Raw genomic sequence first — 42,496 nt, 5'->3', positions numbered from 1 at the left:
TTACGAGTAAAGAAAAGTGACATCTCACACGTTCTAAAACAGCCAATACCGTACAGCCGCGCCAGCAGCTAGAAGCAATAAAACCCCGCCCCCAAACGCCAACAGCAACCAGAAGCCGCCCAATACCCCCCCAATAACCCCCCCTATCCCCCTGTCACGAAATCTTCAAATAAAACCTTGCCGATTCCCCCGCGCCCAACGGTCTAGATCCCAGGAGCATCGACGGCGCTTGCCATCGATGGACATGATCGCAGTGCCTGTTCGCCAAGCAATTCCGGGCGAGCGGGCCACGCCGAATGAGCTAGACGGGAATGGAAGCCAGAATGAACATGCGCGTTCACTACAAGAAGATGCCCTCGCGACAGACAACGCGATTCAGCAGAACGGTACTCACGATCCGACCCCTGGCCCACGCCATCGCGTTGCTCGTGGCAGCCGGTGGCAGCATGCACAGCGCGCATGCGCAACAAGCCTTCAGCCGCGCCTGGATGGCGCAAAAGAACCTGATGCAGGACACGGCGGCTGCAACCGGCCGCCTGCCCAATGGCCAGCCCGCCGCATCGCTGACCAACCCGCAGGCGCAACAGCAACGCGCTAACGAACAACTGCAACGCTCCATCGACAACCTCAACGTGGCGGCGCGCGGCATTGCTGCCATGCAGGCCGCGCAGGCCGCCGCGCGGCAGGCCGCGATGAACGATGCGTCGGTGCCCGATGGCCTGGCCGAAGGCGGCCTGAAGGTGGATACCAACAGCCTCACTGCGGGCTGGATCAATGCGAGGCCGCTGGACAAGGAAACCGGGCAGAAGGTCGTCGACGGCAGGACGCAGGTCACCGTCCGGCAGACCGCGGACAAGGCCATCCTGAACTGGGAGACCTTCAACGTCGGGCGTAACACCACGGTGCAGTTCGACCAGCAGCCGAGCTGGTCGGTGCTCAACCGCGTCAACGATCCGCAGGCGCGGCCCAGCCAGATCCAGGGGCAGATCAAGGCAGACGGCACGGTGATGATCGTCAACCGCAACGGCATCCTGTTCTCGGGCAGCAGCCAGGTCGACACGCGCAACCTGGTGGCGGCAGCAGCGGGCATGACGGATTCGCAATTCCGCAAGGGTCTTTACAGCGATGCGCTGGGTGTCGGCTATGTGCCGACCTTCGCCAACGACCTGGTCAGCACCCCGAGCACGTCATCGAACGGCAATGCCACGGGCGACGTGATCGTCCAGGCCGGCGCGCGCATCGCAACGCGCAAGCCGCAGTCGGTGACCGAAGGTGGCGGCTATGTACTCCTGGCCGGGCGCGAAGCGCACAACCACGGTTCCATCTCCACGCCTGGCGGGCAGGTCACGCTGGCCGCCGGCGACAGCTTTATCATCCGCAAGGGCGTTGGCACCGACGCCAACCAGGATTCGAGCACGCGCGGCAACGAGGTCAGCGTGCAGCGCAACGCCGGCAGCCTGGCAGGCCGCGTGAGCAATAGCGGCTTTCTCCAGGCGGCGACCGGCGACATCACGCTGGTTGGCCGCAGCGTGGAGCAGTCCGGCGTGGCGCTTGCCAGCACCTCGGTCAACACGCGCGGCACGCTGCACCTCACAGCCGTAGGCGACGCCGAGAGCCGGGTGATCCTGGCGCCCGGCAGCGTCAGCGCGATCCTGCTCGACGACAGCAACGCAACCGCCCTGGATGCGCAGCGCGATGCGCTGATCAAGGATTCCGCGCGGCCGAGCGATGGCGCCTACAACCGGCGCGACCAGTCTTTGGTGAAGATCGATTCCAGCGGCGACGTCGACTTCCAGTCCGACTCCATGACGCTCGCCACCGGCGGCCAGGTAATGGTGGGCGCCGTGCGCCGCACGCGCGTGGCGGACCGCGCCGCGATCGACGTGGCCGGCGCCGTGGGCGTCAGCGTGGCGATGGAATCCAACAACGTCATGATCAACGTGCAGGGCAACGAGCAACGCGACGCGCCGCTAAACCGCGACAGCAAGCTGCTCAACAACGCCAACATCTGGATCGACCGCCGCACCCTGGTGCGCGTCGCCGCGGGCACCAACGGCTATGCCACCGAGCGCATGTACACGGGCGGCGGCCTGCTGGAAGTCAGCGGCTACCTGAGCACCGGCGGCCACAGCATCGGCGAATGGGCGGCGCAGGGCGGCACCGTGGCCTTCAGCGGCGGCGAGCTGGTCACGCAGGCCGGGTCCGGCATCAACGTCTCCGGCGGTTCGCTGAACGTGCAGAGCGGCATCATCAAGCAGACCTGGCTCAGGGGAGCTGACGCTCGCTTGTATAACCTGGCTACCGCGCCTGCGGACAACGTCTACACCGGGCTGTATCGCGGCTTCGAGAACACGCACGCGCGCTGGGGCAAGAACACCACGGAATACTTCCTCAGCCCGCTGATCGCGCCGGGCGAGCGGCTGGAGAACGGCTACACGGTCGGGCGCGATGCCGGGCGCGTGGTTGTTGGCACGCAGTCCGCGGTGCTCGAAGGCCATATCGACACCACGGTATTCCAGGGCGATCGCCAGCGAGACGCGCGGGATGGCAGCCTGGACGGCTACAAGCAATCGCAGATCGCCGCGCCACGTGCCGGCCAGTTGATCGTCGGGCAGCTCACGCCGATCTACGACAGCAAGACCGGCATGCTGCGCGACAGCCCGCAGGCACTGGTGAAACAGGTGGATATCGACGTCGTGCAAGGCATCGCGGATGGCCTGGCCATGACGGACGCGCTGCCCGACGAGCGCAAGGGCAAGTTGCGCCTGGATGCCGGGTGGATCAACGGGCTAGGCCTGGGCGCCTTGAAGGTCTACGCCAGGGACGGCATCGACGTTGGCGCCCCCGTGCAAGTGGCCGCGGGCGGCGACCTCGCGCTGCATGCCACGCAGTTGGATGTGCGGGCGGACCTCGCGGCGCGCGGCGGCCGCATCGCGCTGGGCAACATGATCAATCAGTACACCAGCAGCGCCGGTGGCGCCTGGCTGGATGTGCCGGTGGCGGCGTTACCGGCCAAGGGCTATACGCCCGGCGTTTCGGTGGGGCAAGGTGTCACATTGGATGGGCGCGGGCTGTGGTCCAACCTCGAACTGGACTTCACCCGGATCGGCGGGCTGCCCTACGTCAACGGTGGTGCGATCGCCATCAGCAGCACTGGCGACGTCACCCTTGGCACGGGCAGCGTGCTGGATGTGTCGTCGGGCGCGGCGCTGCTCGCCGGCAACAAGGTGCAAGGCGGGCGGGGCGGCAATATCACGCTGTTGTCCAACCAGAACGACGTCGCTGGCAAAGGTTCCGGCGCGTTGCGGATGAACGGCGAACTACGCGGCTATGGTGTCAAGGGCGGGGGTACGCTCACCATCGATACCGGCGTGGGCATTGCCATCGGCGGCGGCTTGCTGGCCGACAGCGGCCTGTTGCCGGCGGGCCAGTCGGTATCGGTCAACCTGACGCTGGCGCAGTCGGTCACGCTGCCGGCCGGCACGGTGCTGCCCAACGATTTCACCTACGCGGCGGACACCGTGGCGCCGGGCCAGGCGATGCAAGGCAACCCGCTGTTCAGCGCGACGCGCAAGGTCATGCTGCAAGCGCCGTGGCTGGTGCCGCGCGGCACGACCTGGAACTTCGCGGTCATCGACGACAAGGGCCGCTTTTATTCCAACGGCAACATCGCCCCCGCCGGTACCGTGCTGGTAGGCTCATCGGGCGACCTGGCACCGGGCTACGTGGTGCCTGCGGACGTCTTTCCCAACGGCATCCCCGTGCCCGAGTTCAATAGCACCCTGCAGGCCGGCACGCCGTTGCCCAAGGACGTGGTGCTCGCCGAGGGCGCCAGGCTGCTGGCCGGCACGAAGCTGCCGGGCGCGGTGGCGGTCAAGCCGCTGCTGGTGATCGGCAACGAGGTGTTCCAGAGCGGCTTCTCGCGCTACGCCGTGGCCGCCCAGCAAGGCGTGCAGGTCGCCCGGGATGCCAACGTGGCGGTAGCGATGCCGGTGCTGCGCTTTGACGCCTCTGCGGGCCACGCGGTGGCAAGTGGCGCCGATCCGGCGCAAGTCCTGGAGCGCTGGCTGCCGCCCCTGTGGCAGGAAGACCCGCTCAAGGCCACGCTGACCCAGCGCGGCGGCGCCGACTTGGCATTGTCGGCCGGTTCTGTCTACACCCAGGCGCCGCTGGTCATCGGGCAGGGCGCCACCGTGACCGTCGATCCGGGCCGTGCGCTGACCCTGCAGGGCAATGGCCAGATCACCGTCGAGGGCACGCTGAACGCCTGGGGCGGCAATATCGCATTGCTGCCGGGCAAGCTTGGCACCGGCAACCAGGCGGACCGGCCCAACGGCATCGCCGATGCCATGTCGATCTGGATCGGCAACGGCGCCGTGCTCGATGCCGCCGGGCGCGCGGTCACCGCTGTCGACGCGCGCGGGAACGTATATGGCAAGGTGGGCCAGGGTGGCACGATCGAGATCGGTGCGCGCCATAACCTGGACGCTACCCAGATCGACGCCGCGGACGCCTTCGTCGTGGTTCGGCCGGGCGCGCGCATCGATGCCTCTGGCGCTTCCGCGCGGCTGGACCTGCCCGTGCTGGGCGCCACGCAGGTGGCGAGCGACGGTGGCGTCATCGCGCTGAGTTCCTTCCGCGGCCTGTTCCTGGACGGCAGCCTGCGCGCGGCCGCCGGCGGCCAGGGCGCCGCCGGCGGCACGCTGGCGCTGAACCTGGAGACACCGGCCTACGGCCCGGTGGACAACTATACCCAGAAGAGCCCCAGCGTCGAGGACGCGGTGCGGGCCGCGCGCGAGCTGGTGGTGGCGCAAACGCAGGGCGCCACCGCGCTGGCGGCCGGACTGCGGCCCGGCGAGCGCGATGCCGCCCTGGCCTACGGCGCCGGGCGCATTGGCGTGGACCGCATCGGGGCGGGTGGGTTCGACAACGTTGCACTATTGGCCAACGGCTTGATCAGTTTCGATGGCAACGTCAACCTGGCCGTAGGGCAGAGCTTGCGCCTGACGACCGGCGCGATCGCGCTGGCGGAGCATGCCGCTGCCGGCACCCAGGTCAGCCTGGCCGCGCCCTATGTTCGCCTGGCCGGCACGACCCGTGTTCCGCCCGACTTCTACTACATGCCCAACCCCACTGTGAACACCGTGGGCGTGCCGCTGGTGTCGCAAGGCACCCGGCTGCAAGTCGAGGCGGATCTGCTGGACCTGGTGGCAGCCACGCAGCTCGGCGTGCGCGGCGTCATTAAACGCAACGCTGACACATCGCTGACGGTGGAGCGAGGTGCCTTCGACGAAACGACCCTGCGCAGCCGCGGCGACATGCGCATGTACCGCGCCGCCTCGCTGAGCGTACCCGGCAACCTCACGCTGGCGGCCGCGCAGATCTACCCGGGCATGGGCGATAGTGGTTCGGTGACGGTCGGACAGCGCAGTTTTCTCGACAACTACGGCAACGTCCAGCGCGAATTCGACCCGGCGCGCCACCTCAACATCGAGCGCGTGGGCGATGAACTGCCCGCCATGCCCTATTCCGTCTTCGGCCGCCTGACCTTGCGCGCCCCGACCATCAACCAGGGTGGCGTGGTGCGGGCGCCGCTGGGCAACCTCGAGCTGGGATCGGTGGGCTATGGCGCTGTGACGGAGCACCTGAACCTGCTGCCGGGCAGCGTGAGCTCGATCAGCGCCAACGGCCTGGTCATGCCCTATGGCGGCTCGCTCGACGGGCTCAGCTACCTGCACGACGGCAAGGACGTGGCGTTCAACGGCGTGGGTAATGGCCCGGCCATCACCCTGGCCGGCAAGACGATCGACGTGCGGCAGGACGCGGTGCTGGACCTCAGCGGTGGCGGCACGCTCACCGGCGCGGCCTTCCTCGCCGGGCGCGGTGGCTCGGTGGACGCGCGCATGAATCCGCTGGTGCAGGTCGGCGCCCGCGGCGGCTTCACCTTGCCGGGCCTGTCGACCAACCCGGTCTATGCGATCGTGCCGGGCGTGCAGCCCGGCTATGCGCCGGTGGTGGCCGAGAAAGGGGCCAGCGATCCGGCCATTGGCCGCCAAATCACCATCGGCGCCGGCGTGCCGGGCCTGCCCGCTGGCACCTACACGCTGTTGCCTTCCACCTTCGCCTTGTTGCCCGGCGCGTTCCGCGTCGAGCTCAACGGGCTTGGCCATGGCACGTTGGCGGCCGGTGGCGCCATGGCCATGCGCAATGGCTCGTACGCGGCCTCGGCGCAGCTGGGCGTGGCCAACACCGGCATCCGCAGTGCCGTGCCTACCCAGGTCTTCCTGACGCCTGCCGACGTATTGCGCAGCTATTCGCAATACAACGAGATGAGCTACGCGGATTTCGCGCTGGCCCAGGCCGCACGCGAGGGCGTGCCACGCGTCCAGCTGGAGCGGGACGCCAAGACACTGCGCTTGTCCTTCGCGCCGAGTGCGCCGCGCGCCCCTGGCGATGAACCTGTCCTGCACTTTGCGGGGCGCACCTTGTATGCGCCCGCCGCAGGCGGCTTTGGCGGCAGTGCGCTGATGATGGGCGAAACCAGCTACGAAATCCTGGCCGCCGGCGCGGCGCCGACGCCGGGTTTTAGCGGCACCTCGCTGTACGCGGCGGATATCAATGCCATCGGCGCCTCGCGCATCGGCATCGGCGGGTTGCCGTCAGTGCGCTATGTCGACTACACCGGCAGCAGGCAACGCGCCAACATCGCCACGTTCGATAGCGGGGCGTGGAGCATCTTCCTGCGCGAAGGCGCGGTGCTGAAGGCCGCCGAGGTGTACCTGGTGACCAGTACCAAGTCCGGCGGCATCTTCGTGGAGCAGGGCGGCGGCATCAATACGCTGGGGCAGGGCAAGGCGGCCTGGGATTCCACCAACGGCTATGTCTACGACCCGGGCTCCAGCAGCGTGCTGGCGGTCTCCAACGGCTGGCTGGACATGCTGGCTCCCGGCTACAGCGCGGATCCCCTCCGGGGCGCGGGCCGCATCGACATCGGGGCCTGCAGCCCGGGGGCTGTCTGCCACGGCACCACGCCGCTGTATTCCGAAGGCACCATCGCTGCCTCGACCGACCAGAGCTTCAACCTGCGCGACGCGGCACGCTATGGCACCCGCAACCTGGTGTTGTCGGTCGGCGCAATCAACGCGGGCAACCAGGCGACGCTGGCGGACCTGGCCGCGCGCAATGCGCTGCCGCCAGGCCTGACGCTGAACCAGGAGGTGCTGGACCGGCTCCTGAAGGGCGACACCAGCACCGGCGCGCCGGCGCTGGAGAACCTGGCGCTGACCGCGCGCGACGCGCTGCGTTTCTATGATTCGGTGGAGCTGTCCACCATCGACCCGGCCACCGGCAAGTCCTCGCTCGCGCGCCTGGTGCTGGGCACGCCGGCCATCCAGGGCTATGGCAGTGCCGATGCGCTGGCCCGCATCCACACCGACATCCTGGTGTGGAACGGCGCGACCAATGCGCCGGGGCTGGTGGCAACCGGCGGCGCCGGCACGGGCAGCGGCCGCCTGCAGATCGACGCGAAGCAGATCGAGTTCGGCTATGGCCCCAACAGCCGCCCCGACACCATCCACGCCATGGACCGGATGGTGCTGGGCTTCGCTCAGGTCGACCTCAACGCCAGCGAGCGCATCACCGCCAACCAGAAGGGGTCGCTCGCGGTCTACCAGTCGCAAGGCGCCTGGGACGACGCCACCAAGGGCTATGCCTACAGCGGCGGCAACCTGAATCTCAACACGCCGCTGCTGACCGGCCAGGCGGGCTCGGTCAACAAGATCACCGCCGGCGGCGACATCCGCTTGACCGCGCCTGCCGGTGCCGCTGCGCCGGCCCTGTCCGGCAAGGCCCTGGCCGAAGCCCTGGGCGCGGAGATTTCGCTCAACGGCAACAGTGTGGCGCTGGATAGCACGGTAGTGCTGCCCAGTGGCAAGCTCACCGTGTCCGCCGAGCGCGACGTGGTGTTGCGCGACGGCGCGCGGCTCGACCTGGCCGGGCGCAAGCTCGATTTCTATGACGTCAGCAAGTACAGCTGGGGCGGCGACGTGGTGCTGGAAAGCCGCGCCGGCGACGTGCGCCAGGCGGCGGGCGCGCTGATCGACGTTTCCGCCAAGGAGAACCGCGCGGGCAAGCTCACCGTGCTCGCGCTGGGCGCGGGCGCGGGCACCATCGACCTGCGCGGCAGCGTGCTGGGCGGCAGCAGCGGCCACTACGATGCCGGCGGCACCCTGGTGCCGTTTGCGGCCGGCGGGGCGGATATCCGCGCGCAGCATATCGCCGATTTCACGGGACTGAACCAGCGCCTCAACGACGGCAAGCTCTCCGGCATCCGCAGCTTCCAGCTCAAGCAGGGCGACCTGGCCATCGGCGACGAGCTCAAGGCGCGCGAGGTCAGCGTGTCGGTGGACGGCGGCAAGCTGACCGTGACCGGCACCATCGACGCCAGCGGCGAGCAGGTCGGCAGCATCCGCCTGGCCGCGCGCAACGGCGTCACCATCGGCGGCGGCGCACTGCTCGACGCGCACGGCACGGTGCTGCGCGTGGACAGCTACGGCCAGGTCATCGAAGCGCCCAACCGCGCCACCATCGAGATCAACGCCGGCACGGGCCGGCTCACGCTGGAGCGCGGCGCGCGCATGGACCTGCGCGCCGGCACCGGCGCAGGCGCACAGTCGCTCGGCACGGTCGAGCTCAACGCCCCGCGCCTGGGCGGCGCCACCGGCAACGATATCGATATCGACGCCAGCGGCGCGCTGCGCATCGACGGTGCGCGCTCCATCGCGGTCAACGGCTTCTGGTCTTACAAGGACGCGGCCTGGGGCACCGATCCGATGGCCGACGGCCGTCCCTACCAGGTCATCAACCAGGCCTACCTGGACGCCAAGCACGCAGATAGCCTGGTGTTCATGAGCAATGCGCTGGCCAACGGCGACCTGATGAACCGCAAGCTCGCCGGCCTGCGCGGCTACGCGGATGCTTTCCACCTGCGCCCGGGCGTGGAGATCGTCAGCGCCACGCCGGATGGCGACCTGCACATCGACGGCGACATCGACCTGTCGCGCTACCGCTATGCCAGCGTCAACCCGCGCACGCAGCAGACCGGCGTCTATGGCTCCGGCGAAGCCGGCGCGCTGGTGCTGCGCGCGGGCGGCAACCTGAATGTCTATGGCAGCCTGACCGATGGCTTCGACGCCTCGGCGCTGCCGGTCACCCCCGACGATCAGGGCTGGGTGCTGGTCAAGGGCAGGGTGCCCTGGGGCGGCGATGTCGTCATCCCGCAGGGCCAGCTGGTCACGCTGGCGGAAGACACCTTCTTCCTGTCCGGCCGCACGCTCAACTACGACCTGCCGATCAAGGCGGTGAGCCTGCGTCCCGGCACGGTGCTGCCCGCGCGCGCCACGCTGGCGGCGGACCTGGTGCTGCCAGCCGGTACGATACTGGGCGGCGCGGTGCGCGATGCGCAAGGCAATGTCGTGCAAGCGGCGGGTACGGTGCTGTCGCAGCCGCTGACGCTGGCCAGCGGCATGCAGCTCGATGCCGGCAACCGGCTTGCCGGCGGAGCCAGCGTGGCAGCCATGACCTGGCCTGCCGGCGTGCCGCTGCCGCAGACCGGCACGAGCGTGGAGACCGCGCCAGGGGTCTACCTGGCGAACGCACTTGCCTTGCGCAAGGGCGCGGTGATCCCGAGCGAAACGGTGGTCAAGCTGCCGGACGACGCGGTCATGGTGTCGCTGCGCCCAGGGGACGCCAGCGGCAACCAGGGCCGCAACTGGGCGCTGGCGCCGATGCTGCCCGAGGGTTCGCAATCGTGGTCGGTGCGGCTGGTGAGTGGCGCCGACACGCAGGCCGCGGACACGCGCGCCTTGCAGACGCACGGCAAGCAGGCGTCCATGCTGCTGGCCGACACCCACTACGGCCTGGTCTCGACGAACGTCTTGTTGCCGGGCACCGGCTTGCCGGGCGAATACGTGTGGGCGGGGGATTCGCTGGAAGTTATCGGCATCGAGCCCGGCACGCCGATCGACCTGGACCAATGGGGCGGCGAGCAAGAGGTCAAGAACCTCAACGACCTGGGGTATGGCTTGCTGGTCGTCAAGGTCAAGGACGGCACGCCCCCGGTGTACAGGACGCAGCTGCAGCCAGCCCGGCAGCAGCTCTTCAGCGTGCTGCGCACCGGCACCGGTGACCTGGACCTGATCTCGGGCGGTGACTTCACCATGACCTCGCCGTTCGGCGTCTACACCGCCGGTACGCAGTCCGCCGGCGTGGGCGCGGCGTACAACCTGCCACGCGCCACTGCCTTCGACGGCACGCTGCTGGGCCCGGATGGCACGACGTTTGCGCCGTATATCGATGGCGGCAGCCAGAGCCTGTACCGCGCCTGGTACCCGGAGCACGGCGGCAATGTGCTGGTACGCGCCCAGGGCGACGTGAAGGGTGACCTGATCGGCGTCAGAGGCAACCAGTCCCGGACCGACGCGATCGGCGCCCTACGCGCCCACGTCGGCTCCACCGCCGTTGGCAACTGGCTGTGGCGCCAGGGCACCGGCAGCGCCGTGACAGGCAGCGAAGGCGTGCCCACCGCCTGGTGGGTCAACTTCGGCAGCTATGTGGCCGGCCCGACGGAAGGCTACGACTTGTTCGCGAGCGCGCCGTTCCTGGTCGGGTTCACCGGCATCGGCACGCTGGGCGGCGGCAACCTGGTGCTGGAGGCCGGCGGCGACGCCGGCATGCTGTCGTCGCGCATGACCGCATCCGGCAGCTTTGTGTCCCGCAGCCAGGGCTTGAACCTGGCGGTGGCCAGCACGGGCCGCGTTTCGGCCGATGGCAAGCAGCTCACCCTGACCGGCGGCGGCGACCTCGACATCCGCATCGGCGGAGGGCTCAACCCCGTGGCGGAAGTGCGCGCCTTCTCCTCGCAGACAGGTGACGTCACGCCGGCCACCCGCTACTCGGGGGTATATAGCGATATCAACAGCACCTTCGTCAACCTGCGCGGGGCGTTGCGCATGGAGGCCGGTTCGGTGGGCGGCATCGAGCTGCGTTTCGACCGCGCGGATCCCGCCGAATCGCGTGCCTACGACGTGTACAAGGCCACGTCCTCCATCGCCGGCGGCGGGCCGGTGCTGGTACCCGGCGATGCCGGCGTGCGCATCGACGCGCGCGGCGACCTGGTGCTCGGCGGCGTGGGCGACCCGGGGCGTGTGGCGCTGGTCAACAACGGCACGCCGTTCCGGGCCAACGGCGCCAGCTACACCGGCGACGGCTGGACCTGGTTCTCGCTGTGGACGCCGGGCACCGCCATCGACCTGTTCAGCGCGGGCGGTAATCTGACGCCGTCCACCGCGGCGGCGGACAATGGCTATTCCGGCAACCATACGGCGACCGACGGGCGTTTCATGATGCCGTCGGTGCTGCGCGCGGTGGCGGCCAGCGGCAGTCTCTACTACGGCAATTCCAGCACCGGCGCCATCGATGGAACGAACCGGCCGGTCCAGTCCAGCACCACGCTGATGCTGGCCCCGTCGCCGGTGGGGCCGCAATACGCCCGCATGGGCGCGGGCCAGCTGGAGCTGCTGGCCGCCGACTCGATCTACGCCGGGGGCTACGGGATCACGCAGTCGGGCGCCGATCCCACTGCCCTGCCAAATCCGTTCAACGCCGCTTTCAGCGGCAGCACGGTGAAGATCATCTACGGCACGCTGAAGCTGAGCAATATCAGCCCGGACGGGCTGGCAGCCAGCGTGTTCCTGGCGAACAACGGCGGCGCAGTTACATACCAGGCCTACCCGTTGTTCAGTTTCACGCCACCCACGGCCTCGGGCTACGCGGTCCCCGGCAGCCAGCCGGCGCGCTTCTATGCGGTCGATGGCGATATCGTCGGCCTGCGCACGGGGTCGATCATTTCCCGTGCCAATGGCGTCGGTTCGGCCCTCACGTTCGGTAACTGGTATGAAGGCAGCGGACCGGTGGCGATCCGCGCGGGGCGCGACCTTGTCAACGCGGGCACAGCGCTGGGCGAGGCCGAAGACGTGCCCGCCGATGGCCACGGCTGGTACCTTCCTCCTCGCCGCGGCGACGGCACCTTTGCCGAGAAGCCCGTCCCGGTCCTGAATGCCAGCGCGCGTGGCAACCTGATCGTGCATAACAACGCGGACGATGTGTCCGTGGTCTCCGCGGGCCGCGATATCCGCATGAGCAACTTCTACGTGGCCGGTCCCGGCCTGCTGGAAGTCACCGCCGGGCGCGACCTGTACATGGCCGACCGGGCCGAGCTCAAGAGCATCGGGCCGGTGGCCAACGTGACCCCGGGCGACCGCGGCAGCGGCGCCAGCATTGCGGTGGCGGCGGGTGTGGGCCGCAACGGGCTGGACTTCAACGCCTTCGCCAGGCGCTACCTGGATCCCGCCAACCAGGCAGACGCGGGCCGCGCGCTTGCCGACCAGCCGGGCAAGGTGGTGGCCATCTACAGCGGCGAGCTGAAGCTGGCTGACTGGCTGCGCGCCCAGTTCGGCTACGCGGGCGACGAGGCCGGCGCGCCGGCCTACCTGCAAAGCAAGCAGGCGGAGCTTGACAGCACGCGCCAGCAAGCCTTGGCGGCCGGCGCGGCCGCCCCCAACCGCGACCTGCGGCGCGAGTACGGGCTGGCCGGCCAGCTGCACCTGGTCAATTGGCTGAGTGGCCGCTTTGGCGGGCATAACGGCCTGGGCCTGCACTTCGACGCGGCCAGCATGGACGCGCGGCAGTTCTTCGCCGCGTTGCCGGCCGAGCAGCAGCGGGCCTACCTGCGCAACGTGTACTACGCCGAGCTCAAGGCCGCCGGGCGCGAGTACAACCAGGCGGGTGGCCCGCGCGAAGGCAGCTACCTGCGCGGCCGCGAGGCCATCGCCACGCTGTTCCCCACGCATGACGCGCAGGGCAACGCGCTTGCCTACGAGGGCGACCTGACCATGTTCAGCAGCGCCAACTACTACGCCCCGGTCTCCGGGGCGCAAGCCACCAAGCGGCCGCTCAAGGGCGTCACCTACCTGCGGCGCGACGAGTACAAGGCGGCCGGCAACCCATACAACGTGGGTGTGTACGACCTGCTGGACGCCGGCATCCATACGGACTTCGGCGGCGACATCGACATCATGACGCCAGGCGGGCGCACGCTGGTCGGCGTGGATGGCGGTTTCGTCCCGGGCGAGGGCTCGGGCGTGCTGACGCAGGGCGCCGGCGAGGTCCAGATCTACGCCAGGGACAGCATCCTGCTGGGGCAGAGCCGCATTTTCACCACCTTTGGCGGCAACATCCTGGCGTGGTCGGCGCAGGGCGACATCAACGCCGGGCGCGGCTCCAAGTCCACCGTGGTCTACACGCCGCAGCGGCGTGTGTACGACGGCATCGGCCTGGTCACGCTGTCGCCCACCACGCCGAACACCGGCGCGGGCATCGCCACGCTCAACCCGGTTCCCGAGGTACCGCCGGGCGACATCGACCTGATCGCGCCGCTGGGCACCATCGACGCGGGCGAAGCCGGCATCCGCGTGTCTGGCAACATCAACATTGGCGCGCTGCACGTGGTCAACGCCGAGAACATCCAGGTGCAGGGCAAGGCCACCGGCATCCCCGTGCTGGCCGCGGTGAACGTTGGCGCGCTGACCAACGCCAGCGCGGCGGCTTCGCAGGCGGTGGGCGCGGCGCAGGACGCGCTGCAGCGCGAGCGCACGGCGGCGCGCCAGGGCTTGCCGTCGATCTTCACGGTGCGCGTGCTCGGCTTTGGCACGGATGCGGATGAGGCAGCGCCCAAGGCGAGGGAAGGCGCCAAGGTGGCGCCGGCCAGCTACGACCCCAACGGGGTGGTGCAGGTGCTGGGCCAGATGGAGCTGAGCGAGTCGCAGCTCAGCCAGCTGAGCGCCACGGAGCGCCGCAATCTCCAGCGCTGAGCGCCTGGCGGGGGCGTTCCCGCGCGCGCGCCGGCTGCAATGGCGCCACCCGTGGTGGGCGTGGCAAGTGTTGTCATGGAGCGTGGCGACCTTGGCTGCGCCTACCTTCCTCACCATCGGCGTGCTGCTGATGCGGGACGCGCGCAGCGATCATCCGTTCTTCTGGCCGTCGCTGATGGGGATCGTGGCGGCAGCCAATGCCGTGGCAATCCTGCGCATCAACCACCTGCACCGGCATGCCGCCTTCACCGGACGCGTGGCACTGGCGCTGCGGTATTCGTGCGCCGGCATGTCGTCGGGCTGCGCCATGTTCCTGGTCCTGGGCTGGGGCACGGGCGTGCTGCCGGAGATGGTGGCGCCGATGGCGGGCACGGTCGACGCGGCCGCGCCCGTGGTGGCGACGGCGCCGTGGAGCGCGGCGATTGCCGTGCTGTTCGGCGTTGGCTCCTTCGCGCATGCTGGCGTGCTGCATGCATGGATCGGCTTTTGCCATGCGCAGGAGGGAGCCGGCTAGCGGATGGCTAGCCAGACTTGCGCACCACCGGCCGCGTGAAGATCAGCGCGGTCTCGGTGCCGGCGGTGTCAGGGTCATAGAGGTCCCAGTCCAGCCCGCACAGCGAGAATCCCAGCGCGCGGTAAAAGCCGATGGCCGGGTAGTTGGTGTTTTGCGTTTCGGCGCGCAGGCAGCGGGCCGGCGTTGCTAGCAGCAGGCGGTTGATTTCCCCCAGCAGCACGCGGCCGATGCCGGTGCCGCGGAACGCGGGCGCGACGATGATGGCGCTCAGCAGCGCGGACCGGTTCCAGGCTTCGAGCCTGACGGCGGCAAAGCCGCCGATGTCGCCGCTTGCGCTCTCGAACACCAGCGCGTGGTCGGCCTTGGCGCAATCCTGCTCGAAGCCGGACGGGTCGTAGTGGTTGAGCACGGGCTGGCCCAGCACCTGCTCCACGAGCCAGATGCCCAGCGGGCCGCTTTTGACCGCGTAGATGCGATCGGTCTCGTAGGTGGTGTCGAGCTTGAGGATGCCGGCGCCGTCACGCGCCCAGTCGAGCGGTCTGATAGTCATGCGGTGATGCTTTCAAGTGCGGTGCGTGCCGGCCTTGACCCGTTTCCCATTCTAGGCGTCCCGCCCTGGTTGTGCATTGCTGATGCGCCGCCCGGGCGCCGATGCCCTCAACGCCGGCGCAGCAGCGCCTCAAGCTCACCCGCGGCGTGCTTGAGCGCCGGCAGGTAGTGCTGCTCCAGGTGCGCCGCGCCACGGCTGCCCAGCACCATGCTCAGGCCCAGTCCCGCCACCACCTTGCCGGACTCGGCGCGCACCGGCACCGAGATGCCGGCGAAGCCGTCCACCAGTTCGCTGATCAGCGTGCAGTAGCCGTCGCCGCGCACTTGCTTGAGCGTGCGCGCCAGTGCCGTGCGCGAGCTGACCGTGAACGGGGTGAGCTTGCGTAGCTGCGCGGTGGCAAGGTAAGCCTCGAGCGCCTTGTCGTCCAGCCCGGCCAGCAGCACGCGGCCGAGCGAGTGGGCGTAGGCCGGCATGCGCCGCCCCACGCCCATGTCGACGCGCAGGATCTGCGGTGGCTCTTCGCGCGCCACCAGCGCCACCGATTCACCGTCCAGCACGCCCAGCGAGCAGGTTTCCCCCGTCTGCTCGGAGAGCGCCTTGAGGTAGGGCGCGGCCAGTTGCGGCAGGTTCATCGATGCAAAGTACGCGTAGCCCAGGTCCATCACGCGCGGGGTGATGGAAAAGTCCCGGCCGTCCTGCGCGACATAGCCATTGTGTTGCAGGGTCAGCAGCAGCCGCCGCGCCGCGGCGCGGGTCACGTCGAGCTGTTCCGCCACGTCCTGCATGGTGAGGCTCCCCGCGCCGGAGGCGAACAGGCGCAGCAGCGCCAGGCCATTGGTCAGCGAATCGAGCAGTTCTTCCTTTTTCTGCGGGTTGGCCAGGGGCGTGTCGGGGCTGTTCATAGCGTGAGGAGACGGAAACAGGGTGATTTTAGTGCGCTGAACGCACTTGCGCGATGTCGGCATGACTACGTATGATAGGTGTTTTGCGAACAAATGTTCGCGGAATATGTGGTGTGCAGCGCGGAGTGCGGTCCGGCGCAATGCGTGCAGGCAGCACGCCGCACGCCGCGCCGAGAAGAACACGATGGAGACAGCCATGAAGGTCATCAGCGCGCAGCAGGCGGCTGCGCTCGTGCAATCCCGGTGGACCGTGGCCAGCGCCGGTTTCGTGGGCGCCGGCCATGCCGAGGCGGTAACGGACGCACTCGAGCGCCGTTTCCTGGACGCCGGCATGCCGCGCGACCTGACGCTGGTGTATTCGGCGGGGCAGGGCGACCGCGGCGCGCGCGGCGTGAACCACTTCGGCAACGCGGGCATGACCGGGCGCATCGTGGGCGGGCACTGGCGCTCCGCCACGCGCCTGGCCTCGCTTGCCATGGCCGAGGCGTGCGAGGGCTACAACCTGCCGCAGGGCGTGCTGACCCACCTGTACCGTGCCATCGCCGGCGGCAAGCCCGGCGTGCTGACCAAGATCGGCCTGCACACGTTCGTGGATCCGCGCACCGCGCAGGACAGCCGCTACCACGGTGGCGCCATCAACCGCAGCGCGCAGGCGGCAATTGCCGAGGGCCGCGCGAACTGGGTCGAGGCGGTCGATTTTCGCGGTGACGAATACCTGTTCTATCCGAGCTTCCCGATCCACTGCGCGCTGATCCGCTGCACCGCCGCCGATACGCGCGGCAACCTGAGCACGCACCGCGAGGCCTTTCACCACGAACTGCTGGCGATGGCGCAGGCGGCGCACAACTCCGGCGGTATCGTGATCGCGCAGGTGGAGTCGCTGGTGGATCACCACGACAACCTGCAGGCCATCCACGTGCCCGGCATCCTGGTCGACTACGTGGTGGTGAGCGAGAACCCGGCGCATCACCAGATGACGTTCGCGGAGCAGTTCAATCCGGCCTACGTGACGCCGTGGCAAGGAGAAGCTGCCGGCACTGTCAACGTCACCAGCGCACCGGCGCCAGCGGTGCCGGCAGTGCCCCCGGTGCTTGATGCCCGCACCATCGTGCAGCGGCGCGCGGTGCTGGAGCTGGCGCGCAGGCAGCCGCGCGTGGTCAACCTCGGGGTTGGCATGCCCGCCGCCGTCGGCATGCTGGCGGTGGAGGCCGGCGTCGACGGCTTCACGCTCACGGTGGAAGCCGGCCCGATCGGCGGCACCCCCGCGGATGGCCTCAGCTTTGGCGCGTCTGCCTATCCGGAAGCGATCGTCGACCAGCCGGCGCAGTTCGATTTCTATGAGGGCGGCGGCATCGATCTCGCCATCCTCGGGCTGGCCGAGCTGGACGGGCACGGCAACGTCAACGTCAGCAAGTTTGGCGAAGGCGCTGAAGCGCTGATCGCCGGCGTCGGCGGCTTTATCAACATCACGCAGAGCGCCAAGGCCGTGGTCTTCGTCGGCACGCTCACCGCCGGTGGCCTGGAGGTGCGCGCCGAGAACGGCGCCCTGCGCATCGCGCGCGAAGGCCGCGTGAAAAAGATCGTGCCGCAGGTCTCGCACCTGAGTTTCAACGGCCCTTATGTGGCTTCGCTCGGCATCCCCGTGCTCTACATCACCGAGCGTGCGGTCTTTGAGATGCGCCCCGACGCCATCGGCGCGGAGCACCTGACCCTGATCGAGATCGCGCCGGGCATCGACCTGCAGCGCGATGTGCTGGACCAGTGCGCCACCGCGGTCACCGTGGCGCCCGACCTGCGCACCATGGATGCGCGATTGTTCCGCTCAGGTCCATTGAAGCTCTAAAGCTCTGAGGCGCGCCGCGCCGCCGCCCGATAACAAACGACCGGCCATGACCGGTCATGGAGGAGGCCATCGAAGCTTTGTCCTGTCTTTCCCGTTAGTGTTGCTGGATCGCCGACGCGCGCGCGGGCTGTCAAGCCGGCACGCGTCATTGCTGGATTACGTTTCATACTCATCATGCAGAAGACAAGCCGTCGTATTTTCTCGCGCCGCCTGGGTGCGGCCATCCTGGGCGTTTCGCTGCCGCTGTGCGCGCCGCAGGCCTTCGCGCAAGCCTATCCGTTCAAGCCAATCCGCCTGGTGGTGCCGTTCCCGCCGGGCGGCCCGACCGATACCGCCGCGCGCATCATCGGCCAGAAGATGGGCGAATCGCTCAAGCAGACGGTGGTGGTGGACAACCGGCCAGGCGCTTCCGGCACGATCGGCGCGGAAGCCGTCGCCAAGAGCGCGCCGGATGGCTACACGCTGATGGTGCTGGCCACGCCCACGCTGCTGGCGCCGCACCTGATCAGCCGCAAGGGCTACGACATCTTCAAGGATTTCACGCCGATCGGTTCCGCCTACGACCTGCCCATTGTCATGGTGGTCAACCCGCAGGCCATGCCCGACGTGACCGACCTGCAGCAATACATCGCCCGCGCCAAGGCCAAGCCTGGCGCGCTCAACTACACCAGCGCCGGCAATGGCAGCTTTGGCCATCTGTCCACCGAACTACTCAAGAGCACTGGGCATTTCGACGTGCAGCACGTGCCCTACAAAGGCAGCGCGCCGGCGATCTCCGATCTGCTGGCCGGCCAGGTGCCGATGATGTTCTCCGACATGATCGCGGCGCTGCCGCACATCAAGGCCGGCAAGCTGCGTCCCATCGCCGTGGGCTCGGCCAAGCGCGTGAGCTTCACGCCCGATGTGAAGACGGTGGCGGAGCAGGGCTTCCCCGGTTTCGAGGCCACCGCCTGGGGCGGCCTGCTGGCCCCCGCCGGCACGCCCAAGGATGTGATCGCCAGGTTGTCGGCCGAGCTGAAGGCGGCGCTGGCCGATCCCGTGGTGCAGGAAAAGATGCTCGGCGCGGGCACGGTCGCTGCCTACCAGCCGCCAGAACAACTGGCAGCGCGCATGCGCAACGACTACAAGAAGTGGGGCAAGGTGATCCAGGACAACGGCATCAAGAGCGACTGAGTCTGGCAGGTGCCATCGAACGTTGCCGGCCAGGATTGGATCGGTAGTGGAGAAGGGCCGGACACACGGGGTGTCCGGCCCTTATTCTTTTTTGCTCCGCTTTGGGCGGCTACGAGGCGGGCAAGTCGGACAGGCCGGGCAGAGGCAGCTTGTCGTGCATCGCGGGCGGCCCCGGCAGGATCTGGTGAACCAGGCCGACCAGCGCCTGCGCCGCCGGCGACAGCGAGCGCCCGGCGAGCGAGACCAGCCCATACGCGGCCTTGAGATCGATTGGCGGCGTGACCTGCAGGGCCACGAGCGCGCCGCTGGCTTGCTCCGCGGTCATCATGGCCCTGGGCACCAGGCCGATGGCGTCGGTGTTGAGGATCAGCGTGCGCAGCGTGTGCATGTCGTCGCAGGTCACCGTGAGCAACTCGCGCGCGCCCTCGCCAGCCTCCGCGCGGATGCGCTCGCGAAAGAAGTCCGCCACCCGCGCCGGGATGCGCGGGCCGGCCACGGGAAACGCCAGCAGGCCGGTCAGCGCGGCCGCCCCGCGCGCGGCCAGCGCATGGCCGCTGCGCACGAAGAAGCTGGTCTCCAGCGAGCGCAGGCGGTCGATCCGCAACTGCGCTTCATCCTTCAGGCTCTGGCTCTCGCCCACAAAAAAATCCAGCTGCTCGGCCTTGAGCTTTTGCACCATCGAAGGCGTGTCCGCGATCTCGATGTCGATTCGCAGCTTGGGATAGCGCGCCAGCAGCGCCGTCAGCACGGGCTCCATCAGGATGGCCGCGGCAAACGGGCCAAAGCCTAAGCTCACTTCGCCCATCTCCACGTCGCGCAGCAGTTCCAGGTCGCGCCGCAGCTCGCGGCCTTCGCGCAGCATGCGGCGCGCCCGCTCCAGCACGATGCTGCCGGAGGCCGTGGGGCGCGCCTTGCCGTAGCTGCGGTCCAGCAGCTGGCTGCCGAACTCGTCTTCCAGGCCCTGGATGCTGCGCGAGAGCGCCGGTTGCGACAGGTGCAGCGCGGTGGCGGCGCGGGCAAAGCTGCCTTGCTCGATCAGGGTGACGAAATGATGCAGGCGGCGCAGGCCCATGATTTTGTTTTTTATGCATGGAAAACTGAAAAATATTGCATTGGACGTATTTTCTCAAGTCGGTAAGCATGTCCCGACCAATAAAAGAAGATTTCTGGAGACTAGGCATGGTTCGACGCGCTTTGCTTGCGCTTGCCCTTGGCGGCACTTCCCTGATGACTTCCCACGCCATGGCTGATGCTTACCCGGCCAAGCCGGTGCGCGTGGTGGTGCCCTATGCGGCCGGCGGCGGCAGCGATATCGTGGCGCGCGCGCTGGGCGAGAAGCTGAGCAAGAAGCTCGGCCAGCCCATCATCGTGGACAACAAGGCCGGCGCCTCCGGCATCATCGGCACGGACGCGGTGGCCAAGGCGGCGCCGGACGGCTACACGCTGCTGGTCACGATCACGCAGTCCGTGCTGACCAACCAGTTCCTCTACAACCGGCTGCCCTACGATCCGCGCAAGGACCTGACGCTGGTCAACGTGATCGCCGATGCGCCGCTGGTGCTGGTCACCACGCCATCGCTGCCGGTCAAGTCAGTCAAGGAGTTGGCCGACTACGGCCGCGCTCACAAGGGAAAGGTCAGCTATGCCTCCTGGGGTGTCGGCTCGTATCCGCACCTCGCCGGCGCGTATTTCAGCAAGGTCACGCATGGCGATATGGTGCACGTGCCGTACAAGGGCGAGGCCCCCATGCTGCAGGACCTGCTTGGCGGCCAGGTGCAGTGGGCCGTGGCCAGCGTGCTGTCGGCCAAGCCTTACATCCAGAGCGGCAAGCTCAAGGCCATCGCGGTGACGGGCACGCAGCGCAGCCCGGTGCTGCCGGACCTGCCGACCTTCGCCGAGGCGGGCATGGACGACAACGCGTTCAAGGTGTTGGGCTGGATTGGGTTGCTGGCGCCGGTCGGCACGCCCGCGCCGGTGGTGGCGAAGCTGGATGAAGAGGTGCGCGCGCTGATCCAGGCGCCGGACATGCAGGCGCGTTTCGCCGCGCTGGGCCTGCGCCCGGTGGGCAGCACGCCTGCCCAGTCGCAAGCCATCTTTGCGCGGGAATGGCCGGTGTGGAAGACGCTGGTGGCGGAGTCGGGCGCGAAACTGGATTAAGCCGCAATGGAAAAAAGGGCCGCATGCAGTGAATGCATGCGGCCCCTCGCTTGGCCGGTAAGCCTCTTAGCCTCTTAGCCCATTAGCCCATTAGCCCATTAGCCTATTAGCCTATTCGCCGGTCGGCCAGCCGTCAGTTGCTGGCGTTGCTTCCCGGTTCGATCTCCGGCGCGTTGGCGGCATGGCTGGCGTGCTTCAGCGGCAAGACCTGCGCGTCGTCCGTGTGCGATGCCGCTTGCGCGGCCGCGAGGCTGGGAACCAGGCCCTGCAGCGAGCCGCCGGCCAAGCCCACTTCCTTGAGCAACGAATCGATCAGCGGCGCATGTGCGCGGTAGGACAGCGCGGCGGACATCGCCTGCTCGGCGAGATTGCCATTTCCATTGCCGCCACCGTTGCCTGCGTCGCCGGTTGGCGCCGCGCCGCCGCGGTTGAGGCCGTCGACCTGGATGATCTTGATGCCGTCGATCGCCTTCATCGGCTCCACGCTCTGCTGGATCACGCCCGGCAGCGCCTGCAGCAGCGCCAGCTTGAACTTCAGGCTGGTCTGGTCCGACGACAGCGCGTTGATGGCGTCGTTGAGCGCGCGCTGCGCCTCGGCTTCGGCCAGGCCCTTCTTGCGTGCGGCCTCGGCCAGTTCGACGATGGCGGTGGCCTGCATCTGCGCAGCCTCGCGCTCGGCGCGCGCCTGCGTGGTGACGTGCACCGCCTGGGTCTCGGCCTCCTGCGCGGCCTCGATCAGGGCCACCTGCTTGGCCCGGTCGGCTTCAGCGGTGCGCCGTGTGGTCTCAACCATCTGCTCGGCCTTGACCGCTTCAGCCAGCGCCTCGTTGGCGCGCCCCTGCGCCTGCGATTGCGCTTCCGATTTGGCGGCGATCACGATGGCCTTTTCCTGTTTGGCGATTTCCGTCACCTTGGCCTGCTCGATGGCCGCCATCTGGGTGACGCGCTGCTGCTCGATTTCCTTGACCCGCACGTCGCGCTCGGCTTCCACCTTGCGCGTGCGCACGGCCTGCTCGCGCTGGATCTCGGACTCCTGCACCTGGCGCTCGGCGGTGATGCGGCTTTGCTCGGCCTCCTGCTTGCGCTCGGCCTCGTAGGACGCGATGCGCGCGTTCTGCTCGGCGGTGCGGGTCTTCACCTGCTGTTCCTGCTCGAGCTTCATGAACGATTCCTGCTGCTCGATCTCCAGCTTCTTGGCCAGCGCGTCGCGGTTCTTCTCGCGCACGGAGACCTCGGTGTCCTGCTCGACTTCGTTGCGTTCCTTGCGGCGGCGCTCGGTTTCCTGCGTGAGCTTGGTCAGGCCCTCGGCATCGAAGGCGTTGTTGGGGTCGAAGAACTCCTTCGAGGTCTGGTTGAAGTTGGTGAGCGACACGCTCTCCAGTTCCAGCCCGTTCTTGGTCAGGTCTTCGGCCACGGTGTTCTGCACGCCCTGCACGAACTGCTCGCGCGCATCCTGCAGGTCCTGCATGCTCATCTGCGCCGCGGTGGAGCGCAGCGCGTCGACGAACTTGTCGTCCACCAGCGCGCGCAGGCTCTCCGGCGCCAGCGTGCGCTGGCCCAGCGTTTGCGCGGCGGTGGACACGCCTTCCACGGTAGGTTTGACGCGCACGAAGAACGCCACCACCACATCCACGCGCATGCGGTCCTTGGTGATCAGGCTGTCGCGTGAGGCACGGCTGACCTCCAGCTTGAGCGTGTTCATGTTGATCGGGATGATTTCATGGAACACCGGCAGCACGATGGCGCCGCCGCTCATGATCACCTTTTGCCCGCCCAGCCCGGTACGCACGAAGGCGCGCTCGGCCGATGCGCGCGTGTACAGGCGCGAGAAGATCAAGCCGATGATGCACAGGCCGAGTACGCCGGCCAGGCCGATGACACCCCAGAAGATGATGGAATCCATATTGGTTCTGATGCTCCCTTGGAACTTGGAAAAAATACCGCGGACGGCTTGCGTCCGCGTGTGGCCTACAGCAGATCGGGCCGCGGGTTGACGATGGCGCGATACAAGGTGCCGGAGGTGCGCGCGACGATCAGTACGGTTTCGCCGCGCGGAAAACGCTGGCCAGGCTCGTCCGGCTCGACGCGCAGGTAGTGGGCCTGGCCATACTCATCCACCAGGCGCGCTTGCGCCGGATTGCCGGCCGAGGCCTCGCCGAGCGTGACCTGGGCAACGCGCCCGACGAAGTCGAGTTCGGAGATGGCGGAGGATTCATCCTGCGGAAAATAGCGACCCACCACGCCGCCGGTGGCGCGCACGAAGGGCAGGGCGCCCAGCGTGGCGAGCACCACCGCGAGCGGCACGGGCAGCAGGTGGCCGGCCACGGCAGCGATCACCCATTGGAGGATCAGGCCGACGATGGCAAAGCCCATCAGGAACAGCACAATCAGCATCAGCAGCGGCACGCGGCCCACGTGCAGCCAGCCGAGAAACTGGCCGATGGCGCTAGCATCGGCCGCGCTGGCGGCGGTGTGGTCCAGCGCGAAATGCGTGACCAGGAAGCTGTCGGCCTGCTGCGACAGGGCGAGGCCAAGCAGCAGGGCCAGCGCCTCCAGCACGCCGATGACTACCATCAAGCCAATCGCCACCACGAACGGGGCATTGCCCGGCAATAACAGCTGATTCATTTCGGCTTTCTTATTGTGCTGAAGCGGTCGGGATCGGCGGAGCCGGTGTTTGGTGTGCGGCGCTCAGGAGCGCGCCGCGCCGCGTGCGGCCTTCAGGCGCTCGAGGCGCTCGTTGATGCGCTGTTCCTTGTGCAGTGTGTCCAGCCGCTTGAGCAAGGAGGCATCGGCGCTGGAGCTGCCGGCGCCGAGCCCGGCCACGCCGGTGGCGCCGGTCATGGCGCGGTTGAAGCCTTGCTCGAGTTGTTCGGCACGCGCGCCGGCGCTGGTGCCTGGCGCGGCGCCAACGCCGGCGCCCGCGCCCGCGCGCTCGGCGGCTGCGCGCGCGGCCACCATGCCGGCCAGCGCCTGCTCCATCTCGGCGCGCTTGGCGCGCAGGCCAAGCAGGTCGGCTTCGGCCGCCTCGGATTTTTCAACGGCTTCCTGCAGGCTGCCGTTGAGCGTGCCGAGCTGGTCCTCGAGGTCGATCTGGCGCTCGGTGCCCGCGCGCGCCGCGGCGTCGTCGCCGTGGTGGAGCGCCACCGTGACTTGTTCGTCGAGCCGCTCGATCTCGTTGTTGAGCCGCGCGATGGCCTTGGCGGCCTGATGCTTGGCGGCCTCGTGCTGGCCCAGCCCGACCCGCGCCTGCGCGATCACCTCGTCAAACTCGCGCAGGTACTGCTCGAGCACGGCTTGCGGCGTGCGCGCCTCCAGTGAGCTGACCAGTGCGTGCACATTGGCGGTCAGCAGTCGTTTCACACGGTTACCCAGGCCTTCTGTCGTCATGGTGTGTTTCCTCGGCAAATCGATAAGACGCCGCCCAGGCGGCGATGGCAACACGAAAAATTGGGATATTAGGTGGTTTTTCGTGCGCTATTAATCGTTTTTGTTATTTTTAACATTTACGGGGCGCCGGCGTCCAGTTCGGCGAACTCGTAGGCCGGCCGCGACTTGACCGCAACACGGCGAGCACGCGCCCGGTGACATAAAGTTGAAATCCGCGGCGCCGAAACTGGCGTAGCCGCCACACCCGCACTACCCTTAAATGGGCCGCTAATGCTACAATCTAAGTCTTTGATTTACATGAGCTATTGATCGCGCGGCGGAATTGCCCGCAGAGGCACGGACAGACGACGGCTTGCAGTGGCGTGCGGCAACACAGCGCGCCCCACGCGGCCGGCCCCTAAATCCATGCGCAGATCTCCCCCGCTCGGTTCAAGACGCGTGTCCGTTGGCGCCGGGTTCGCCTCCTGCAAGACACGGAAACCATGACGACTACGACCACTGACCAGACCACCCCCGAGATCACCTTCGACAGCTTCGGGCTGGATGCGCGCATCCAGCGTGCGCTGTCCGAGCAGGGCTACACCAAGCCCACTCCCATCCAGGAGCAGGCGATTCCCGTGGTGCTGCTGGGCAAGGACGTGATGGGCGCGGCCCAGACCGGCACCGGCAAGACCGCCGGCTTTGCGCTGCCGATCATCCAGCGCCTCTTGCCGCTGGCCAGCGCCAGCGCCTCGCCGGCCCGCCATCCGGTGCGCGCCCTGATGCTCACCCCCACCCGCGAACTGGCCGACCAGGTCTACGACAACGTGGCCCGCTACGCGCGCTTCACGGACCTGCGCAGCACGGTGGTGTTCGGCGGCGTGGACATGAACCCGCAGACCGAAGCCCTGCGCCGCGGCGTGGAAATCCTGGTGGCAACCCCGGGCCGGCTGCTCGACCACGTGCAGCAAAAATCGGTGAACCTGTCGCAAGTGCAGATGCTGGTGCTGGACGAGGCCGACCGCATGCTCGACATGGGTTTCCTGCCCGACCTGCAGCGCATCATCAACCTGCTGCCGGCACAGCGCCAGACGCTGCTGTTCTCGGCCACCTTCTCGAACGAAATCAAGCGGCTGGCCGCCAGCTACCTGCACCAGCCGGTCACCATCGAAGTGGCGCGCAGCAACTCGGCCAACGAGAACGTGCGCCAGACCGTGTTCCAGGTCGAAGACGGCCACAAGCAGGCCGCCGTGGTGCACCTGCTGAAGACGCGCGCTGCCGAAGGCCTGTCGCGCCAGTGCATCGTCTTCGTCAACAGCAAGATCGGCTGCTCGCGCCTGGCGCGCCACCTGGAGCGCGAAGGCATCAACGCCGCCGCCATCCACGGCGACAAGACCCAGACCGAGCGCATGCAGACGCTGGATGGCTTCAAGCAAGGCAATATCGATGCGCTGGTCGCCACCGACGTGGCGGCGCGCGGCCTCGACATTCCCGACATGCCCTGCGTGATCAACTTCGACCTGCCGTTCAGCGCCGAAGACTACATCCACCGCATCGGCCGTACCGGCCGTGCCGGCGCCAGTGGCGATGCCCTGTCGATCTACGTGCCGGCCGATGAGCGCCTGCTGGTTGATATCGAGAAGCTGCTCAAGCGCAGCCTGCCGCGTACCGCGCTGGTGGGGTTCGACCCCACCGGCGCCGGCGCCCGCGCAGACGAGAACGACCGCCGCCGTGCCCGCACCGAAATGCGCCGCCCGCGCGCCAATGGCGACGGCGAGGAGCCGCGTGCGCGCCGCAACGATCCGGCCAGCTCGCGCAACACGTTCCGCCCCTCCGACGATTCCTTCTTCTCGCGTCCCTACGAGCCGAGCGCCGCGGCGATTGCCGCGCAGCCCGACGTGACGGACAACAATGCCGCCGCCTTTGGCCGCGGCCGTCCGGCGCCCAAGCGGCAGCTGGCGGCGCTGCTGGGCGGCGTGCCGCGCAAGTCCTGAGCGCCACGGAGCGGCATCGCGCGTAGCGGATCGCTGCCGCCGCAGCCAGCAAGACAGGCGCCTTCGGGCGCCTGTCTTGTTTTGGGCCTCATGCCATTCAGGGGGGCGTCGTCGCTTCGCCGTGCGCCTGGGCGGGCAGGCGTTCCAGCAAGGCCGCCCAGCCGGCAGTGGCATCGCTCAGCCAGCTCTCCACCGATTGCGCCGCGCTCGCCAGTCCCAGGTGCGCGCCGGCCGTGCGCAGTGCCGCCAGCGGATCGAGGTCGTCGATGGCCTGCGCGCCGCTTTGCTTGCTGAGCTTCTCGCCCAGCGCGTTGGTCACCACCGGCACGTGCAGGTACGACGGCGTGGGCAGCCCCAGCAGATGCTGCAGGTGGATCTGCCGCGGCGTGGAGTCGAGCAGGTCGGCGCCGCGCACGATATGCGTGATGCCCTGGTGGCCATCGTCGACCACTACCGCTAGCTGGTAAGCCCACAAGCCATCGGCGCGGCGCAGCACGAAGTCGCCGAGCTCGGTCGCGAGGTCCTGGCATTGCCGGCCTTGCCAGCGGTCCTCGAAGCAGATCAGCGCAGCGTCGCCGTCTGGCACCCGCACCCGCCAGGCGCGGGGCAGCTTGCCATGCAGGCCGTCGCGGCAGGTGCCGGGATACCCGAGTGTCTGGTGGCGCTCACGCGCATGCAGCAGCGAGTCGGCGATTTCCTTGCGCGAGCATCCACAGGGATAAGTCCGATGGTCGGCATCGAGCTGGCGCAGCGCTTCGGCGTACAGCGCTTCGCGCCGGCTCTGCCATTGCGGCGGCTCGTCCGGATGCAGGCCGAGCCGCGCCAGGGCGCGCAGGATCTGCTGGTCCGCGCCGCGCACGCAGCGCGGATAGTCGATGTCCTCGATGCGCACCAGCCAGCTGCCTAGATGGGCGCGTGCGTCGAGCCAGCTGGCCAGCGCGGTGACCAGCGAGCCCATGTGCAACGGGCCGGTGGGGGAGGGCGCAAAGCGGCCCCGGTAGCTGGGCGCCGGGCTAGGGCGGGTAGGCATGACGAAAGCAGGTGTTAGGCGGTGATGGGTCCGGCGATGGGTCTGGTGCTTAGTCAGGCTGGCCCGGCTGCTGCTGGAGCAGGGCTTGCGCCAGGCGCGGGTCGTCCAGCTTGTTGGCCCACCATTGCAGCGCCTTGCCGCGCGTGCTGGTGCGCCAGGCTACCTTGAAATTGCCGGGGGCGCGTACCTCCAGGGTCTCGCGTGCCTGCAGCACGCCGCTTTCGATAAAGGGCTGCGCCATGGGCGCCGGCAGCCAGCCGCAGCCCAGGCCGCGGATCTGGGCTTCGAGCTTGTCGCGCATGGTGGGCACCACCAGCACGTCCTGCCCGGCGAGCACGCCATGGGTGCGGGCGGGCAGGTTGCGCGAGGTATCGCCCACGGCCACGATGCGGTGCTTGGCAATCTGCAGGGTGGTCAGCGGGCCGGGCTCGGTCGCCAGCGGATGATGCGCGGCCACCGCGAAGACAAAGGGCATGGAACCCAGCGGGCGTACCTGGAAGCCCTGGGTGCTCGGCGCATCGTAGGCGCCGCCGATCACCAGGTCGGCGCGGCTGCTGACCAGTGCATCCCACGCGCCGCCCAGCACTTCCTTGGCAAAGCGCAGCCGGGTGGCATCGTTCTCGGCATAGAAGTCCTGGATGACCGGCAGCAGGGCGCGGAAATTGATCAGGTCGTCGACCACGATGGTCAGGGTGGCTTCCCAGCCGGTGGCCAGCCGCTTGACGCGGCGGGCCAGGTCGTCGGCGGCGTGCAGCAGGTGGCGGCCTTCGTCCAGCAAGGCGCGCCCGGCGGGCGTGAGCTCGGCGCGGTGGCGGCGTCGGTCGAATAGCAGCACGTCCAGGTCTTCCTCCAGCTTGCGCACCACATAGGTGAGCGCGGAGGGCACTTTGCCCATCTCGTGCGCGGCGGCGGCAAAGCTGCCCTTGCGCTCGATGGCGTCAAGAACTTCCAGGGATTCGAGAGAGAGTGCCATGTTCAGAATTTCTGAATGAATGCTTCTAAGATCGGTCCGCCAAATATACGCCTGCCACCCTAAACTGCCTAGCATCGAAACGTTGCGCAAGGCCAGGACTAGGATAAACCCAGCTCCTGCGCCGATGTGGCCTGAAGGAGGGCCGTCAAAATGATTGAAATCAGAAAGGCGGGTGAACGTGGTTATGCCGATCATGGCTGGCTCAAGTCATACCATACGTTTTCCTTCGCGGACTACTACGATCCCAAGCACGTGCAGTTCGGGCCGCTGCGCGTCATCAACGAAGACCGTGTAGCGCCGGGCATGGGTTTTGGCACCCATGGCCACCGCGACATGGAAATCATCAGCTATGTGCTGGAAGGCGAGCTGGCCCACAAGGACAGCATGGGCAACGGCAGCGTGATCCGCCCCGGCGACGTGCAGCGCATGAGCGCGGGCACCGGCGTGCGGCACTCGGAGTACAACCACGCCGCACACGACACCACGCACTTCCTGCAGATCTGGATCCTGCCGGAGAAGTCCGACCTTGAGCCCGGCTACGAGGAAAAGCACTTTCCGGCGGCCGACAAGCGCGGCCGGCTGCGCCTGGTGGGCAGCCGCGACGGCGCCGAGGGCTCGGTGGTGATCCATCAGGACATGCGCCTGTATGCCGGCTTGTTTGACGCAGACGAGTCCGCCACGCTGGCGCTGGCGCCCAAGCGCAAGGCCTATGTGCATGTGGCGCGTGGCCGCGTCACCGTCAATGGCAAGGCGCTGGAAGCGGGCGATGCCGCACAGCTGGAAGGCGCAGAGGCCGTGACCCTGGCGCACGGCGATGGTGCCGAAGTGCTGGTGTTTGACCTGCCCTGAGGCGTTGCTTCGGCAGCCCGCAGCCCGCCCGCTTTGCCGGCGGGCTGCGGCGCTTTGTCTGGGCGGGTTTGCCGTATGCTATCGTCTCGCTATAGATAAGATAAGCGATCAGCCCGGCACACGCGCCGCCTGATGCGCCCTGGCCATCGACACCCAGACCAGAGATGACATTTGTATCCGTTCTCCTCGCGCTGATCGCCGAGCAGTTCCGCGCCCTGGGCCGCAACAATCCGATCTACGACATCGTGCGCGTTCTTGCCGAGCGCGCCGAGCATGCCTTTGACACCGGGCGCCCGCGCGATACCGCGCTGGCCTGGTTCACGGTGGTGCTGCCGCTCACGCTGACCGCCATGGTGGTGCACTACCTGCTGGCCTCCATCAGCGTGGCGCTCACGCTGGCGTGGAATGTCCTGCTGCTCTACCTCACCCTGGGTTTCCGGCAGTTCAGTCACTTCTTCACCGATATCCACGAGGCGCTCAACCGCGATGACCTGCCGCGCGCCCGCGCGCTGCTGCACCAGTGGACCGGTCTAGAAACCATCGAAATGCCGGTCACGGAAATCGTGCGGCATACCCTGGAAGCCGCCATCGTGGCAGTGCACCGGCATGTGTTCGGGGTGTTCTTCTGGTTCCTGGTGCCGATCGGCCCGGGCGGCGTGGTCTTGTACCGCATCGCCGAGTACCTCGCGCGCCACTGGAATATCCCCTCCACGGAGCGCAGCCCCGCGCTGGGCCGCTTTGCCGCGCGTGCCTTCTACCTGCTGGACTGGATTCCCTCGCGGCTGACCTCGGTCGGCTTTGCCATCGTTGGCAATTTCGAGGATGCGGTCTATGCGTGGCGCAACCATGCGCGCAAGTGGAACGATGCCGTCAACGGCATCCTGCTTGCCAGCGGCGGCGGCGCGCTTGGCGTGCGCCTGGGGGTGCCTCTGGCCGAAGAGAGTACTGCCGTGGTGCTGCGCACCAGCCTGGCCGGCCCGGCGGTGGACTATGCACCGGGCATGGAAGACGATAGCGAGCCCGAGGCGGTCGCGCCGGAATTCGGGGTGGAGCCCAACGTGCGTACGCTGCAATCGGCCATCGGCCTGGTGTGGCGTGCCGTCGTGCTGTGGATGCTGCTGCTGGCGATGTTGTCGCTGGCGCTCTGGGTGGGCTGAGCCAACCCCGCTGTATCCGTTGACCATCGACGCCCGCGCTTGCCGCGGGCGTTTCACTTTCAGGGTTGCCGCGGCGCGCCGCATTGCCAGCACGAGCCGAACTGCGCATCGTGCCATTCCCCGCAGGACACGCAGGCCCACCGCGGCCCCGGCGCCGGATTGGCTGCGGCGTGCAATACCTCCCAGGCCTCGGCCTCCCGTTCATCGTCGATCAGCCAGACCTGGGGCGCGCTTTCGCGAAACGGGATGTCGCCCATGGCGCCAGCCAGCCACGTATTGCGCAGGTCGGCGCGGATGCCGGCGGCTTCCAGCACGTTCTGGCAGTGCGCGGCATGGACGAGGGAAGGGGTCGATAGCAGTAGTTTCATCGGGATCGGGTGCGCTGCATGCCCGTTTGCCTGCAGGCGGCGCGCCCGATTACCTTACCACGGCTTTTGCTGGCGGGATTCGTGCAGCAGCTGCGTGTAGAGCTGGTGGCGCCGGCCGGAGATCTCGCCGGCCTTCATCGACGCCAGCACACCGCAGCCGGGTTCGTTGATGTGGTGGCAATTGTAGAAGCGGCACTCGGTCAGGCGTGGGCGGAATTCAGGGAACGCGCGCTCCAGCATGCCTTCGCTCAGGTGGTGCAGGCCGAACTCCTGGAAACCCGGCGAATCGATCAGGCAGCCACGCTGGCGCGCTTGAGGATCTGCGCCATCCGCGCTATCCACGCCATCGGCCTCGCCATCCACGCTGGCGGGCAGGTGGTAGAGGCGGGTGAAGGTGGTGGTGTGCTTGCCCGAATCCAGCTTGGCGGAGATTTCCCGGGTTTGTGCTTCCACGCCCGGGATCAGCAGGTTCAGCAGGGAGGACTTGCCCATGCCCGACTGGCCGATCAGGATGCTGGCGCGGTGCGCCAGCTGCGGGCGCAACTGCGCCAGCGTATCATCTGGCGAACCGTGCACCGACAGGAACAGCGTCTCGTAGCCAAGCCCGCGGTACAGCGCCAGGCGGCCGCGCGCCTCTTCCAGCCGCTCGGTCAGGTCGATCTTGTTGAGGATGATCAGCGGGCGGATGCCCAGTGCTTCGGCGGACACCAGCGCGCGGCCCAGCAAGTCTTCCGAGAAGCCTGGCTCGGTCGCCAGCACGATCACTACCTGGTCGATATTGGCGGCCAGCAGCTTGGACTTGAACTGGTCCGAGCGATGCAGCAGGTTCTTGCGCGGCTTGAAGCCGGTGATCACGCACTGGTCGGACGCGGCGCGCTCGATGGTGACGCGGTCGCCGACCGCGCATTCGCTGCGCTTGCCGCGCGGGAAGCCGTGCAGGCGGCTGCCGTCGTCCAGCTCGATCACATAGTGGCGCCCGTGCGCGGCGACGATCAGCGCCTCCTCGGCGGCGGCGCCATTGGCATTGGCTTTGGCAGGGCTTGGGGCGCGCTGCGGGCCTCCCCGGCTGGCGGCGCGGCTCATGCGTGCGCCAGCAGGCGGTCGATCCGCTGTGCTGCCGGTGGGTGCGAGTAGTAGAAGGCGCTGTAGATCGGGTCGGGGGTCAAGGTAGAGGCATTGTCCTTGTAGAGCTTGACGAGGGCAGAGACCAGGTGGCCGGCATCGGTCTGGCCGGCCGCAAACGCATCCGCCTCGAATTCATGGCGGCGCGAGGTCTGGCTGGCCAGGGGGCCGAGCAGGAAGGTGAATACCGGCAAGGTCAGGAAGAACAGCACGAGCGCAAGGGCGTGATTGGTGGTGCCGAGGTTGGGCAGCACGCCCAGCCCGGTGTAGAACCACGTGCGGCTGGAAAGCCAGCCCAGTGCGGCGAGGAAGACCAGGCTCAGCGCAAAGCTGACCAGCATGCCCTTGAGGATGTGGCGCCGCTTGAAGTGGCCAAGCTCATGCGCCAGTACCGCTTCGATCTCGTCATCGGCAAGGCGCTCCATCAGCGTGTCGAAGAAAACGATGCGCTTGGCCGCGCCGAACCCGGTGAAGTAGGCATTGCCGTGCGCGCTGCGCTTGCTGCCGTCCACCACGAACAGGCCGCGGCTGCGGAAGCCGCATTTCTGCAGCAGGCGCGTGATGCGGGCTTCCAGCGAGGCATTGGCCAGCGGCTCGAAGCGGTTGAACAGCGGCATGATCACCGACGGGGCAATCATCTGCACAAAGATGGTGAAGGCGATCCACGTCAGCCAGGTCCAGGCCCACCAGTACTCGCCCATATGTGCCATCAGCCACAGCACGGCGAGCAGCAAGGGCAGGCCTAGCACGCAGCCAATGGCGGTCATCTTGAGCATATCGGCCAGGTAGAGCTTCCAGCCCATGCGGTTAAAGCCAAAGCGCTGCTCGATGCCGAACTGCCCGTAGAGCGAGAAGGGCAGGTCGACCAGGCCCCCGATCACGGCCACGCTGGCGATCAGCGCCACGCTGTAGGCATAGCCCGGGCCGAAGGTGTCGATCCAGAACTGGTTGATCCACTGCAGCCCGCCCAGCATGGTCAGCACGATCAGCAGCGCTGCGCCAGCCAGCACTTCCAGCATCGACAGCCGGGTGCGGGCGATGGTGTAGTCGGCCGCCTTCTGGTGGGACGACAGCGTAATGGTGTCGGCAAAGCGGGCAGGCACCGCATGACGGTGTTGCGCCACATGGCGCACCTGGCGGGCGGCCAGCCAGAGCTTGGTCAGCACCATCAGCATCAGGGCGGCTAGGAACAGAAACGTGAACATCGGGCAGAGCCTTGTCGTGTGAAGCCTTGGCGTACGCGGTGGCGGCCGGACCGCCGAAGCGGGTTTCCGAGCGCGTTGGAACCGGCGGCGGCGGCGGATATGCGAGAATTATAAGTTGTTCGTGCCCGCTGCCCCGTGTTCCTGATCCGGAGCGCGGGCGCGCCCCCTTTTGCTTCTCTTTCGATTGCAGTCCAGATGACCAGCCAAAATACCCACGTCCCCAGCGGCGTCAAATCCGTCAAGAGCGAAAACAACCTGATCTGGCTGGACATGGAGATGACCGGCCTGATGCCCGACACGGACCGCATCATCGAGATCGCCATCGTCGTGACGGACTCCGAACTCAACATCCTGGCCGAAGGCCCGGTGCTGGTGATCCATCAGGAAGACGCCGTGCTCGATGGCATGGACAACTGGAACAAGGGCACCCACGGCCGCTCGGGCCTGATCGACAAGGTCAAGGCCTCGACCCTGACCGAAGCCCAGGCCGAGGTCGAGCTGCTGGCCTTCCTCAAGCGCTGGGTGCCTGCCGGCAAGTCGCCCATGTGCGGCAACTCGATCTGCCAGGACCGCCGCTTCATGGCACGCTACATGCCCAAGCTGGAGGCGTTCTTCCACTATCGCAATCTCGACGTCTCCACGCTCAAGGAGCTGTGCAAGCGCTGGGAGCCGGCCATCCACAAGGGCTTCATCAAGCGCCAGCTGCACACCGCGCTGGCCGATATCCTGGAGTCCGTGGAAGAGCTGCGCTACTACCGCACCCACTTCATCCGCCAGTCGGCACCGGCGGCAGCGGCAGCACCCGCAACCGCAGCCGAGGCGAGCGCGACGCCGGATACCCCGGCCGCCTGATTTTTTCTCCTCCCATGTCACTGCCAAGGCGCCCTGCGGGGCGCTTTGGCTTAACGGCAGCCCGCCCATGCTTGCGCGCATCGTCTCGATCATCACGCCGGTCATCCTGATCATCCTGGTCGGCTGGCTCTACGGGCGCCGCGCGCATCCCGACATGTCCGGGATCAACCGCGCCACGCTCGATGTGATCGCGCCGCTGCTGGTGGTGTCGGCTTTTGTCAGCAAGGAATTCGTGCTGGCCGACCAGCTTGTGCTGCTGGGTTGCGCGGTTGCCGTGGTGCTGGGCTCGGGGTTGCTGGCGTGGCTTGGCGCGCGGCTGCTGGGGGCGGATCCGCGCACCTTCGTGCCGCCGATGATGTTCAACAATTGCGGCAACATGGGCTTGCCGCTATCGGTGTTCGCGTTCGGGCCGGTCGGGCTGGCGCCCGCGGTGGCGCTGTTCGCCGCGTCCAACCTGATGCACTTCACCATCGGCATGAAGATCGTCAACCGGCACGCGTCGATCACGCAGATCGCGCGCAATCCGATGGTGCTGGCAACGGTGGCGGGGGTGGGATTGTCGCTGGCGCGGCCGTGGTTCTCGCTGCCGGAGCCGGTGTTCCAGTCGATCAAGCTGCTGGGCGACGCCACTGTGCCCCTGATGTTGTTCGCGCTCGGCGTGCGCATGAAGGACGTGAGCCTGCGCAACTGGGGCATGGGCGCGATCGGCGCCGTGGTCTGTCCGCTGACCGGCATCGCCTGCGCCTTGCTGCTGGCGCAGGTGGTGCCGCTGACCCAGCTCCAGCGCGGGCTGCTGTTCGTGTTCGCGTCGCTGCCGCCGGCCGTGCTCAACTTCCTGGTGGCCGATCATTTCCGGCAGGAGCCGGACCAGGTGGCGTCGATCGTGCTGCTGGGCAATGTGGCTGCCGTGGTGTTCGTGCCGGTGGGACTGTATCTGGGGCTGCGATAGCGTGGCTGCCCCCTGAGGTTCACGCGGCGGGTTTGGCGCGGATCGCGTGCTTGGGGCGCCACACCTTGGCCACGGCTTCGTCAGTGTCGATGTAAGGCCCGCCGATCAGGTCGACGCAGTAGGGCACGGCGGCAAAGATGCCTTGCACGATGGATTTGCCATCCTCGCCACGCAGTCCTTCCAAGGTTTCACGGATGGCGCGCGGCTGTCCCGGCAGATTGATGATGAGGGCGGCGCGGCTGGCGGTTTCGCGAATCACCGCCACCTGCCGCGACAGGATGGCCGTGGGCACGAAGTGCAGGCTGACCTGGCGCATCTGCTCGCCAAAGCCAGGCATTTCCTTGGTGCCTACCGCCAGCGTGGCCTCGGGGGTAACGTCGCGGCGCGCCGGGCCGGTGCCGCCGGTGGTCAGCACCAGATCGCAGCCGGCCACGTCGACCAGCTCGATGAGCGTGCGCGAGATCAGCGCCTGCTCGTCAGGGATTAGCCGCTCCACGGCCTGCCAGGGCGAGCTCAGGGCGCGCCCGAACCAGTCGCGCAGCGCCGGGATGCCCTCGTCCTGGTAGGTGCCGGTCGAGGCACGGTCGGAGATCGAGACAAAGCCAACCAGCAGTTCGTCCGGGTGCCTGCGGGCAACGGGATGGACCAGCGCGGGCGTTGTGGTTTGCGTCATCTTGTCCCCATTTCCTTGGTTGCTGCGTTTTGGATGTCGGCTATATGCCGGTTATTCGCCGGCTTCCGGCTCGGGTTCCTGCTCGCCGGTGGCTGCGGCCTGCTTGCTTTCCAGCGCGGTCTTGACGGCCTGGAACAGCTCGCGGAAGTAGCGCGGCGGCTTGTTCATCTCGTGCTCTTTGCGCGCGTTGCGGATGATGTTGCGCAGTGCCTGGACGTCGCTGGCCGGGTGCTCGGCCAGGAATTTCGTCAGCGCGGCGTCGTCCGCCAGCAGCAGCTCGCGCCAGCGCTCGACCAGGTGCAGCTTAGCCGTCTCGGCCTTGCTGGTGCCCTTGAAGCCTTCCAGCACGCGCTGGATGGCGGCCACTTCGTCATCGTCCAGCCTGCGCATGACCTTGCCGACATACTGCATCTGGCGGCGCTTGCCTTCGTGGTTGGTGATGCGCCGCGCGTCGCGGATGGCGTCGGCCAGCGCTTCAGGCATGGGCACGCGCGCCAGGCGGTCCTTGGGCAGGGCCTCAAGTTCCACGCCCAGGTCTTGCAGGGCGAGCATGTCGCGCTTTTTCTGCGACTTGCTCTTGAGCATGTCGTCGTCGTCGGCCGGCTCAGGGGTGAACGGGTCGGGGAAGCCGGAGGCGTTCCGGGGGGAGGGGCGGGTGTTTCGCGTCATGGTTGGCATTTTATCTTGCTATGATTCTTGTTTGGACTTTTGATGACCGCGCCCACAATGGATCAATCCGCAGACCAGACCACCCACTTCACTTATACCCAGGCCCAGCTCAGCGAGATGGCCGCCGATGTGCTGCGGGTGGCACGCGAGCTGGGCGCCACCGACGCGGCTACCGAGATCTCCGAGGGCAGCGGCCTGTCGGTGTCGGTGCGCAAGGGCCAGGTGGAAACCATCGAGCAAAACCGCGACAAGGTAGTGGGCGTCACGGTCATGATCGGCCAGCGGCGCGGCAACGCCAGCACCTCGGATTTCTCGCCGGCGGCCCTGCGCGCCACGGCCGAGGCGGCTTACAACATCGCTCGCTTCACCGCGGAAGACGATTGCGCCGGCCTGGCTGAAGAAGCGCTGCTCGAGCGCAACCCGCAGGATCTCGACCTGTTCCACCCCTGGAATATCGACGCTGAGCAAGCCATCGAGCTCGCGCGGCGCGCCGAGGCGGCCGCCTTCGCGGTCTCGCCGCGCATTCGCAATAGCGACGGCGCCAGCGTCTCGGCCCAGCATTCGCAGTTCGTGCTGGCCACTTCGCGCGGCTTCACGGGCGGCTACCCGTATTCCCGCCACTTTATTTCCTGCGCGCCGATCGCCGGCACCGGCAGCGGCATGCAGCGCGACGACTGGTACTCGTCCAAGCGCGCGCCCGGCGCGCTGGCCGCGCCCGAGGACATCGGCCGCTATGCCGCCGAACGCTCGCTGGCCCGCCTGAATGCGCGCCAGTTGTCGACGCGCCGCTGCCCGGTGCTGTTCGAGGCACCTCTGGCCGCCGGCCTGCTCGGCGCCTTCGTGCAGGCCGTGTCCGGCGGCGCGCTGTACCGCAAGTCGACCTTCCTCTACGACACATTGGGCAAGGCGGTGTTCGCGCCGCATATTCATATCCACGAGCAGCCCCACCTGCCGGGCGCCATGGGCAGCGCACCCTTTGACGAAGAAGGCGTGAAGACCCACGCGCGCGATGTGGTGCGCGGCGGCGTGGTGGAAGGCTATTTCCTCTCCACGTACTCGGCGCGCAAGCTGGGCATGACGACCACCGGCAACGCCGGCGGCTCGCACAACCTGACGCTCTCCAGCAAGCTGACCACGCCGGCAGACGACTTCGCCGGCATGCTGCGCAAGCTGGGCACCGGCCTGCTGGTGACCGAGCTGATGGGGCAGGGCGTGAACTACGTGACGGGCGATTACTCGCGCGGCGCGTCAGGCTATTGGGTCGAGAACGGCGTGATCCAGTACCCGGTGGAAGAGATCACCATCGCCGGCAACATGAAGGAGATGTTCCAGCAGATCGTGGCCATTGGCGCCGATGCGCTGGTGCGCGGCACCAAGGAAACCGGCTCGGTCCTGATCGAGCAGATGACCATTGCCGGCGGCAACTAAAACGACAGCGGCGGCCTGAAGACAGGCCGCCGCGCGCGTAAAACGTCAGCGACGTCAGCGACGCTTGAAACTTTCCGTTTGAGGCGGCCGTTATTCCTCGCCCGACGGCGGGCGCTCGTACGTCACGAACGCGTAGTCGAAACCGTTCGCCTCCGAATGATGCCGCTCGCGCTGCGTCGCGACCCACTGCTGCGGGTCGATGGCCGGAAACACCGCGTCGCCCTCCACATCCGCATCGATTTCCGTCACCACCAGCCGGTCAGCGCTGGGCAGGGCCTCGGCATACAGCTGCGCGCCGCCGATCAGGAAGATCTGCGGGGCGCCCACGCATAGCCGCTGCGCTTCTTCCAGCGAGTTCGCCACGTCGCAGCCCTCGATGCGCAGGTCGCGGTTGCGGCTCACCACGATATTGCGCCGGCCCGGCAGCGGCCGGCCGATCGACTCCCACGTTTTGCGGCCCATCACGATGGGCGCGCCCATGGTGGTGCGCTTGAAGTGCGCCAGGTCCTCGGGCAGGCGCCAGGGCAGGGTGTTGTCGCGGCCGATCACGCCGTTGCGGGCTTTCGCCACGATCAGGGTCAGCAACGTCATACGGCCACCGGTGCCTTGATGGCCGGATGCGATTCGTAGCCCACCAGTTCGAAGTCCTCGTATTTGTAGTCGAAGATGCTGTCGGGCTTGCGCAGGATCTTCAGTTGCGGCAACGCCATCGGTGCGCGCGCGAGCTGGGTTGCCACCTGCTCGGCATGGTTGCTGTAAATGTGGCAGTCGCCGCCGGTCCAGATGAAGTCGCCTACCTCCAGCCCGGTCTGCTGCGCGATCATGTGCGTCAGCAGCGCATAGCTGGCGATATTGAACGGCACGCCAAGGAAGATATCGGCGCTGCGCTGGTACAGCTGGCAGGACAGGCGGCCGTCGGCCACGTAGAACTGGAAGAATGCATGGCAGGGCGGCAGCTTCATCTGCGCGATCTCGCCCACGTTCCAGGCCGATACGATCAGCCGGCGCGAATCGGGATTGCTGCGGATCTGCGCCATCAGGTCGGTGATCTGGTCGATGTGGCGGCCGTCCGGCGTGGGCCACGCGCGCCACTGCGAGCCATAGACCGGCCCGAGCTCGCCGTTTGCGTCGGCCCATTCGTCCCAGATGCTGACGCCGTTGTCCTTCAGGTACTGGATGTTGGTCGAGCCCTTCAGGAACCACAGCAGTTCGTGAATGATCGACTTCATGTGCAGCTTCTTGGTGGTCACCACCGGGAAGCCTTCGCGCAGGTCGAAGCGCATCTGGTAGCCAAACACCGAGCGCGTGCCGGTGCCGGTGCGGTCGGCCTTTTCGGTGCCATGCTCTTGCACATGGCGCATGAAGTCGAGGTACTGTTTCATCGGCGCGGGTGTTGGGGAAAAGTGACGCGACAGCGGTGTGCGCGTATGGCAGGCAATCTGCTAACCGAATAGCAAATTGCTAAAGGGTTAGCATTTTATCGCAAAGCAAAACGGGCCGCCTTTCGGCGACCCGTGGCGACCCGTTTTCAGGTTCCAGCTAGCTCGGCGGCGCTGGCGCCGTCGCGCATTACTGCGCGGCCGTAGCCGGAGCCCGGCGCTTTTGCACCAGGTAGCCGCCGCCCAGCACGCCGCCGACGACCACCACGAACAAGCCGTAGTAGGCCAGTGCGTTGCTGTTGAAGAACTCCTTCACCAGCGGCTCGCTGACGATCATCTTGACTGCCGTGAAGGCCAGCACGCCGGCACCCGCGAAGATGATCGAGGGGAAGCGCGACATCAGCTTGAGCACCAGGCTCGAGCCCCACACCACGATGGGGATGCTGATGAGCAGGCCCAGCACCACCAGCAGGAAGCTGCCGTGCGCGGCGCCAGCCACAGCCAGCACGTTGTCCACGCCCATCACAGCATCGGCGATGATGATCGTCTTCATCGCGCCCACCAGGGTGGTTGCGCCCGCGCCATGCTCGTCGCCATTGCCGTCATCGGACAGCAGCTTGTAGGCGATCCACACCAGGGCCGCGCCGCCGATCAGCAGCAGGCCTGGGATCTTGAGCAGCCACACCACGCCGACCGTCATGGCCGAACGGACCACGACCGCGCCGACAGTCCCCCAGATGATGGCCTTCTTCTGCAGGTGGGGCGGCAGGTTGCGCGCCGCCAGGGCGATCACGATCGCATTGTCGCCGGCCAGCACAAGGTCAATGACGACGATGGATAGCAGTGCCGTCAGGAACTGCATCGTGAACAAATCGGTAAACCATTCCATGAAATCTCCTCGAACAACGAATAGCTAAGAGCCGTGCGTACGCACCGGTTTGGCCTGGAGACATGATGTGTGGGAGCTTGGGGCGCCTTTGCAAACCATGAAACCAGGTTGCAAAGGTCTTGCTCGACCGCTGATGGTACTTGGCGCGGTCAGCACAACCGGAGACTGTCAGTCCCGGAATGACGATTGTGCTAAGGGCATGGCCCCGGAGCTACTCCCCTTTGAGGGGCGATCCAATCCGGGCGAGCCCGAAGCAGATACGCTGAGGCGGATTATAAACGATGCTGCGTATTTTTTGTGGGGCGCTGTGGCGGCATTGCGGCGGCATCGCGGCGGCAAACTGTTGTTGAACAAGGCGCACTTTCTGGTTTTCACTGCACTGAGGATTTTGTGCAATGCGGTAAGCACACTCCGCGCTCGCCAGCTATCCTGAGAAGACTTGCATCGGCTGATGCGCCCCAGACGTCACCGGAGGCGGATCCCTTGCAACTCCCGCGCATGCCGTGACGTGCGGGCCCCTGGGGGTTTTATGCAGTGCCCATCGACCATCAAGGAAACGTCATGCCGGCAGTCCCGACCCCGCTGAATCCACTGAACGTACGCCTCAATCACACCCAAGCCAATCACAACGGCACCTCGGCCCTGAAACCCAACGGCCCCCCCGCCAGCAGCGTCGTCGTCGGCAACGGCCATGCGCAGCCGAACCCGGTGCCCCGGCTGGATTTCATCCAGCAGTACCATGAGGACAGCGGCGCGCTACGCGGCGAGATCACGCGCGGCCTGCTGGCCGGCGCCGCCAGCATCAGCCCCAAGTTCTTCTACGACGTGCTCGGCTCGCGCCTGTTCGAGGCCATTACCGACCTGCCCGAGTACTACCCCACGCGCACCGAGGCCGCGGTCTTTTCTGCATTTGCTCCCGCCATGGCCGCGCGCGCCGGCAGTGGCTGCGTGCTGATCGACCTTGGCGCGGGTAACTGCCAGAAAGCGGCCCGGCTCTTCGGCAGCCTGCAGCCGGCGCAATACGTGGCGCTGGATATCTCGGTGGAGTTCCTGCGCGGCACGCTGTTCTGCCTGCAGCAGCAGCATCCGCAGATTCCCATGCTTGGCCTGGGCGCCGACCTGTGCGTGCCGCTCGATCTGCCGCCCGAGGTCAGGCACGGGCGCCGCCTGTTCTTTTATCCAGGATCCAGCATTGGCAATTTCGCACCAGCCCAGGCGCAGGCCTTGCTGCAGCGGCTGCGGGCCGCGGCGGGCAGGGGGGATGGCGTGCTGATTGGCGTGGACCTGCTCAAGGACGAGCAGGCGCTGGTGGCCGCCTATGATGACCCGCTGGGTGTGACCGCCGCCTTCAATCGCAATGTGCTGCGCAACCTGAATCGCATCGTGGGCAGCGACTTTCAGCTTGAGGACTGGCGTCATGTGGCCAGCTTCGACCGCGAGGGGTCGCGCATCCAGATGCACCTGCAAGCTGAGCGCGAGGTCACCGTGCACTGGGCGGAGGGTAGCCGCGGCTTCCGCGCGGGCGAGCAGATTCATACGGAGGATTCGTATAAATACCGCCCTGACGACTTCGCTGCCTTGCTCGAGGCTGCGGGCTTCGACGATCCGGTCTGGTGGAGCGATCCGCGCGGATGGTTCGCGGTGTTCCACGCCCGGGTCTGAAGTCTGAGGCTACGGGGCCCACCGCGAGGGGGCGGCTGGGCCTGGTGTCATAATGCCCGCATCTATCCGGCGAAAGGTGCGGCGCATGGCGCACGCGGCTCGCCGGATCACGCAACCGGGTGCCAATCCCATTCTCCGGCAGGGTGTTCGATGAGCGGCTTTTCCATGCTTCCCGACCTTCATTTCAACGGCGGCAAGGCCGTCTGGGCCGATGCCCGGCGGCTGCCGCGCGAAGGCCTGGCGCAGGCGCTGGTGGAAGCGCGCAACCGCACCCTGGCCTGGCTGGCCGCTTTTGGCCAGACCCGGCGTGGCTGGGAGGTGCCTCGCCAGGATTTTGCCGACCCGCCGTTGTGGACGCTCGGGCATGTGGCCTGGCACGCCGAATGGTGGTGCCTGCGCGACGTGCGCACGCTCGAGCGCGATGGCGCCTGGCTGCAGGTGGCCAGTGTGCCGTCGCTGCTGCCCGGTGCCGACGAGTGGTTCGATCCCGATCGCATCGATCCCGATGCCCGCTGGGAGGTCACGCTGCCCGACGTGGCCGTGGTCAAGCGCTACGCCGCCGACGTGCTCGATGCCGTCCTGCGCCGGCTGGCGGCGCAACCCGACGATGGCGATAACACGCTCTATGCCTGGCGCCGCGCGCTGTTTCACGAGGACCGCCAGGGCGAGGCCATCGCCGCTCTGCTGCAGGCGCTGGGCGTTGCCCCGGTGGAGCCTGCGGTCGTCCTGCCGTCGGTATCGGTGCCGCACGGCGGTACCTTGCAGTTTCCCGGCGGGCGTTTCATCCAGGGCTGGAACACGCCGGATGGTTTCGCGCTGCCCGACGAGTTGCCGCCGCAGCCTACCTATGTGCCAGCTTTC

29 protein-coding genes (1 of these 29 cut by a window edge) are annotated in these 42,496 nt (G+C 67.5%); 13 read left to right on the top strand and 16 right to left on the bottom strand.

Annotated elements, in window-relative coordinates:
* Nucleotides 1–329 precede the first annotated feature (329 nt).
* On the top strand, nt 330–13,928 hold the full coding sequence (locus AC1RQK_RS33960; RefSeq protein WP_492813770.1) for a filamentous hemagglutinin family protein: 13,599 nt from the start codon (nt 330–332) through the stop codon (nt 13,926–13,928).
* A gap of 91 nt (nt 13,929–14,019) precedes the next feature.
* The gene (locus AC1RQK_RS33955) at nt 14,020–14,442 is read left to right on the top strand and encodes a hypothetical protein (protein ID WP_492375448.1); all 423 of its coding nucleotides are present in this window, start codon (nt 14,020–14,022) and stop codon (nt 14,440–14,442) included.
* Between the two features lie 7 nt (nt 14,443–14,449).
* Here the strand turns inward: AC1RQK_RS33955 and AC1RQK_RS33950 are convergent, their stop codons facing one another.
* Entirely contained in the window at nt 14,450–14,992 is a 543-nt protein-coding gene (locus AC1RQK_RS33950; RefSeq protein WP_492375447.1) for a GNAT family N-acetyltransferase, read from the bottom strand.
* A gap of 107 nt (nt 14,993–15,099) precedes the next feature.
* A complete protein-coding gene (locus AC1RQK_RS33945) occupies nt 15,100–15,894 on the bottom strand; it encodes an IclR family transcriptional regulator domain-containing protein (protein ID WP_492375446.1) in 795 nt (264 codons plus the stop codon).
* 196 nt (nt 15,895–16,090) lie between these two features.
* Here AC1RQK_RS33945 and AC1RQK_RS33940 point away from each other — a divergent pair, with 196 nt between their 5' ends.
* Nucleotides 16,091–17,737 (top strand): acyl CoA:acetate/3-ketoacid CoA transferase, encoded by a 1,647-nt coding sequence (locus AC1RQK_RS33940; RefSeq protein ID WP_492813760.1) that lies wholly within the window; start codon nt 16,091–16,093, stop codon nt 17,735–17,737.
* A gap of 174 nt (nt 17,738–17,911) precedes the next feature.
* A complete protein-coding gene (locus AC1RQK_RS33935; RefSeq protein ID WP_492813758.1) occupies nt 17,912–18,910 on the top strand; it encodes a Bug family tripartite tricarboxylate transporter substrate binding protein in 999 nt (332 codons plus the stop codon).
* A gap of 109 nt (nt 18,911–19,019) precedes the next feature.
* Here the strand turns inward: AC1RQK_RS33935 and AC1RQK_RS33930 are convergent, their stop codons facing one another.
* Entirely contained in the window at nt 19,020–19,982 is a 963-nt protein-coding gene (locus AC1RQK_RS33930) for a LysR family transcriptional regulator (protein WP_492813756.1), read from the bottom strand.
* Between the two features lie 107 nt (nt 19,983–20,089).
* Here AC1RQK_RS33930 and AC1RQK_RS33925 point away from each other — a divergent pair, with 107 nt between their 5' ends.
* Nucleotides 20,090–21,067, top strand: a complete 978-nt coding sequence (locus tag AC1RQK_RS33925) for a Bug family tripartite tricarboxylate transporter substrate binding protein (protein WP_492375442.1) — start codon at nt 20,090–20,092, stop codon at nt 21,065–21,067.
* 133 nt (nt 21,068–21,200) lie between these two features.
* On the opposite strand, the gene AC1RQK_RS33920 is transcribed toward AC1RQK_RS33925, so the two are convergent.
* From AC1RQK_RS33920 to AC1RQK_RS33910, 3 genes are all read right to left on the bottom strand, one after another.
* A complete protein-coding gene (locus tag AC1RQK_RS33920) occupies nt 21,201–22,970 on the bottom strand; it encodes a flotillin family protein (RefSeq protein ID WP_492813754.1) in 1,770 nt (589 codons plus the stop codon).
* A 65-nt stretch (nt 22,971–23,035) separates the two neighbouring features.
* Nucleotides 23,036–23,695 carry a YqiJ family protein gene (locus AC1RQK_RS33915; protein WP_492813752.1) on the bottom strand — a complete coding sequence of 220 codons (660 nt, stop codon included), beginning with the start codon at nt 23,693–23,695 and terminating at the stop codon, nt 23,036–23,038.
* Nucleotides 23,696–23,758: 63 nt separating this feature from the next.
* The gene (locus AC1RQK_RS33910) at nt 23,759–24,457 is read right to left on the bottom strand and encodes a PspA/IM30 family protein (protein WP_492813750.1); all 699 of its coding nucleotides are present in this window, start codon (nt 24,455–24,457) and stop codon (nt 23,759–23,761) included.
* 482 nt (nt 24,458–24,939) lie between these two features.
* Between AC1RQK_RS33910 and AC1RQK_RS33905 the strand changes: the two genes are divergently transcribed.
* Complete coding sequence (locus AC1RQK_RS33905; RefSeq protein WP_492375438.1) at nt 24,940–26,430, top strand: DEAD/DEAH box helicase; 1,491 nt, start codon at nt 24,940–24,942, stop codon at nt 26,428–26,430.
* A gap of 97 nt (nt 26,431–26,527) precedes the next feature.
* On the opposite strand, the gene gluQRS is transcribed toward AC1RQK_RS33905, so the two are convergent.
* On the bottom strand, nt 26,528–27,460 hold the full coding sequence (gene gluQRS, locus AC1RQK_RS33900) for a tRNA glutamyl-Q(34) synthetase GluQRS (protein WP_492813748.1): 933 nt from the start codon (nt 27,458–27,460) through the stop codon (nt 26,528–26,530).
* A 49-nt stretch (nt 27,461–27,509) separates the two neighbouring features.
* Complete coding sequence (locus tag AC1RQK_RS33895; RefSeq protein ID WP_309403664.1) at nt 27,510–28,433, bottom strand: LysR family transcriptional regulator; 924 nt, start codon at nt 28,431–28,433, stop codon at nt 27,510–27,512.
* A 150-nt stretch (nt 28,434–28,583) separates the two neighbouring features.
* Between AC1RQK_RS33895 and AC1RQK_RS33890 the strand changes: the two genes are divergently transcribed.
* Nucleotides 28,584–29,282, top strand: coding sequence for a pirin family protein (locus AC1RQK_RS33890; RefSeq protein WP_492375436.1), 699 nt, complete (start codon nt 28,584–28,586; stop codon nt 29,280–29,282).
* 164 nt (nt 29,283–29,446) lie between these two features.
* On the top strand, nt 29,447–30,439 hold the full coding sequence (locus AC1RQK_RS33885) for a CobD/CbiB family protein (RefSeq protein WP_253931787.1): 993 nt from the start codon (nt 29,447–29,449) through the stop codon (nt 30,437–30,439).
* A 59-nt stretch (nt 30,440–30,498) separates the two neighbouring features.
* Here AC1RQK_RS33885 and AC1RQK_RS33880 read toward each other — a convergent pair whose 3' ends face one another.
* Genes AC1RQK_RS33880 through AC1RQK_RS33870 form a run of 3 tightly spaced genes read right to left on the bottom strand, consistent with a single transcriptional unit; the run spans nt 30,499 to nt 33,134 of the window.
* Entirely contained in the window at nt 30,499–30,807 is a 309-nt protein-coding gene (locus AC1RQK_RS33880; protein ID WP_150990815.1) for a putative signal transducing protein, read from the bottom strand.
* 54 nt (nt 30,808–30,861) lie between these two features.
* Nucleotides 30,862–31,890, bottom strand: coding sequence for a ribosome small subunit-dependent GTPase A (gene rsgA / locus AC1RQK_RS33875; protein ID WP_043348197.1), 1,029 nt, complete (start codon nt 31,888–31,890; stop codon nt 30,862–30,864).
* The gene (locus AC1RQK_RS33870) at nt 31,887–33,134 is read right to left on the bottom strand and encodes a M48 family metallopeptidase (RefSeq protein ID WP_492813744.1); all 1,248 of its coding nucleotides are present in this window, start codon (nt 33,132–33,134) and stop codon (nt 31,887–31,889) included. Before AC1RQK_RS33870 ends, rsgA begins: the two co-directional genes overlap by 4 nt.
* 195 nt (nt 33,135–33,329) lie before the next feature.
* Here AC1RQK_RS33870 and orn point away from each other — a divergent pair, with 195 nt between their 5' ends.
* Nucleotides 33,330–33,986: an oligoribonuclease gene (gene orn, locus AC1RQK_RS33865; protein WP_492813742.1), complete on the top strand. Its 657-nt coding sequence runs from the start codon at nt 33,330–33,332 to the stop codon at nt 33,984–33,986.
* A 67-nt stretch (nt 33,987–34,053) separates the two neighbouring features.
* Nucleotides 34,054–34,935 carry an AEC family transporter gene (locus AC1RQK_RS33860; RefSeq protein ID WP_043348188.1) on the top strand — a complete coding sequence of 294 codons (882 nt, stop codon included), beginning with the start codon at nt 34,054–34,056 and terminating at the stop codon, nt 34,933–34,935.
* Nucleotides 34,936–34,954: 19 nt separating this feature from the next.
* On the opposite strand, the gene mog is transcribed toward AC1RQK_RS33860, so the two are convergent.
* Together mog and yjgA are read right to left on the bottom strand one after the other, a co-directional pair.
* Nucleotides 34,955–35,608: a molybdopterin adenylyltransferase gene (gene mog, locus AC1RQK_RS33855; protein WP_492375433.1), complete on the bottom strand. Its 654-nt coding sequence runs from the start codon at nt 35,606–35,608 to the stop codon at nt 34,955–34,957.
* 51 nt (nt 35,609–35,659) lie between these two features.
* On the bottom strand, nt 35,660–36,277 hold the full coding sequence (gene yjgA / locus AC1RQK_RS33850) for a ribosome biogenesis factor YjgA (protein WP_492813739.1): 618 nt from the start codon (nt 36,275–36,277) through the stop codon (nt 35,660–35,662).
* A 57-nt stretch (nt 36,278–36,334) separates the two neighbouring features.
* Between yjgA and pmbA the strand changes: the two genes are divergently transcribed.
* On the top strand, nt 36,335–37,705 hold the full coding sequence (pmbA, locus tag AC1RQK_RS33845; RefSeq protein WP_477132472.1) for a metalloprotease PmbA: 1,371 nt from the start codon (nt 36,335–36,337) through the stop codon (nt 37,703–37,705).
* A gap of 90 nt (nt 37,706–37,795) precedes the next feature.
* Here the strand turns inward: pmbA and AC1RQK_RS33840 are convergent, their stop codons facing one another.
* The 3 genes from AC1RQK_RS33840 to AC1RQK_RS33830 all read right to left on the bottom strand — a co-directional run bounded on the left by AC1RQK_RS33840 (nt 37,796) and on the right by AC1RQK_RS33830 (nt 39,973).
* Nucleotides 37,796–38,296 carry a dihydrofolate reductase gene (locus AC1RQK_RS33840; RefSeq protein ID WP_492376081.1) on the bottom strand — a complete coding sequence of 167 codons (501 nt, stop codon included), beginning with the start codon at nt 38,294–38,296 and terminating at the stop codon, nt 37,796–37,798.
* A complete protein-coding gene (locus AC1RQK_RS33835; RefSeq protein ID WP_174427375.1) occupies nt 38,293–39,087 on the bottom strand; it encodes a thymidylate synthase in 795 nt (264 codons plus the stop codon). Before AC1RQK_RS33835 ends, AC1RQK_RS33840 begins: the two co-directional genes overlap by 4 nt.
* A gap of 187 nt (nt 39,088–39,274) precedes the next feature.
* Entirely contained in the window at nt 39,275–39,973 is a 699-nt protein-coding gene (locus AC1RQK_RS33830; protein ID WP_492376082.1) for a TerC family protein, read from the bottom strand.
* A gap of 561 nt (nt 39,974–40,534) precedes the next feature.
* Between AC1RQK_RS33830 and egtD the strand changes: the two genes are divergently transcribed.
* Together egtD and AC1RQK_RS33820 are read left to right on the top strand one after the other, a co-directional pair.
* Nucleotides 40,535–41,635, top strand: coding sequence for an L-histidine N(alpha)-methyltransferase (gene egtD, locus AC1RQK_RS33825; RefSeq protein WP_492376083.1), 1,101 nt, complete (start codon nt 40,535–40,537; stop codon nt 41,633–41,635).
* A gap of 150 nt (nt 41,636–41,785) precedes the next feature.
* Nucleotides 41,786–42,496 carry the 5' portion of an SUMF1/EgtB/PvdO family nonheme iron enzyme gene (locus tag AC1RQK_RS33820; protein ID WP_492813736.1) on the top strand. The gene runs 549 nt beyond the window's last position, so the window shows 711 of its 1,260 coding nt (coding positions 1–711); its start codon is at nt 41,786–41,788; the stop codon falls past the right edge of the window.

This window comes from Cupriavidus sp. GW822-FHT02D05, from assembly GCF_058802485.1.
The sequence above is the reverse complement of the archived record's forward strand: the minus strand, read 5'-3'. Positions and strand labels throughout refer to the sequence as shown.

Bases quoted from the DNA above. Each gene is read 5' to 3' on its own strand.
- AC1RQK_RS33960 (WP_492813770.1), top strand. From the start codon at position 330: ATGCGCGTTCACTACAAGAAGATGCCCTCGCGACAGACAACGCGATTC.
- AC1RQK_RS33950 (WP_492375447.1), bottom strand. From the start codon at position 14,992: ATGACTATCAGACCGCTCGACTGGGCGCGTGACGGCGCCGGCATCCTC.
- AC1RQK_RS33945 (WP_492375446.1), bottom strand. From the start codon at position 15,894: ATGAACAGCCCCGACACGCCCCTGGCCAACCCGCAGAAAAAGGAAGAA.
- AC1RQK_RS33940 (WP_492813760.1), top strand. From the start codon at position 16,091: ATGAAGGTCATCAGCGCGCAGCAGGCGGCTGCGCTCGTGCAATCCCGG.
- AC1RQK_RS33935 (WP_492813758.1), top strand. From the start codon at position 17,912: ATGCAGAAGACAAGCCGTCGTATTTTCTCGCGCCGCCTGGGTGCGGCC.
- AC1RQK_RS33930 (WP_492813756.1), bottom strand. From the start codon at position 19,982: ATGGGCCTGCGCCGCCTGCATCATTTCGTCACCCTGATCGAGCAAGGC.
- AC1RQK_RS33925 (WP_492375442.1), top strand. From the start codon at position 20,090: ATGGTTCGACGCGCTTTGCTTGCGCTTGCCCTTGGCGGCACTTCCCTG.
- AC1RQK_RS33920 (WP_492813754.1), bottom strand. From the start codon at position 22,970: ATGGATTCCATCATCTTCTGGGGTGTCATCGGCCTGGCCGGCGTACTC.
- AC1RQK_RS33915 (WP_492813752.1), bottom strand. From the start codon at position 23,695: ATGAATCAGCTGTTATTGCCGGGCAATGCCCCGTTCGTGGTGGCGATT.
- AC1RQK_RS33910 (WP_492813750.1), bottom strand. From the start codon at position 24,457: ATGACGACAGAAGGCCTGGGTAACCGTGTGAAACGACTGCTGACCGCC.
- AC1RQK_RS33905 (WP_492375438.1), top strand. From the start codon at position 24,940: ATGACGACTACGACCACTGACCAGACCACCCCCGAGATCACCTTCGAC.
- gluQRS (WP_492813748.1), bottom strand. From the start codon at position 27,460: ATGCCTACCCGCCCTAGCCCGGCGCCCAGCTACCGGGGCCGCTTTGCG.
- AC1RQK_RS33895 (WP_309403664.1), bottom strand. From the start codon at position 28,433: ATGGCACTCTCTCTCGAATCCCTGGAAGTTCTTGACGCCATCGAGCGC.
- AC1RQK_RS33890 (WP_492375436.1), top strand. From the start codon at position 28,584: ATGATTGAAATCAGAAAGGCGGGTGAACGTGGTTATGCCGATCATGGC.
- AC1RQK_RS33885 (WP_253931787.1), top strand. From the start codon at position 29,447: ATGACATTTGTATCCGTTCTCCTCGCGCTGATCGCCGAGCAGTTCCGC.
- AC1RQK_RS33880 (WP_150990815.1), bottom strand. From the start codon at position 30,807: ATGAAACTACTGCTATCGACCCCTTCCCTCGTCCATGCCGCGCACTGC.
- rsgA (WP_043348197.1), bottom strand. From the start codon at position 31,890: ATGAGCCGCGCCGCCAGCCGGGGAGGCCCGCAGCGCGCCCCAAGCCCT.
- AC1RQK_RS33870 (WP_492813744.1), bottom strand. From the start codon at position 33,134: ATGTTCACGTTTCTGTTCCTAGCCGCCCTGATGCTGATGGTGCTGACC.
- orn (WP_492813742.1), top strand. From the start codon at position 33,330: ATGACCAGCCAAAATACCCACGTCCCCAGCGGCGTCAAATCCGTCAAG.
- AC1RQK_RS33860 (WP_043348188.1), top strand. From the start codon at position 34,054: ATGCTTGCGCGCATCGTCTCGATCATCACGCCGGTCATCCTGATCATC.
- mog (WP_492375433.1), bottom strand. From the start codon at position 35,608: ATGACGCAAACCACAACGCCCGCGCTGGTCCATCCCGTTGCCCGCAGG.
- yjgA (WP_492813739.1), bottom strand. From the start codon at position 36,277: ATGACGCGAAACACCCGCCCCTCCCCCCGGAACGCCTCCGGCTTCCCC.
- pmbA (WP_477132472.1), top strand. From the start codon at position 36,335: ATGGATCAATCCGCAGACCAGACCACCCACTTCACTTATACCCAGGCC.
- AC1RQK_RS33840 (WP_492376081.1), bottom strand. From the start codon at position 38,296: ATGACGTTGCTGACCCTGATCGTGGCGAAAGCCCGCAACGGCGTGATC.
- AC1RQK_RS33835 (WP_174427375.1), bottom strand. From the start codon at position 39,087: ATGAAACAGTACCTCGACTTCATGCGCCATGTGCAAGAGCATGGCACC.
- AC1RQK_RS33830 (WP_492376082.1), bottom strand. From the start codon at position 39,973: ATGGAATGGTTTACCGATTTGTTCACGATGCAGTTCCTGACGGCACTG.
- egtD (WP_492376083.1), top strand. From the start codon at position 40,535: ATGCCGGCAGTCCCGACCCCGCTGAATCCACTGAACGTACGCCTCAAT.